Below are 57671 nucleotides of genomic sequence, written 5' to 3'. Positions count from 1 at the left end.
GGGTAGTCTGCAGGTGAATAGGATTGATTAACGGACAAAGATTTTTTAGGGAAACCCCCTGGTGATGTACTGGTAGTAATTTTACTGATTAAACTTTTTGCTACTGTTGCGTTTTCCTGACCATGAGCAGAAATTGGTAAAGCAATTAAGCAAATAAAGAGTAAACAAAATACATTTCTTAAATTTTTCAAATTATCATCTCCTTTACAATGATATTTTACTAGGTATTTTTTCCTAAAACTAGTAAAATTTTTTATTTTATGGAAATAATATACTTAGACAATTATTGGTAGGCCCTTAAAAAACATAAAAACAATGGAATAAACACGTTTTAGCTCGCAATTTGTAGAAAAATAGGCTATTTCTTGTGAATTATTATGATATAATTGTATATTGTTAGTAGACATTTGTAATTTACTGTAATTGCCATATAGAAATTTTAAGATATTTGTTACTATTTACTCTGTAGTCACGAGATAAAGAGAGAGCTAGAGATAAAGAGAGAATACAGGGAGGGTCTTTTTTTTGAAAAAGATAAGAAAAGCTATAATTCCAGCTGCAGGATTTGGAACTAGATTTCTTCCAGCAACAAAAGCAATGCCAAAAGAAATGCTACCAATTGTAGATAAGCCTACAATTCAATATATAGTAGAAGAAGCAATTGCCTCAGGTATTGAGGATATCATTATAGTAACTGGTAAATGGAAACGTGCGATTGAGGACCATTTTGACTATGCTCCTGAATTGGAACGTTCACTTTATGAAAAAGGTAAATTTGAACTACTTGAGAAGGTTCAATTTTCTTCTAATCTAGCAGATATGCATTACATTCGACAAAAAGAGCCTAAAGGACTAGGACATGCGGTTTGGTGTGCAAGGAATTTCATCGGAAACGAGCCATTTGCCGTACTGTTAGGTGACGATATTGTTCAAAGTACTACACCATGCATAAAACAACTGATTAATCAATATGAGCAAACAGGATCTTCTGTGATTGGTGTTAAAACAGTTAGTGATGCGGAGACACATCGTTATGGAATCGTGGATCCAATTGCTATTGATGGTAATTTATTTAAAGTAAATAGCTTTGTTGAAAAACCTAAACCAGGAACAGCTCCTTCAAATTTAGCTATTATGGGACGCTACATTTTAACACCAGAAATTTTTAATTATCTTGAAGAACAAGAAACAGGTGCTGGCGGTGAAATTCAACTTACAGATGCACTTCAAAAGCTAAATCAAAAACATCAAGTATATGCGTATGATTTCCACGGTTTACGATATGATGTAGGTGAAAAATTGGGGTTTGTGAAAACCACACTTAAATTTGCTTTACAACATGAAGATATGAAATATGAACTACTTCATTACATGGAGCATTTGATTAAGGAAAGTACAAAAGTTGTCGATTAGAAAGGAGTCAAACAATGTCTAATATTCCACATGCTGCAGAAAAAAATTATGTCGTAGTAGAAAAAAGCGTTGAAATAGAATCTAAAAAGAAAAAATCTTATAAGGTTTTCAAAAGAAGTATTGACATATTTGGCTCTTTTTTTGGAATCCTATTGTTAGGGTTTGTCTTTATTATTACTGCATTAGCCATTAAACTCGAAGATCCGAAGGGACCTGTCTTTTTTTCTCAAAGACGAATTGGCTTAAATGGGAAAGAATTCAATATGTATAAATTCAGATCAATGATAACTGACGCAGAAAAGAAGTTGGACAGTTTACTAAAGCAAAACGAGGCTCAGGGTGCCATGTTTAAAATGAAAGACGATCCAAGAGTAACTAAAGTGGGAAGGTTTATTAGAAGAAAAAGCATCGATGAACTTCCTCAGTTATTTAATGTCCTAAAGGGAGACATGAGCTTAGTCGGTCCAAGGCCACCACTACCAAGAGAGGTTAAACAATACTCAAATTATGACAAACAAAGACTGAAAGTAGTTCCTGGTTGTACAGGACTATGGCAGATTAGCGGTAGAAGTTCACTTGGATTTAGGGAAATGGTAGATCTAGATTTGAAATACATTAAAAATCGCAGCATCTTGTTTGATTTGAATATTCTTATTAAAACTGCTTTCATGTTGGTAAGTAATAAAGATGACGCTTATTAAGTGGGTTGTTTACAAAAGGAGGGTCATTCTTAATGTTAAAGAATGTCCGAAATTATAGTACAATATCTTATGTTCTTCGGATATATGAGGACCAAATTTATTTTAAAAGGATATTGCCCTATATTATTGTTTTGCTTTTATTCCAAGATCTACTTGCAATAAATATTGGAATTATTAGTAAACCTTTAGCCAATATTATTAATCATTTTGATGAATTATTAATATTGATTTGTTTACCCTTTATACTTCTTTACTATAAAGAGCGAAAATGGAAATTTGATTTTCTATTTCATATACTAATGGTGGTTTTTTCCTTAGGGTTAATTTCAAGTATTATTCATAAAGTTCCTTTGATTATTCTTATACAGGGAGCTATTTTAATGTTTAAAGGGTTTATTGTTCTTTTTATTTTTCGAAGTATATCATTTACAGCTGCTGATCTTAATAAATTTTCTCAACTCTTTAAAAAGATTACCTATATTGTTTTATTTTTTGCGGTGATTGATGCTCTTTTTTCACATCAATTTAGAGGATTAATTAATACCGATCATAAATTTGATATTCGGATGGGAATAATTAGTATTCAATCGATATTCACTCACCCGAGTCTATATGGTTGGTTCTTGGCAATTGTTGGATTTTATTTATTATCATCGTATTCAGTTAATAATAATAAGAAGAGTGGATTAAAATCATTAGTACTTTTTATTGCATCAATTTTTTCTTTTCGTTTTAAAACAACAATAGCCATTTTATTTAATTCACTATTTGTCTTAGTCCAGCAACGCTTTAATATAGCTGGACTTAAAAAGTTTAGACAATCTAAGGCATTTCTGCCTGTTATTATTGTAAGTTCTATAGTAGCTATAGTTGTACTTTATGCAGTTGTTCAATTGTCGGTTTTGACGATACAAAGATATATTACAATCGATTATACAGAATCCGCTAGGAAAGCTTTGTATATATTCGGATTTATTATTGCCTTTACACAATTCCCTTTTGGAGTAGGATATGGACGGTATGGGAGTTGGACAGCTAGGGAATATTATAGTCCTGTATATGTAGAGTATGAATTAGATAAAATATACGGTTTATATTCTAAAGACCCCAAATGGGCTACTGATACCTACTGGCCGTCAATTATGGGTGAAGTAGGAATAATAGGAGCTATTTTGTTATTATCAATATTTATTTATTTCATCCTATATATATATATAGGGTATAAAACAATTCAAAAAATGGAATATAAAGTTTTTTTTCTGTTCTCAATAATGATAATTACTCAAAGCCTAATTGAATCCCTTGGTGAACAAGTATATAACAGTGGACCACAATATTTATTTATCTTTGCAATAATTGGTATTTCACTTTCAATTATTCAGGAACAAATTGGTGAATTACATTTGGGTATTGCTAATAAATTTCGCAAGATTTTGACCAAAATGCAAGCAAAAAAGGAGTTTTAATATGAAGATTTCAGTAGTTGGTACTGGATACGTTGGTCTTGTATCTGGTGTGTGTTTCTCGGAATTAGGGAACCAAGTTATATGTGTAGATAAGGATCAAAGAAAAGTTGATGTACTAAATAAATTACAGTCACCTATATATGAACCAGGTCTAACAGAATTAATCGAGAAAAATTATAGGGAAAAGAGATTAGAATTTACAACTGATCTCTCATATGGAGTAAAAAATTCCGATATTGTTATCATAGCAGTTGGAACGCCTCCATTGCCAAATGGTGAAGCAAATTTATTATATATTGAACAAGTCGCAACTGAAATTGCAACAGAAATGAACGACTATAAAATAATTATGACAAAAAGTACAGTCCCAGTTGGAACAAATCACCGTATAAAGGAAATTGTGAGTAATTTAACAAAGTTTCCATTTGATGTTGTGTCTGTTCCTGAATTCCTTCGTGAAGGTTCAGCAGTTAAAGATACTTTAAATCCAGATCGTATCGTAATAGGAACCGAAAGCGAAGCTGCAATGAAAATATTAACAGATCTGCACAAACCGTTAACAGATAATATAATCGTTACAGATATAAGAAGTGCAGAAATGATTAAATATGCTTCTAATGCATTTTTAGCAACTAAAATTTCATTCATTAATGAAATTGCAAATATATGTGATAAAGTAGGGGCTGATGTAACAAAGGTAGCAGAGGGAATGGGCTATGATAAACGTATTGGAGCAGCATTTTTAAATGCTGGTATTGGATACGGGGGATCATGTTTCCCTAAAGATACAAATGCATTAGTCCAGATTGCTGGAAATGCAAACTATGATTTTAAGTTATTAAAGTCAGTAATTGAAGTTAACCAAAACCAACGTTTTAATATTATGGAAAAGTTGAAAGCCTCATTAACAACATTATCTGGGAAAACAGTAGCTGTATGGGGATTGGCTTTTAAACCAAATACAGATGATGTAAGAGATGCACCTGCATTTGAGATTATTTCTGAATTAGTGGCTAATGGTGTAAAAGTAAAAGCCTTTGATCCTATTGCACAAGAAAATTTCAGAACTCAATTTAACCATCCTGATATCCAATGGTGTGAGAGTCCATTAGATGCTGCAAAAGATAGTGACGCAATTTGTTTGTTAACTGAATGGGATGTGTTCAAGTCCATTAACTTATTTGAAGTTCAAAATGTTATGGCCAATCCAGTATTAATTGATGGACGGAATGTTTTTTCGAAAGAACAAATCAGCCTAACAAAATTTGATTATAAATCAATAGGTAGACCAGGTATAAAAAACGAAAAAGTATTAGTTAAATCTTAATAGTGTAAAGCCTTTAAAGACGAGATGACTTTAAAGGCTTTATTTCGGGGTATTTTTTTGAAATTTATGGAAAATATAGAAGTTGATTAATTTTAATATTAAGTGATAATTAAGGGCTGGTGTAAACTTCATGGTTTTTAGCAATTTAGTTTTTCTTTTTGCATTCCTTCCTGTTGTTCTATTATTATATTATATTGCCAGAGTGGATTTGAAAAACGCAGTCTTACTGATTGCTAGTCTAGTGTTCTACGCATGGGGCGAACCTCAATACGTATTTTTAATGCTATTTTCCATTGGAATGAACTATTTATTTGGTTTAGGTGTTCAAAAGTTTAGTACAAATATTCTATGGAAAAAAACTATATTAATCATATCTATTATTAGTAATTTGTTAGTAATAGGGTATTTTAAGTATAGTTCTTTTGTGCTAGATAATCTAAATGCTATTTTAGGTACAAGTTGGAATGTTGGAGAATTACCACTGCCTATTGGTATTTCATTTTTCACTTTCCAGGCAATGAGTTATGTGATTGATGTTTATAGAAATGACGCAAAGGTGCAAAAAAGTTTAACTTCATTGGCATTGTACATTACTTTATTCCCACAATTAGTTGCTGGTCCAATTGTACGTTACAATGATGTAGAAGAGCAAATAACAAGAAGAAGTGTAGATATAAATAAGTTTAATGACGGAATAAAACGTTTTATTATTGGCTTATCGAAAAAGGTACTTGTGGCCAATGGATTTGCAACTATTGCTGATTCTGTTTTTACTGCTCCTGCAAATGAATTAAGCGTTGCAACAGCTTGGATTGGTATTATTGCTTATTCTTTACAGATTTATTATGACTTCTCTGGTTATAGTGATATGGCAATTGGACTAGGAAAGATGTTTGGTTTTGACTTTCTAGAAAACTTCAATTATCCATATATTTCAAAAAACGCATCGGAATTTTGGAGAAGATGGCATATCTCTTTGAGTACCTGGTTTAAAGATTATCTTTATATTCCATTGGGAGGAAACCGAAAAGGGAATTTAAAAACATTTCGAAACATTCTTATAGTCTGGACCGCAACAGGCTTCTGGCATGGGGCAAGCTGGTCATTTATGATCTGGGGTTTCTATTTTGGAATCTTAATTTGTTTAGAACGTTTTGGATTTTTAAGCTTTTTAAATAAATTGTGGACTCCGCTGCAACATGCTTATTTGATTTTGGTTGTAATGGTAGGTTGGGTATTTTTCCGTGCAGATAACTTTTCTTATTCATTTGAGTTTTTACAATCTATGTTTAATTTGAATCAACAAGCATTATTTGATAATACTAGTATTTTATTTTTGCATGATAATATAATCTTATTTATAGTTGGTATTTTATTTAGTACGCCTATCTTACAAAAGATTAAACATATTAATATTAAAAGTTCTAAGACTTTTAGTTCTTTAAGTTCATTTTCCTCCTCTGTTGTATACATGATATTAATGTTTGCGGTAGTTGTTTATCTTGTTAATTCAAGTTACAATCCATTTATTTATTTTAGATTTTAAGGAGATTATTAATGTATGATTATCAGAAAAATAAATAAATTAAGTTTAATCATTCTTTTTTTATTTTTTATATTTTCAACCGGACTTTATTTTATTTTTTCCCCTGATTTAGACGAATCCCATGTAGAATACAGGACATTGGCACAACAGCCAGATATGACCGTAGATTCATTTGCAAACGGTGAATATATAAAGGATTACGAAGAATATTTTACAGATCAATTTCCTGGCCGAAATATCTGGTTAAAGTTATATCTCAATCTTGAAAAATTAACTGGTAAGACGTTTTTGAATGGGTATTTGGTAAAAGAAGATGGTTGGATAATACCAGAACCAAATGATACTTTTACAAAACACCCTCTGAATTTGGCGACTAGTAACTTGAATGAGTTTGCTGATTTTGCCTCAAAAACGGGTGCTGAAATTTACTTCTTTTTGTTACCACATAAAGTTAATACAGTAGAAGTTGACACACCTTCTTATATTAATAAAGGTGTAAATGAAGAAAAGAGGAATTATTTTATTTCTAATGTTTCCAAAGAGAACTTAAAATTTGTAAATTTAGGGGATATCTTCAAAGAAAAGTTCTCACAGGATGAAATTAATCAAATGTATTTCAAAACAGATCACCATTGGAACATTACTGGCGCATTCAATGGATATAAAGAAATAACAAACTTCTTAAGTGATAATTCCCAATACTTTACTGAAGTGGAAAATGAGTATATTACCAAGTGCTATAACAAGAATTTTGAGGGTAGCTATAATCGACAAGTTTATAATATTGTAGATCTTAAAACAGACAGAATTTGTGAGACCTTACCTAAAGATAATAAATTTAGTGAATTTAAAGTAAGTGTAAATGGTAACAAAAGTTCGTTTGAAGAGGTCTATGGAAGTGGGATTGAAACAAAAAGCAAGTTAATTTATGCTGATGTATTTACATTCGACTTAAGAAAGATTAATATAACTAACCCAAATTTGAAAAAGGGAAATATACTGATTGTCAAGGATTCATATGGAAGTCCAATAATTTTTCATCTTGCCCAGCATTATAATAAAACGACCGTAGTTGATTTAAGACACAGTAAAAAACAAGACTTGGTAACAATGGTTAAAGAAAATGAATATGATTCCATAATGTTTTTATATAATGATGCTGCTTTACAAGGTGATTTATACGAATTTAGAAAAGCCCCTAAATAAATGGGGCTTTTTACTCTTTTATGTTGAACATCTAGTCAATTCTATTTGCTCCCCCATGAGTAAATGTTAAATAGGGAAATGAGACATTTGCGGTCAAGGGTCTTTCTTCAAATACGATCCTTTTTGCCGTTTGATTATTATAGTAAGCGGCTAATATCTCAAAATAACTTATTGATGCGGGATAATCGCCATTAATACTATTTTCATTCATTTTTTTTCTTATATGTTTCATTTCATCTACTTTTCCTTTATGATAGGGAAATGTTTGAGGTTCGTTGGTCCACTTAACCAAATTATTAAATGCACCTTCCAAGCTTTTTCCCTCCTTTGATACATAATCAAATAAGTAAACTCCATTAACTTTTGCAATTTCTGCTGAAAGCGTTTGTGGTTGCATGCTAAAATGTGAATACCAAATACCATAATTGCCTTTCCCATTATTTCTAGTTACTTCATATTTTAAGTGCCCTAATTCATTCATTTGATGGTCAATGAAAAACTTCCATCTGTCAATAGACTTCAAGAATAGTTTTTGGTCATTAAGGTAGGTTGCAGTAGAAATGACCAATAATAGCCCCCAATTACCCCAATTGTTTTGTAAGTTCATTGTATGATTAGGTAGAATTTTATCGGATAAAAACTGCTTGAATCTTACTCTATCTTTTTGCTCCCATTTTGAGGAACTTTCTAATAAAGAGGCAGCAACAATCATCGAAGGAAAATTACTACTTATAACGAGGGGAGTATCTTCTTCGTCCCTAATCGTGTTAACGTTATTACTCCAAGCATTAATAATCCGAATTGCACTTTGGGCATACTGACTGTCTCCAGTAATTTGGTATGCTAGTGCTAATTCATAAGCATTATTGGCATCCTTAACGAGAGGGTCCTTGCTTTTAGAATGCCCTTCCGGATTTATGTAAACATATGGGACAAAAAAGTCAACGGGTGGTTGAGGAGTATAATCTAATTTACTATTAGCAGAGTTTAATAATTTTATCCACTCTGAGTAGGTAGGCTCCTCTTTATTATTTATTTGGGCTCTAATCCTATTTATCTTTTTATCATCAATAAAAACGGGGTTATTAATTTTGGGGTAAACTTTACCATAAAATTGATCACTATATAATCTCTTTTCATGGTATTTTACAGAAATAATACTTTGTTCCGTTTTTGAAAATGAGAAAGAAAATAATTCTTTAGGAATTAGATAAAAAATACTAATAAGAATAATTAATAAGAGCCCTAAAACAATATTTTTTCGGCAACTCAATATTATTCCTCCTTTCGTAAAGCTTACAACTATAAAGAAATTTAGGGAATAAAATAATAAAAAGAGGGTAAATCCCTCTTTTTTTATTCTACCATAAGTTTTTCTTAAGAAGCGTTCACTTTACCCTTACGTTTCGGTAATTTAATTGAATAACCTAGGAAATGGAGAGTAGGTAGATACGTAATAAGGAATAAAATGCCGCCTAGAAATAAATTTAATAATGAGATATTAAATTTAATACTAGGTCTGGCTATAAACATGATTAAACATTGAGATATTATGATTAATAAATAATGAAAGTTTGTTGTTCCTAACCTAATATCTAAATTCAATTTATATTTGCCGATTATTAACAATGTAAAGTATTGAAAATATGCACTTATTGTTGTTCCCCAAGCTACTGCATCTGCCCCCATACTATCAAGGAAATAGTAACTGATAAAGATATTTAATCCAAAGACTGATAACAGCCCAATAACTACAGGATAAATCGCCTTTTCTAAAGCATAATAAAATCTTGTAATGTACATGTTTGCCGCATGCGCATGCATGCCTATTACGAATATTTTCAGCATTGCTGAGGTAACATCTGTAGAGTTTTTATCAAAGGAACCATATTCAAAAATAAAAGAAACGATATCATTTGAAAAGAAGTAAACAAATATTGATAAAGGAATAAGATAGAGAACAAGTAGATGGTCACCTTTTTTGAAAATCTTCCCAATTTCACTAAATTCCTTATTCGCCGCTTTTTTCGCCAATAAAGGATATATAATTGTTGTTACGCTAGTCATTAAAATTGTCTGAGGCAGCTGAACAAGTTTTGTAGCATAATTTATAGCAGCAATATATCCCTCTGTAAGGTACGAGGCGAAAAATCTCTGGGTGATAAAATAAAATTGTAAAGTAGCTCCGCCTAAAAGAATAGGAATTAATATTTTACTCATTCTAATCAAATCAGATTTGTTTGAATAATGAAGTGATAGAGAAAAAGGGAGAAATCCCCCTTTTTTTAATTCAATAAAGAGCAATAAAAACATGATAAGTGCACTTAATAGTGCTCCCCAACCATATGAGTAAACTCCAAGGATAGGATAGGCAAGGAGTACAAACAGAATAAAAACAAGATTGTTAATAAAAGTTGAAAGGCTTGCTCCTATATATTTTCCATGTATATTGAGAACTCCACTAAACCACATAGATAATACAAGGAAAAAGGTAGAAGGCGTTGTAATGAAAAATAGGGTCTCCAATATTTCTTTTTTTTCTCCAACAACACCAGGGAACATTATACTAATTGTCTTATTATTAAATACCAACAATATTATAGTAATTACTAATACTATTATTGAACTATAAGTTAATATAACTTTCTTGAATTGCTCCTTGTTTAAATCGCTGTCAATTTTATTGTAAATACTGATAAATGAAGTAGTAATTGCCCCTCCTAAAACTAAATACAGAAAATTAGGAATTGTATAGGCGAGAACAACGTTATCAGCCATAGATGAGGTTCCAAATTGTGTTCCAATAATAATTTCTCTAATGAAACCCATAAATCTGGTTAATAAATTTATTAAAGTTACGATTCCAATTAGACCAGCGAGAGTTTTTAATTTCATTTCATTTTATCTTCTTTCATCAACTTAACTATTTTCAATTAAGGTGTAGATTTTTTGTAATTTATTGATTACTTTATCTGAATCACTTTCTAGTGCTTTTTGATAAGCTCGTTCAATAATGTTATAAGAGTTTTCTTCGTTTAACAAAACATAAGAAATAGTATCCTCTAGCTCCTTGTGATTTTTAGGTGGAACAAGGAAACCAACTCCGTCTGCTAGTAAATACTGTAGACCACCAACTCTTGATGCAACAACTGGAACTTTACAAGCCATCGCTTCTAGTGCAACTAATCCCAGACCTTCAATATGAGAAGGTAAAACAAACACATTTGATATACCCATCCATTCCGAAATTTCTTTTTGAGTTTTGGGTTCTAATATAGATATATCTTTTAATTTGTTATCTTTTATAAATAACTCTAAATCTTTGAAGAATGAAGGGTCTTTTTTTGCTCCGATAATTACAAGTTGAGTATTTGAAATATTTATATTAATATTTTTGTAGGCTGTTACTAATTCTTTAACGCCTTTTTGTTTTATGATATTCCCAACAAAAAGGATTACTTTTGTTGAGGCCGGTATTCCAAAGTTATTTCGCAGTTCATTCTTATTCTTAGGGCAAAATATTTTCGTATCTACACCCATATTAAGAACAGTTATTTTGTTTGAAGGTATATTGTATTCAGTAATAACATTTGAATATAATTGATCGCCAACACAAATCACGTAATCGGCTTCCTTAAGAATAACTTCTGTACACTTCTTGAAGAACTTATTTTTTTTTGCCATTTTATCAATGTCACCGCCATGGGCAGTAACGACCAGCGGTATATTGAACAATTTTTTATAAAACAACCCCAAAATGCCAGTAGGAAATATATAATGAACATGAACTATATCATATTTCCAACCTTTAGTGAGTAAATTGAAACAAAAATATAAAAACCAAGTAATATATTTCTTCAATACATTTATTTTATCCATACTTGGGTCTTTTATAGCTAAAATATCCACTGACATCCCAGCTAATTCAAGCTGTTTTGCTTGATTTTTAACAAAAATACCAAAGGTGGGTCCTTTTTTACTAGGAAACATATTACTAATGATTAAAACGTTTTTCACACTCTCACTCCTATATTACTTTATTAAGGCAGATAACTGTTTTATACCCTTTGCAGCTTCTTCTCTTAATGAATGGGAGATAGAGATATAGTTATCTTGAACTTCATTCCAATTATTTTGCATACAATTTAATAAATTCACCAATAAATTGCTGTCAGTATCTAACTCGTTAATTTTCAAATAAGAAGAGTGTTGGTTGATCACTTTCATAAAATCTTCTACCTTTTGATGATATCCAATTCCAATTATTGGGGTTTGTGCAGAAGAGGCTAGTATTAATGAGTGGAGTCTTGTACCAATAATTACATCCTGCTCAGAGCTTAGAGAGAATATTTCCTTTGGAGTTAGATTTTTCTCATTAATGTGAACATTTTTCTTATTTTTCATTAGATTAAAGATATCTTTGGTAACTTGAATATCCTCAGGAAATTTTGTCGAATAGAATGTAATATTAACATCCATTTTCTTTGCTATTTCATCCAAGTTTTTAGCTAAACCGTTAATATAAGAATGATATTTTTGAGGATCGGTTGTTGGCCAATAATTATTACTAAAATATGGTACAGCTGTTACACCAATATTAGTTATTATATTTCCTCTTTTTACAGATTTGGATTCACTTACAAAGAAGGCAGGATCACCAATTACTTCTATTTTCTTGTTTATTCCTAGAGATTCTAATAGCTTTTTGGAATTCTCGTCTCTAACAGATGCAGAATCAGCTTTGTTAACCAATGTCCTTATAATTGTTTTTCCTAAAGTTGTATTTATTGGACCAGCACCCACACCGTAAATGACTACCTTACATTTTTTAAATTTACCCAATAATCCTAATGAACCGTAAAGAGGTGCATCTCTTTTATACATGTCCATTAGGAGACCACCGCCACCAATAATTAAAAGGTCTATGTCTCCTAATAACTTGGAGTGGTTTTTAATAGTGGTAAGTCCAGTAGTTAGGATATTACCTTTTTTGTACATTAAGGGATAGGATTTTATATGATATCTATTAGTGGTGTTTTCTACATTATTTGTAAAAATAACTATATCTTTTTCCTCAATGTTTAAATTGTTTTTTAATTGTTCTAATATTCCTGTTAAAATTGCTTCGTCTCCATTGTTATTATGACCATAATTTCCTACTATACCGACTCTCATAAAATACCCCTCTTATTCATTTCTTCCTATTATATGGTGGAAATGTATTCACTTATAGAATTGAGTAATTCTTCATTGTTAAATGTTAAATAATCATAATCTTTTTCTTTTATTATTTTTAACTTTTCCTTTAATTGCTTTATATCTCTAACTAACTCAACGGCGTTTTTAGCTTCAAACAAGCCTGCAATTTCTAACTGATGGTCGTCAACATGTTCATGATATTTTGACAATCTAGGAACAACAAGTGTCTTTTTCTTTTTCTTCATGCAAGTTATTATTGAACTCGTACCTGCATGTGTAATGATAACTTGAGCAGAGTTTATATAACGCTCTATTTCAGCTTCAGATAGAAATTTAAAGGTCTTGTAATGATTAGGTTTATAGTTTGTATAACCTATTTGAGCAATTATTTCTTCTTGTATTATGCCTTCACTAACTAAGAGATCAAGCTCTTTAAATAATCGATCAAAAGGAAACTTCTGAGTTCCTACAGTAACGAATATCAATAGATAGCCCCCTTATATTTAGCTTTTGGATAATGTTTTTTTAATTCTTCCCATTGTATATAAAAGCGGTCGGCAAATTTATAAATAATTCTACCAGTAATGGTTGGAGTGTCAATCTTTGCGAAACTCTCAATGAATAATATTTTTGAGCCAAGAAGCTTTCCTAGAATACATGTTGGAAGAACTGCCCCAGCCCCTGTTGAAATAATTAAAGTGGGTCTTTCTTTTAGTACAATAAATAAAGAATATAAAATATTAAATAAAAAGACAAAAACAAAGTTAATATTCTTCCTATCCTGCTGTGTTAAATAGTAAACATTATATTTTTCTTTAAGTGCCTCAGTCGAGGTATGTTGCTCTGTAACAAAATAAAAGTTTTCATTTTTGACTATGGGTACTAACTGTCTTAATTGAGAGAGATGTCCCCCTGTTGAACTAATTAAGCAAACCTTTTTTCTCTTATTCATTGCAAACTCCCTACGTATAAATTAGTAAATTATTAACTGTAAGTTTAAATTATTTAAAAGAAATAACTAAAGAAGTAAATAATACAAGTTAATTTTCCTTTATTATTATATAACAAGAGTGATTATATTATTTTATTTAATAAATATTAAATCACAAAACAACACCGTTTCATCGTTTGAAACGGTGTACATTCAAAATTTATTTAATTTCTAATTGCTCTTTTAACATAGTTGTAATTCTTTGTTTTTCTTCAGCAGGAACCATATAGTAATATACGCCATCGATTTTAGTACCACCGCCGTTAATTTGTGTTTGTTCCATTGAATTGCTTGCAGACTTGTATTTACTTTGGATTGTAACCATTTCATTAAATGTTAGATTTGTTCTGACATTATTACCTAGAGCACTAAAAATATCGCCGAAATTTGTAAGTGAGTTAAGACTTGCACCTTTTTTAATTACGCCTTCAATTATTTGACGCTGCCTTAATTGACGGCCAAAGTCACCACGTGGGTCCTCTTTTCTCATACGAGTGTATTTTAAAGCTTTTTCTCCATTTAGGGTTAACTGCCCTTTAGTAAAGTGAACGCCCTCATAAGTGAAGTCTAGATCATTTTGAACGGTAACTCCACCAACAGAATCTACAATTTCCTTAAAACCTTCCATGTTAATTTGAACATAATAATCGATTGGAATATCTAGGAAGTTTTCTACGGTGGCTATTGACATTTCAACTCCGCCAAAAGCGTAGGCGTGGTTAATTTTATCCTGTACCCCTTTCCCGACAATTTCAGTTCTGGTGTCCCGAGGAATACTAACCATTTTTACAGAGTTGTTGTTGGGGTTAACAGATAGTACGATAATGGAGTCAGATCTGCCCCTGTCATTTTTCCGTTGGTCTACACCTAGAAGAAGTACTGAAAATGGTGTTCCTTGTTTTAAAGAAACATCTTCTTCCCGTTTTTCTGATTTTTCCCTTTCTAAAGGTTTATGCATCGTCTCTACGGCACCCTTTAGGGAATTATATACTGTAAATGCGTATGCACCTACTGCCAAAAATAAAATAATAAATGATATAATAAGGACTTTAACCCATTTTCGCTTTTTCTTTGTTGACTTTTTATCTAATCGAGAACCCATTATTATTGCCTCCTAAGGAAAATAAACAGCATTAATAGAATACCAAAAAACGGCAGTAAAAAGAATAGTTATTTTTGTCAAATAATCGTTTTTTCGACAAAAATCACTTATAATAGAAAAAAACATTGGAGGTTAATGTGAAAGATTTAATTTTAATAATAACCAGTATAATAAACAGTTTTCATGATATTTTAATGGACCTCGCAAGTGAGTCAGGATTAAACTTAACTGATAAAGATCTACATTTATGGGTTTTTGGAATTATCGGTATTGGATCTTTCTTTATAGTCCATTTATTATTTAAATCACTTTCAAAGTATAGTATTACAGCCATCTCTTTTATTTATACTTTCACTGTCATGTTAGTACTAGTTTTTGCCATCGAAATTCAGCAAAAAATAACAGGTAGAGGGCAGATGGAATTTGACGATGCAGTTATTAGTCTATGGGGCTTCCTTCTCTTTTTTGCGGCTTTCTTAATAATAAAGGGAATGTTCTTGTTGGTGAAAAAACTTTTAAAAAAACAATAAAGTTAACTTCGCTCATTACAGGGCGAGCAGGCTTGAAACTAAATGAACGAACATACAAAACTCTTCAGTCCCATCAGGAGAGTTATTTTTTTATAACATTTTTCAACATTTTTTTAAATTAGTACGCAAAAAATGCAAAAAAACTATATAATAACGTAGAAGGAGGGGAAACATTGTTGTGTTTATGAAAAAGTTCAAATTTTTTATTCTTTTTTGTCTTGTAGTGTCATCTCTTTATTCTCCTAATCTTGCATTCTCGCAGGAGCTTAAATCAGATGACATTTATGCTGAATATGTCGAAATAATCGAAAAGGCATATATATTTAGTAAAGATCAAAAAATAGTCGGAGAATTCAATCCTGCTACACAATTAAGTATCGATACTATCCAGGATGGAAAAGTTTACTTTCAGTGGGACGGAGATTTGGCCTATATAGAAGAAAAATCCACTAAAATTATCAGTTTTGATAACATTAATTTTTCGCTAGTTAGTGCTGAAACAGGGGTTACATCGGAGAGATTTTTAACTCACATTCCAACTGAAGTGTATTCGGATGATAGTTTAGAAACTACCATTCTAAAACTTGCTCCGGAGGTGGAGTATTCGGTAACGAAAATTGATAGGGAATATTATTCTATTACAGTAGGAAATCGAGAAGGTATTATTAGAACTGAAGACGTCAAACTTCTAAGTCCTAGTAGTAAACAAGACAAAACATTGTTGGGAAAAAATAGTATCTTACAAAAATCAGCACCAGCACCAGCGCCAGCGCCAGCACCAGCACCAGCACCAGCACCAGCACCAGCACCAGCACCAGCACCAGCACCAGCGCCAGCACCAGCACCAGCACCAGCACCAGCACCAGCACCAGCACCAGCGCCAGCACCAACGCCAGCACCTAAATCATTAGCTGTCCAAAAACCTTCTATAAATTATGCTACCCATGTACAAAATATTGGCTGGCAAAATGAAGTTTCTGATGGGAAAGTGGCAGGTACAGAGGGACAAGCAAAACGCTTAGAAGGTATTAAAATTTCAGTTAATAATGTACAGGGTTTGGGTGTGAAATATTCTACCCATGTACAAGATTATGGGTGGTTAAGCTATGTATCTGATGGCAAAGTAAGTGGAACCACAGGGAAAGCAAAACGATTGGAAGCTATTAAAATTGAATTATCTGGTTCAATGGCTGTAAATTATGATATTTATTATCGTGTTCATGCAGAAACATATGGTTGGATGAACTGGGTAAAAAATGGTAAGTTAGCAGGGACTAGTGGAGAAGCAAAACGATTGGAAGCAATTGAAATAATAATTGTAGAAAAGGGTTCTGCACCACCTGGTAATCCAGCTCCTGATTCACTTCTTCCAAAACCATCAGTTCGTTATTCAACTCATGTTGAGACATATGGATGGATGAATTTTGTTGCAAACGGAGCGATGAGCGGAACCAAAGGGCAAGCGAAACGCTTAGAAGCAATTAAGATTGATTTAAAAAATGCTAATTATAGTGGAGCAATTACTTATACAACTCATGTTCAAGATTATGGCTGGTTAAATAATGCATCCAATGGCAGCATATCTGGTACAACCGGAAAAGGTAAACGATTGGAAGCAATTAAAATAGATTTAACTGGAGATATAGCAAAGTACTACGATGTTTATTATCGTGTTCATATTCAAACATATGGTTGGTTAGGTTGGGCGAAAAATGGGATGAAAGCTGGATCAGAAGGGCAGTCTAAACGCCTAGAAGCTATTGAAATCAAGTTAGTTCCTAAAGGTAAAGGTGCACCAGTCAGTGAAAACACGGCATTTAAGCAGCCATTGTCAGTATTTTTAGACCCAGGGCATGGTGGAAGTGATCCTGGTGCAACTGCGGGAATTTATCATGAAGCAGACTTGAATTTAAAAGTTGCCAAAAAAGTTCAATCATTATTATTAAATCGTGGTTATCAAGTTTATATGTCTCGTAATAACGATACCTATTTAGGCTTGTTAGATCGTCCTCAAATGGCGAATAATTTAGCTGCAGATATTTTCGTTAGTATACATACAAACGCAACTGGAGCAAAAGAAACAACGGCTACTGGCATAGAGTCTTATTACTATGAATTTGATTCAAATTACCCTTCGAAAATCAATGAGGCTATGCATAATAATCCAGAAAGAATCTCAAAGAGTGTGACACTTACAAACTTAATTCAAGAAAATATGATTAGCTATACGAATACAAATGATCGTGGAACTCATGGAGAAACATTTGCAGTAATACGTGAAGCAGCTATGCCTGCAACTTTACTAGAAATGGGTTTTATTAATAACTCAAGAGACCGTCAAAAACTATTTACTGATTCCTATCAAAATCAGTTAGCAAAAGCAATAGCAGATGGAATTCATGAATACTTTCAAATTTATTAGTAATTTACTAGTTAAAAAGGACTAGAAATCAAAAGTGATTTCTAGTCCTTTTTTGTTTATTGAAATCCAAACAAACTAAATCGAAATTTAATATTTATTATGCAAAAAATATATTACAAATTTCTACAATAAATGATATAATAAGTATTCGTAATATCTATCTTTTTAAAAGGGTGGAATGAATGAATAGACAAAACTTTAATAAAAGGAAGAAAAAGAAGTCTAAATTTAAAAAAGTATCGTTTGTTATTTTAGTCCTTTTTTTAGGGCTTTCAGGTTATATATATTATCAATATTCACAAGGTTTACAACAAGCATCAGGTAAATCTACGGTGTCTTCGGATGAAACTGCAAAGACAGAATTTAATGGTGCGGATAAAGAGAAGATGGATAAGGTTAATATCCTTTTATTGGGGGTGGATTCTAGGGGTGAGGAAAAATCACGAACTGATACCATTATGATTGCCCAATATGACCCAGAAAATCAAAAGGCAAAACTAGTTTCTCTTATGCGAGATATATATGTGGAAATTCCAAATAATAAAAATTATAAAATTAATACAGCATACTTTCTAGGGGGACCTGAGTTACTTAGACAGACAATAAAGCAAAATTTTGATATTGACATCCATTATTATGCGGTAGTAGATTTTAAAGGATTTGAATCAGTAGTTGATACACTAGCACCAAATGGTATTGAAATGGAAGTTGAAAAAAGAATGTCCGAAAATATCGGTTTGGTTTTACAACCAGGATTTCAAAATTTAAATGGTAAAGAGATACTAGGATATGCCCGTTTTAGAAGTGATGCTAGCGGTGATTTTGGTCGAGTAGAGCGTCAGCAAAAGGTAGTGAATGCTTTAAAGGATGAGATTATAAGTGTCAACGGTGTAACAAAATTACCAAAAATAGTTGGTACAATTCAGCCATACATTGATACCAATTTAGAAGGACTTGACCTGCTAGCAGTTGTTAAGGACTTTTTCTTAAATCCTCCTGCCGATATAGAAACCTTACGCATTCCTGTTGATCAATCGTATACAATGGGAAGCTATGAACATGCAGGTTCAGTTTTAGAAATAGATTTTGATGAAAACAAACAAGCCATTGATCAGTTCCTCAATGATGACCAAATCATTTCACAAAATAATTCTACTAATCAAACTCAAGAATAATTAATCTATATCTTTTCAATCTAGAAATAAGAGGCAAACTCCGCTGAGTTTGCCTTTTGTTTATTTAACTCAAAAATTTGGTGATAGTTACTAACTTACAAGTTTAGAGAAATTGTTACAAAATCTGCTAATTTATGATATTATCTTTTTGTAACAAAAATTAAATAAAGATTTCTGAAGTGTTTCAAGCTTTTTATAGCTTTTTAAGATGTTTTATATGATAGACTACTAGAAGAAATACATGAAAATTGTCGATTTTAATTTTTATGTATAAAAATTTTTATTATAGGGAGTAGGATAAATGCGAGGAAATTTTGTTGTAGTAGGAATGCTATTAATAGGTTCACCATTTGTTTCAAATGCTGGTGTTGCATATGCTGCAGACGGAGGAATTACTTATTCGATAGATGATTCCGAAACAAATGTTAACGAAGATTCTGGCTATTATTTCATTTATTATGATGGTGGAGAACATTCCATTGTGGTTAATGAAAATGTAAAATTGACATTAACTGGGTGGACAGATGAATCAAAATCATCTGTAAATGGTAAAATTGAGATTCAAAAAGATTCGTCAAATCAAACAAAGGACATCACACTTTATGTTAACGAAGAACTAAATGTATTTCCAATTTCGGAAAAAGAAAGTATACAAATTAGGTTAGCTGAGTCTGATTCATTTAAATATGAAGTAAAGCCTAAAAGTTTAAATGAGCAAATTACAGTTGTAGCTGAAAACGAAAAAGCTAGCTTAATAGAAAGTAAGGAAAGTTTGAGTCCAGTAACAGATGAAGTTACTTCAAAGTCAGTACAAACACAGCCAGTGCAAAAACAGTCAGTGCAAACACAGCCAGTGCAAACACAGCCAGTGCAAAAACAGTCAATACAAACACAGTCAGTACAAACCGCTTCAACCAGTTCCTTAAAAAAACCTTCTGTTAATTACTCAACCCATGTTCAAAATATCGGGTGGCAAACACCAGTATTAGATGGGAAAATGTCAGGAACAGCAGGAAAAGCATTACGTTTGGAAGCCATAAAGATTTCATTAGAAAATACTCCTTATACTGGAGGTATTACTTACAAAACCCATGTTCAAGGATATGGATGGTTAAATAATGTATCAAATGGAGCTTTATCTGGAACAGCTGGTGAAGCTAAACGTCTAGAAGCAATCCAAATTGCTTTGACTGGTGAAATGGCACAGCATTACGATATTTATTATCGTGTCCACGCAGAAACCTATGGTTGGCTAGGTTGGGCTAAAAACGGGGCATCAGCTGGTACACAAGGTCTATCTAAAAGACTGGAAGCCATTGAGATTGTCCTAGTGGCAAAAGGTGGAGCTGCACCAGGTTCTACAAATAAACCATTAGTTATGGATCCAACTGTTGTTTATTCAACACATGTTCAAGATTATGGGTGGTTAGCACGTGTATCTGATGGGAAAATGTCAGGAACACAAGGGCAAGCAAAACGAATGGAAGCCGTAAAGATTTCATTGGATAAAATCCCTTATTCTGGAGGTATTTCTTACAAGACCCATGTTCAAGGATATGGCTGGCTAAAAAATGTATCAAATGGAGCCTTATCTGGAACATCTGGAGAAAGTAAACGTTTAGAAGCTATCCAAATCAATTTGACAGGTGAAATGGCAAATCATTATGATATTTATTACCGTGTCCACGCAGAAACCTATGGTTGGCTAGGATGGGCTAAGAACGGAGAATCAGCTGGTACAGAAGGACTTTCAAAGCGATTGGAAGCTCTTGAAGTTGTTTTAGTTCCAAAAGGTGGAGCAGCACCAGGAACGACAAAAAATTCATTTATAAAGTCTAATTTAACTAACTACTATAATATTAGGTTAAATGATGCATTAAATATGCAAATGAAAGTGACTCCACAGACTGATAAATATAGCAATGCTCCTGCTTATGTTAGCAGCCAATACATTACTGTATTTAAAAGTGGTACCATAAGTGGAAGCAGTGTAAACCTTAGAACCTCTCCAGATACTGTTAGCAAAATTGTTGCAACCGTTGGTAACGGAACAAAATTCAAAGTATTGGATGATAATGTTTCGGGAGTGAAGGTTTCTGATAGTACAAGATGGTATAAAATTGAGTATAATGGAGACATTTTATACGTGCATAGTAGTCTTGCTACCACTAATTTAATCGGTCAAGCTACTGATTCACTTAATATTAGAGCAGAAAAGAAGACAGACAGTCATATTTACGCTACGGTAAACAAAGGTACTCAATTTACTATTTTAGAAGACGACGGCAGTGGTTGGTATAAAGTAAGCTTTGGTGCTTGGCGTAATGCAAAATCCTCAGATGTTTTATATTATTTGGACCCAACTAATTTTGTAAATGATGAGAAGCAAAAGTTCCAATTCATGGACCTAACAAAACCAAGTGGAGTTTCAAAAGAGTTATTGAATAAATACCTTGTAGGAAAAGGAATATTAGAAGGCCAGGGCCAAGCATTTATAGATGCTGGACTAAAATATGGGATAAATGAAGTATATTTAATGGCACATACATTGTTAGAAACAGGACAGGGTCAATCCACTCTTGCCAAAGGTGTAACTTATAATGGTAAGACTGTTTATAATATGTATGGTATAGGAGCATTTGATAACTGCCCAGTTGAATGTGGAGCGAAAACAGCCTATGAAAAAGGTTGGTTTACTCCATACCATGCAATAGTGGGAGGGGCTACCTTTATTGACAATGGTTATTTGGGTGGTAATAACAATTTCAGAGTAGTCCAAAATACACTATATGAAATGCGTTGGAATCCAGAGGTAATGGCTACGGTAGGTAAAGCTGGACATCAATATGCTACGGATATTGGATGGGCTTCTAAACAAGTTTCAACTATGTATGAAGTGTATAAAATACAACCATATACAATTTTCATAGAAATGCCATTATATAAATAAGTTAATAAATTTTTAAAAAAGGCTGCCCTCAAAAGTAATGGAAACAGGACTTTCGAGGGCAGCTTTTGTTCATTTCTAAAAAATGAATAAATGAGATCACTTTTTGTAAAATGATTGAAACGACTAATATCTCGTGATAGCCTATTAAAGTCTATACATAAGTGTGATTAATATATTTCCTTTTTGTCAAAGCTATTACCTGAAAAAAGAACGTATTCTGCTATATGCACAAACATATAGGAAAAACTTTTATACCAGTTAGTATGCAGTTTATAAGAAGAAAATTTATTAATCACAATAAATTCATAGCAGCCATAGAAAGGAGTTTTGAAATATGTTAAAGATTGGTTATGTAGTCAATGCGGATGTTCATGATAAAACACAATGGTCAGGCACCATTTATAATTTATATAACATACTTTCGAAAAATTATGAAGTTGAACCAATTCTGCTAGAAACTAAAGGGTTAGATAAATATTACTACATAAAACAACGAGTTAAACAAAAGCTTACCAAAAAGTCATCTACTACCATGATGGTTTCATATTCAAAATTAAAATCAAAAAAACTGAATAATATATTGCAACAATCAGGAGAAAAATATGATGTTTTATTTTTCCCAGCCAATAGTGTAGCAGCAGCATTTGTGAATACAAATATCCCAATCGTTTACCTCTCTGATGCCACTTTTCATGTAATGATCGATTATTATCTATTTAATTTGGATGAAAGTAGTATAGAAAATGGCAATATGGTTGAAAAAAGGGCACTAGAAAATGCAAATCAAATCATTTATGCTAGTGATTGGGCAAAAAATGATGCAATAACTTATTACGGCATAAATGAAAATAAGATTAATGTACTACCATTTGGTGCGAATTTAATTGATAAATATAATAAGAAAAGCTTTGAACCAAATAAGGAAATGAATCTACTTTTTGTAGGTGTAGAATGGGAGAGAAAAGGTGCAGATGTCGCATTGGAATGCTTGGACTATCTCAATCAACACTCAAAATCAAAGTATAAACTAACGATCATTGGTCTTGAAAATCCTGGTACTATAAATACTGATAATGTTAACTTTGTTGGATTTCTTAATAAGAATAACCAGGAAGATTACAATAAAATGATTAAATACTATCAAGAAAGTGATATTTTTATATTACCAACACGAGCAGAGTGTGCTGGAATTGTTTTTTCAGAAGCGAGTATGTATGGACTTCCTATTGTAACGTATGATACTGGAGGAATCCAAAGTTATGTGGAAGAGGGAGTAAATGGGTTTAGGCTCCAACTCGATAAAAGAGGAAAAGACTTCGCAGAGAAAATTGAGTATATTTGCAATGAGGATACATATTTGACCTTTTCAAAGAATTCAAGAAATAAATATGAGAATAGCCTAAACTGGGATAAATGGTTAGAAACATGTGATGAAGTCATCAAAAAATGTCTAATGATTAAAAGAGGTAACCAATAAATAAAAAGGACCGGGCGTTTTTGCCCGGTTTTGGCTATTTTAATGATTGATTTACCCATTCAAACTCGGTATTTTGAGGAAGGTCATAATATTCGATCATCCACGTTTGGATATAGGGGGTTTCTGTATCATAGGGCATATGTTCTCTATAAGTATCATTAGGATATTTGTATAACTTTATTTTTTCACTAAGATTTTTTTTACCAGATAATGAAGATAGCTTTTTATGATTTTCCAATGCGAATGAATGGTTTGCTTTATAGCCTAAGAATATATTTTTATAGTTATTTAATGAAAAAACGAAAAAGACTGATAAGGAAGTAGCGCTTAATCCGATGCGAGACGAGGGGTAAATAGAAGGATTGGAAAAATCGTAATCCGTCCATTTCCCTGGTGATTTGAATCGAAAGTACGCTTTTTCCTTTTCGATTCAAATCATCAGGCAAGCAAGCGAAGCGCGGTAGTCTTTGTTTGAACTCGCGATGAATGACATTTTTAAAAAAACTAAACTAGCTAAATGCGACATCTATATTGACAAATACCGTTATATGATTTGGATTATTGCAAAAACACTTTTGTTTGGAGAAAATGTCGCAGGATATCCTTCATTAATGACAGTCATCCTTTTTCTAGGTGGAATTCAATTAATATCCTTAGGTATTATTGGGGAGTATTTAGGGAGAATATTTAACGAAACAAAGGACAGACCGCTTTATTTTGTAGATGAATTCAATAATGAAAAGGTGACTAATGTACCACAGCGTCAAAATAAAAAATCTCCTGTGGGGAAAATGTAATGAAAATTAAAAAAGAGGTAGTAAATTACCTCGTGTTTGGGGTCTTGACAACTTTAATAAATATTGTAAGTTACGGTATTTTGTCAAAAATATTTAACATGGATTTTAAATTAGCGACTACAATTGCATGGATTTTATCTGTTATATTCGCCTTTATTACAAATAAAATCTATGTTTTTAACAGCAAAAATCTAAATGTTTTGTTAATAACTAAAGAGTTTATATCGTTTATCTTTTTTCGATTGCTATCCTACATAGTAGATATAGGAATGATGATTATTTTGGTGGAATGGATGAAAATGGACGACTTAGTCTCAAAAATCTTGGTAAATGTAATAGTAGTTATTGTTAATTATTTTGCTAGCAGGTATTTCGTTTTTAAGACAGCGGAATAAATCCATTATTTTTAGGGAAACCGAATGTAAAATTTTATCTATTATGTTATATAAATAAAAGTCACTCTCAAAGGTGACTTAATTATTTACATATGCGTTTTTAGATTCTATGTATTTAGACAGACAGGTACGAGCACGTAACGATCTACCTTGCACTATTATGAATAGCTGATTACCTAATTATGATCTTTCGACCATAAATAAAGAGTTCACCACCAATATAATAATAGTTCGTTCGACCGTACTAAATACCTGTACACCCATATATAACCTTTCTGCTAACAAAGTTGGTAATATCCACCTTTAGCAGGCGGTTTGAAATTCATTTGGCAGATAGAATTATCCTTTTGGCAGATAGAATTATCCTTTTGGCAGATAAAGTTAAAGTAAGTATTCGATTTGGCAACAAAACTCTCATTGTAATTTAATTGTTATCAAATTATAATATTTCTAGAAATATAGAAAAATAATAAAAAGGAGACAATCATAATGAAAAAACTGGGGGCAATTTTACTTTCCTTTTCATTGTTAATCGGCTTATTTCCACAATTAACAATAGCTGCTCAAAACACGACGTTTGAGCAGGATCTTATACAATATTTAAAAGAAGTTAGTGAAGTAAGAGGGTTTGAAGTGACGAAAGAGGATATAGAAGCTTCTCTTGCCGCTTATGAAGACAGTATTGAAAACTATGAATCTGTTGAAAATATTGGTAGTTTCTTAGGTGAAGTAATCAATTCCGATTTAAGTAACTTAGATTCCATTTATGAGGAATTTGAACTAGATAAAGATGGGCTTCATCAATTGTTAAACGAAAATGGTGAGGAACTAAACGATTATATCTTTCTTGATAACCTCTATTCAGCTGTTTACTTCTATACAGAAGACGGGGTTTTTGAGCGCGATCCAAATTTTGACCAAGACCTAGTGGAATATCTAGCCATGGTTAGCGAAGAAAGAGGCTTTGAAGTGACAAAGGAAGATATAGAAACGTCTCTTGCTAATTATGAAACCACTCTCGAAGAATTTGAAACGGTTGAAGACCTAAGTGCATTCCTAAGTGAAGTTATTAAAGCAGATCTCAGTAATTTAGATTACTTTTACGAAAATTATGAGTTGGATCAACAGGCTTTATTCCAATTGTTAGAGGAAAACGGAAAGGACATCAACGATTACGTATACATTGATGACTTAGATAGTGCTGTTTGGCAATATTCTGGTGATGAGCTAAATCCTGGAATGGATGAAGAAATAGCAGAAGATCTTCTTCCTATTTTTCAGGAAGGAATCGATCTTACGGATGAGGAACTTCAACGAATTGAAGAACATTTGATGAGTTTGGAAGAACAACTCTCCGATCCTGCAATTCTAGAAAGACTTGAAGAATTGGGTAACCGCATGATGGCTTTCGAGGACTTTGATGAAGCTGCTGAACTTACAGCCGAACAAATGGCTGAGATCGTATCCATCTATGATGAATTTCTTTCGATCTTTAAACTGAAGGCAGTCTTTACCCTTGTCAAAGGCGGATCAGAGATACCACTTTCTTTTTGGGACTTACTGAAAATGGAAGAACTAAAAGGTGCTAACTTGAAAGTAGCATTATTCAGTACTGATGGACAATTGTTAGCGGACCTCATTATAACGGGTGAAATGGTCGATTCCGAAACCGTTATTAAAACAGGTGAACAAATCGAGGAGTCTGCCGAAGAAGTAACAAAAACAGTTGAACAACCAGCTGCAGCTAAACCACAAAAAATGATTACCCAAAAAAAACCGGAACATAAGACCGTCAAAGGTGCTAAACTTCCAAATACAGGTTCTGATTATATCCCAAATGCACTAATTGGACTTGCCATTGTTTTTGCTGGTATCTTCATGTACCGAAGGGTAAGGAATGTGTAAGATGGAACGAATTAATAATAAGGGAATCAATCGTAAAATGCGGTTGATTCTTCTCTCTTTTACTATTGCTGTCGTTGGGTTTGGACTTTGGTTTTCTGGTACCAATATCTATAAGTTTGCAAAAGGCTATTTTGCCTATAAGACTCAATCCTCCAATATCGAAGTAAAAGCGACTACACAGCCAAGGAAAGAAGAAACAGAAGAAGCGCTATATCCTTCACTTCCTAAAATGGGCGAAGAAATTGGAGAACTGTATATCCCAAAATTAAACGCAACCCTTCCTATCTACCACGGAACAAACGAGGATGAGTTGGAAAAAGGAGTTGGCCATTTTGCAGAAAGTGTGCTGCCTGGTGAAAATGACAATTCCGTTCTTTCGGGTCATCGAGATACCGTATTCCGAAAACTGGGGGAGGTAGGCGAAGGAGATGTGTTAATCGTTCGAACTTCAGCAGGGGAGTTCACATACAAAGTCAACAAAGTACGGATTGTTGATGAAGATGACCGGACCGTTATTGTTCCAAAACCAAGAGCAACACTAACCGTCAGTACCTGTTATCCTTTTAATTATATCGGGTCAGCACCTGAACGCTATATCCTTGTCGCTTATCTGACTTCAAAAACAGTAAGTTAATAAATTAATTGGTAAAGAAAACAAGATAACCAGCCTGCGAGGTGGTAAGGAGGGCACTGAAAAAGTCCCTTTTAAAAAAAGGCAGATATCCTCACAATTAGTGAGTGTTTCTGCCTTTTTTTCATTTACAATTAATGTATCTAATTTAATTTTTTATCATACTTATTCTTTTCTGTTAAACCATGATAAAAATAGTTAAAAAATTTCATTCCTTCTTTTTTAAAAAGCCCGCGATAAAAAGCATACAATATTGAATAAGTATAAAATACAAGTCTTTGATTTACTTTAGCATTTCGTTTCATAAATATGACAACGTTTCGGTACATAAAGTATTCGGATAAACCGGAGATTTGATTAATCGATGCTGAACCTTTATGAACAACTCTTGCATCACAGTAACAAATGACCTCAAGCCCTTTATTCTTTATATTTAAACACCATTCTGTTTCCTCGTAAAATAAGAAATAGTCTTCAGGCAAATAGCCAACTTCTTCGAGAATCTTGCTATTAAACAGCAAACATGCTCCTCCAACGTAATCACATGGAATAATTTGAGCCTTCAATGTATCTTCATGTACACCGTTATTTAATATATTGACCCGTCCAGTATGGAAATCAATCATAGCACCTGTAGATTGGACGATGGTAGGTTCATCATACTCACATACTCTTGGGCCGACGACCCCTACATTGGGATTGTTTTCTAGATAATCCAATAATATTTTTAAAAAGTCAGGATGCGTAATCACATCATTATTTAGTACACAAATATAGTCAGCACCTTGAGTCTTTGCAAACTTCATTCCAATATTATTTCCACCTGCATAACCTAAATTAGCTCCTGTTTGGATAAATGTATGATGTGGGAATCTTTCCTTTATAAGAGCCTCTGAATTATCGGTAGATTTATTATCGACGATAACAACTTTAAAATTTCTATAGTTAATTTTTTCTGCTTCTTCCACACAGGCAATCGTATCGCCTGGATTATTGTAATTAAGAATGACAATATATACTGATGGAACATGAAGACTTTGTTTATTCAAATTCCTTTCGCTCCTTTTAGATAATCGCGTTTACAATCCGTTATCGTTTTAACATTTTGGTTTTCATAGTGTTTACTATCATGATTAGGATCGAATCTTTAATCATAAATAGTCCTAAAATGTATATTAGACCACCTATTAGTAATTGAAGAAATGTAACTAACACAGGATTAATATTAATATATTTATCAACTGCACTTACTGATAGAAAAACAAAAATACTTAAGGTTAGGTACTTTAAAAACATTCCAGCAAAATTTTTAAAATCAAAGTATTTTCTCGCAAAATACATTTGAATTAATGCTCCGGTAGCCTCAGCAACTAATAAAGCCCAAGTAGTAGCAACACTGGCAACATGAGTCACGAGTAAAATATTTGTAATTAAACTGAGTATAGCTCCGACCGTGATGCTGATACTATATTTATTTTGTTGGTTTGTAGAAACTAAAATTTGAATGCCAAATATATTTGCTAAACCAACAAAAAATATAATAGGGCTTATAATAATTATTAAACTTATAACTGGTTTAAAGTCATTTCCTAAGAACCATGAAACAAAATTAGGAGCAATTCCCATTAGGCCCAATGTCATTGGTAGAGTAATCATGATAACAAATTGGAGTGCATATTTAATGTATCTTTTCATGGCTTCTATATTCCCTTGGGAGAATTCCTTAGCCATTCTGGGAAGTAACACAGTTCCTAAGGATGTTATAAATCCTAAGGCAATTCGAACGATCTTATCTGCCTGGGTATAAAAACCTACTTCTACTTCGCCGGATACACGACCTAATACTATTTTATTTACAAGGAGATAAATTTGGATCATGATTTGCGGCAAAAACAAACTAATGATTGGGCTTGTATGAATTTTTATCTCACGTAAAGTAATACGCGTGAAGGTGATGTCTTTCAATAACGGAATCCACATAATTAATTGACCAGCAAAAAGTGTCACCGCATTGATCATGATATATTTATCTAAATCATCTACTTCTTTTACTAAGGTAAAAATCAATATCAAACTTACAACTCTTACTACAATATTCCTTGTTGTAATGCTTTTGATTTGTTCCTTTCCAATAAAGTACCAAGATACATCAATTGTTGCGGCAATCAGGGTGAAAATATGAATGAAAAACAACATTTTATAATCTTCAATGGTTGATAAATAAATTACAAAAACAACAATGGTAATCAGAGAACTAATAAGTTGTGCAGAATATATTGACCAGAATTCCTTTGATCTTTCCTCCAAAGCTTGTTTGGTAGCTATTTGTCTGCTTCCGTACATGGGGAAACTCAAAGCTGCAAAAACTACAAATAGCTGTACAATTGATAATACATAAGCATCAATACCTATACCTTCAGGTTTTAGTACTCTAGAAACATATGGTGTGGTAATAAACGGCGTAATCAATATTAATATTTGATATATAACTGTATATAAATAATTCGATACAAGTCTACCCATTAAATGCTTTCAGATCCTTTAAAAAATTTTTTTATTGTTCCATTTTACATCAATTAAGATTAGCATTAAACGTTATTTTAAACAACGGCAAAATATATTACTATAGATATCCGGTCTAATTATCTACCTACTTATATTTAGACTGTTCCTTCTAGAAACGTATTTCCTTTTATTATTAAGAATAACAGTGTATGTTTCTAATTTATTTTACTTATTTCGATATTCATGTAAAATTATAATCGTATGCATTTAAACTTTACATATTGTGTTGAGAAAAAGCTCTATGGTTGTGATTGAATTTGTAATAATATATAAATTCCATGAGATTTGTTAGATGGAGGTTACAATGTGAAAAAAAATATCGTACTTATACTAAGTATGCTGCTCATATCAAGCATGTTTCTTAGCATGTTTTATGTAGCGTTATTCGGCAAAGAAGAAACAGTTGAAGAGGGTCTAGCAGATCAAACTGGTAAAAATCTTCAACAAAATCTTCGTATAAATATTAGTAAAGAACCGTCAACATTACATCCTGGGTTGGCAGCAGATCCCACTTCCATTTCCGTTTTACTCCAAACATTTGAAGGATTAACTCGAATTGACCTATGGGGCCAGACGGTTAATGCAGCTGCAAAAGTAGTGAAAATCTCTGAAGATCAAAAAACGTATACATTTACACTTCGTGACGCGAAATGGTCAAACGGAGACCCGGTCATTGCGAAAGATTTCGAATATGCTTGGAAATGGGCTTTAGATCCTTCCAATCATTCCAACAGTGCTTATCAACTCTATTATATAGAAGGTGCAAGAGAATTTAATAATGGTAAAGGCAGCGCAAATAATGTAGGTGTAAAAGCAATTGATGACAAGACCTTAGAGGTAAAACTTGTCAACCCAACCCCATATTTCTTAGAATTAACTGCTTTACCTACCTACTTTCCGATAAACAGTATTGTTGCTGAGGAAAATCCAAAATGGGCAAGTGAGTTGGGAGTTTATTCAAGCAATGGACCTTTTAAAATGACTGAATGGTTACATAATGAACGAATAGTTCTTAAAAAGAGCGATAATTATTGGGATTTAGGCCCTGTAAAATTAAAATCTATAACGATGTTTATGGTTGATGATCCAATTAGTGAATTATCAATGTTTGAGAAAGGTGAACTTGATTGGGCTGGATCACCTATTGGTCATATGCCAATTGATGGAGTACAGGAATTTGTTGATGTCGAAATGCTTAATTCTCAATCTGTCGAGGGAAATTATATTTACCAATTAAATAATTCAGTTGAACCTTTTAATAATGTTAACATGCGAAAAGCTTTTGCTTTAGCCATTAATCGCAAAGAAATAATTGACAGTATTGCGAAATTGGGCCTTACCCCAGCCACTGCTATTGTACCGCCAACTTTGATTCCTGAAAATGATAAGGGTTATTTTAAGGATTACGATGTGAAAAATGCAAAAGAATATTTACAAAAAGGTTTAGAGGAACTCGGACATACTGAGGCTTCTGAATTACCTCCGATTACACTTTCAGTTAACACAAATGAAGGACATGAAGAAATTGCCTTGGCCATACAAAAAATGTGGAATGAGAATCTAGGTGTGAATGTAACATTAAATAATTCAAGCGGCAAAGAAAATTCTGACAATATCCAAATCCTTGATTATGAAGTTGCTGAAACTGGATGGATAGGCGAGTTCAACGACCCATACCATTTCCTTAAAATGTACGGCGATTCAAATTCAATTAATAATTCAACTGGTTGGGAAAATAACGATTTTCGATCCCTTTTATTACAAGCACAAAATGAAACGGATGAAAATAAACGTCTGGAGATATTAAAAAAAGCTGAGGATGTATTAATGAGTGACATGCCAGTAATTCCGATTTACTTTTATTCAAATTACTGGCTTCAAAATGAAGATTTACAAGGAGTAGCTATTTCTGGTTTAAGTCATATACAATTTAAATGGGCATATTTTGAAAAAAAGCAAAATTAATAGCACATTAAAATATTGGATAAAATACAAAAGACTGATTAGGTTATATCAATACTTATTCAGTCTTTTATTATCAAAAAAATGACGAAATATGTTACAATACAACCTGGACTTGAATTTCCTTACATAATTAAATAAAGATTTAAAGTTAAATAAACTTAATTGGGAGAATTTTGTAACAGGAGGAGTTTAAAATAAGAAATCATCGACTACTAACTGTACTATCTTCACTATCAGTTATTTCATTTCTTTTATGTGTATTAGCGATTACAAGACAGTTCCCTTTTTATCAATTATCAAAAATAATAAGTCTTAGTTTAATATTGATTTTTGTTTTTTCAGTTCCATTTCTTTTTAGGAATTTTTGGAAGAGTACAAACCTAATAAAGGTTTTATTCGTTTTAAATGTTGTTTGTTTAACCCTGCTGTTATTATACTCGATTGTTATAGAACAAAATAATCTTTCATTAGCAATCAGATTTTTCACTATCTTAGTTCTAATGTTAGCAGTGTTCTTTTTACCAGCGAAAAAAATTTATGTTAAACTTTTTATCATTCTCGCTACCCTCCATAGTATTTTCCTAATAGCTTTCGAAATATATATCCTCGTATTTGGAGGACCAGAATTTCAAGAATTTATTAGAGCAAAAGTAATGAACTTAGGAATGGGAGATATTTATACCTATAACCAGTATTTTTTTCGAATCCAAATTAAAGGGAATCCTATATTACCTATTGCTTTTATCGTAAGTTTATTTGCTATCCAATCTAAACAGCTAAAAATTTCTGTAGCTTCCCTCTTATTCGTTGGAACCATTATAGCAGGAAATTTAGCTTTTATTCTTTCTATAGTGTTCTTTTTTGGAATGTATGGAGCTATTTTATTTTTCTCAAATGAGAAGGTAAAAACTTTTCTTAAAAATCTCTTTGGTAACAGAAAAAGGGTAATTATACTTGTAAGTCTTTTCTCTGTATTTATAATCGCCGTCGCTATTGTGTTATTTCCGTATATAAAAGAAGTATTTATAAGAAAAATGGAATATTCCATTCCAACTCGTTTTGATCAAGTAAGCCATCTGATTAAGGATTTAGCAGAATCTCCTATTACTTTATTGTTTGGTCAGGGCTTTGGAAATATCATTTACGTTATTTCAGACTACCGTGATTATAGAAATGCTTATTATTTTGAACTTCAAACTATCTATGTACTAAATCAGGTTGGAATATTATATTTTGCAGTGTTTTTAATAACGAAAATTATCTTCGTCATTAAGTTTTGGAGAAATAAATTAATCATTTTAATTTATTTGTCTTACATACTATATGCTTTTACTAATCCTTATTTGTTTGATACAACAAATATCTTAGTTTTAATTGTGTTAAGCTCGTTAGGTAAATTATATCTAGAAGAAGGTAATACTAGTGAATCAAAAATTTAAGGTTTGTGCTGTTATGGTTTGTTTCTACCCTGACATAGATGAGCTTTTGAACAATATAGAATCTATTGTTGGGCAAGTAGATAAGTTATTCATAGTGGATAATAGTGATCAACCAGTTAATCACGATTTTTTAATTGAAAAGGAACAAGTAGATAAAATTGAGTGGGTTTCTTTAAATGAAAATTTAGGTATTGGTGCAGCCCACAACGTTGGAATAAAACTGGCAATCGAGCAAAATTTCGAGGGCATTTTACTTTTAGATCAAGACAGCAACCCGCCAGAGCACCTTGTTAACACTCTTGTGGATGGAGTTCAATTTCTAAAAAAACAAGGGGTGAAAATTGCTTGTTTAGGTCCAGATATCTTTAATAAGAATACAAATGAAAATTATAAACCTTTATTAAATAAGGGAATAGAATTATCTGAGGACTTTGTTGAGAAAGACGTATTAATAAGTTCGGGTAAATTATTAGTAGCAGATGCCGTTAAAGATATCGGCATGATGGATGAAAGCTTATTTATAGACTTAGTTGATTTCGAATGGTGTTGGAGAGCTAAAAAATACGGCTATAGAGTTTTCAGCAGTAAACGAGCAAGAATGGGTCATATGGTCGGACAGAAAAACGTGAAGATTTTAAAAGTGTATAACCTATTAATACCTTCTCCTATCAGGCACTATTATCAATTTAGAAATACACTTTTTCTCTTAAAACGAGACTATGTTCCAACCTACTGGAAGTTTAAAGCACTAATTGAAAGAGGTATTGAATTCTTTCTTTACCCTATATTTGTATCCCCAAGATTAGGAAGAATTAGATATATCGTCAGGGGAATAAGAGATGGCTTATTCAATAGGAAAGGGAAACTTACAAATGACTGATAGCATACTTACTATTCAAAATGTCTGTGGAATTTTAGTTACCTATAACCCTAATGTTGAAGAGCTTAAGGAAAATATAGAGTCTGTAGTTCACCAAGTAGGTAGGATATGCATTGTAGATAATTCAACGGATACTATCCTTCAAAAAAAGGTATTGGACCTCCAACAGGAAGAATCCCTCCATGTTATATCGAATAAGGGGAACTTTGGTATTGCGGCTGCCCAAAATATTGGGATGAAATGGGCTTTACAAAAAGGGTTTAATGCATTTTTTCTCTTGGATCAGGATAGCAAATTAATGGAAGAAACCGTATTTAAATTGGTAGGAGAATATAATGATATAGCCAGTCAAAATCAAAACATTGCTTGTATTGGTCCATTAGCCTTTGACCGAGATAAAACGGAAGAAGATGTATACCACAGCTATGATGGTGATGAAAGAATTATTAAGGTTCAGCAGACCTTAAGCTCCGGATCATTAATTCCTAAAAATGCGTTTATCCAAATAGGCGGAATGGAAGAAGATTTATTCATTGACTTAGTAGATTATGAATGGTGTTGGAGAGCTGAAAAAATTGGCTATTCAACATATGTTACAAAGGAAGTAAAAATGGCCCATCGACTAGGTGAAGACAGGTACCACTTTTTAGGGAAGAGCATTGGGGTACCTTCACCGATAAGACATTATTATCAATTCCGGAACACCCTTATTATGTTTAATAGATCTTATGTGCCGTTAAGTTTTAAACTAAAATATATGATTATCTTGTTGTTTAAGTTTTTCTTTTTCTCTCTTTTTGTTAAACCTAGATCTGTACGCCTCAGGATGATCTCTAAAGGAGTTATTGATGCTCTAAAGGGTGTTAAAGGCGATATTAATGGAGATAGACCTAAAATGGTTTATGAATCGAAGTCATAGACATTGAAAATGGAGGTGAAGTCATGAACTTTTCAGTTCTAATGTCGGTATATTTTAAAGAAAAGCCAGAGTTTTTAAAAGAATCAATAGAAAGTTTAGTAAGCCAAACATTAAAACCAGATGAAATTGTCATTGTATTGGATGGTAAACTAACTGATGAATTATATCGTTTATTAGATGAATATAAAAATGCCTATCCTGACCTTTTTAAATATGTCCAGCTTGAACAGAATATGGGTTTAGGAAAAGCATTGGAGATTGGTATAAAAGAATGTAGGTATGATGTCATCGCAAGAATGGATAGTGATGATATATGTCATCCGGAAAGATTTGAGAAACAAATAAACTTTTTGAAAAATAACCCCGATGTTAAAGTACTAGGTTCTTGGATTGCGGAGTTTGAGGAAGGCCCGGATAAAATAGAATCTATCCGAAAAGTCCCCTCTACTTATGAGGAAATAAGAGAATATGCTAAAACACGTTGTCCATTGAATCATATGACAGTGGTTTATTATAAGGAAGCAGTGTTAAAAGCAGGCAGCTATCAAACCTTAATGTGGAACGAAGATTATTTTTTATGGGGAAGAATGTTGAATAGTAATATTAAATTTATGAATATACCTGAAGCTTTAGTATATGCACGTGCAGGGGCAGATATGTTTAATAGACGCGGCGGGTTAAAGTATTTCAATAAAGAGGTAGAACTGCAAAAAAAATTTTTAAAAATGCAGTTTATTGATAAACAAACTTTTATAAAAAATGTTATTACTAGAGGAACTGTGAGAATACTTCCTAATTCTATAAGAGGATTTATTTATAAAAAGTTACTTAGAAGATAAAATATATAAAAAAGGGGTCACAGAAAGTCAGTCAAAACTCACTTTTTGTAGCCCCTATTTTTAATGAATATAAGTTTTTAGTACAATAGAAACCCCATCTAAACTACGAGTAGAAAAGAACCTAAACCTATTAAACTTACTCCACCAATTTTTTTATAGTTAATTTTCTCTGATAAAAGAAAATATGACAGAATCATTGTCCACAGATAAGTGATGGAAGTAAGAGGATATACTATGGTATAGGGGAGATATTTTAATAATAAAATATTTAATAGAGCGCCTAATACATAAAAAAAACCACCTAGACAAAGATTGAATAAAAATCCCTTATTAAAGCCTAAAGAATGTGACGATGCCTTCTTAAAGAAATACCCTCCAAGTGACCCGAAAAAAGTCATACTAAGCAATATCAGAACTTTAATTATCTCCACCACCAATTAGTATTGCCCCTAAAATTATACAAACGATTCCAGCTATTTGTTTCACATTTATGATTTCTTCTAAAAAAATAACCCCGATAAATATTGCAAATACATATCCCATACTAAGGATTGGGTGTAGGACGGATAGGCTTCCAAATCGAAAGGCCACTATCATTAATCCAGCGCCAAGAAAGTAAAGAAGGAAACCAATTAATATGAAAATAATTAAGTTTCCTTCTGACATTTTCCAAAACATTTGTCCAAACGCTGTGGTGAGGGATGCAAATAATATAAACAGAATCCCAACCTTATTGTCGTTAAGCGATTTAATAAAGTTATTCATAAACATTTCCTTTTATAAAGTTAGTTTTTTTCAACTTTGATTATCTCTTTTTTCCCCAAACACGCAGCCAGGAACATAATAAAAGCTACGAGGAAATTTGCATATAAATAACGGAAGTCCTGAGCTGGTAAAGAAATTGCAACAGCAGCAGTATTTAACATAACAGGTGCAGCGGCTAAAATCAATTTCCATCTTCCCTTTAAAATGAGTATAAATACAAATAAAAGAATAGCAAAACTAAATAAAGCTGGTCTCCACATCCAATAAAATGGCTGCTGAACGGTCTTAGCTAATAAACCTTGTGCTTTTGCTGTTAATGTTTGGTTTTTAATCTGATGTTGTATTCCACGTTGAATAGCCATATCTTGAGGGTCAGATCTCAACAAAAATGGTAAGAAATACGTACCAGGTTCATTATGAATTTGCCATACAAGTGAGCTTTCCTTCAAGTAAGCTCTAGTTACGATTTCTGGATTTTGCTTAGAAATCTCAAGCCAAGTTCGGAAGTATTCCTTTTTATTATCTTGAATAAAATCCGCATTGTAGTTTTCGTCAAATTTAAGCGGGTCAACGATATACGGATTGTATTTTTTCTTCCAAATTTCTATCGGCAGAATCTTATCAATAAAGTCCCTTTGCTCTTCAGTTAGTTTGCCACTCTCTTGGACTACTGCCGCAATTTGTTGAGTAGGAATAGCTAATGCCTCATTCTGAGTAGCTGGTATAACATCTAAATAGTTATAAACTGGCCCTTTAATAAAGAAATAAAGTGCAATTATAAATGCTGAAACGATATATGTGCGAAGCAGCTTTAATCGAAACACGATAAATAATAAAAAGATGGTTACAACAAAAACAGGAAATCCATTGTGTCTAAAAAAAACTAATCCATAGCTTGCTAAAACAAAGAAAAGCATATTTGTCTTGCTAGACATCCATTTTCCATTTGAAACGATAATATTGACTAAGTACATGCTAAACAGTAATATCGCAGCACTAAACAATACGTCCTTCCATAGGTTGACTGAATAGATTCCAGTGACAGGTATTATAGCAGTTACCAATAACATTAAATAAATAACGATCTTATTTACTCTATATTTTTCAAAGCAGTAAGCACAGTATCCGAAGATAAGCGATAAAATAATCGATTGGGCTGCTGCAACTGCTGCTGGTGAATCCCAAACCGATGTTGATAACATGATAAACCACGTATGAGGAACTGGGTGCCAATCATGAAAGTACGGAACATGAGCTTGGTCCCATTGCTGCATAGAATCGATTGATAAAATGGCTGGGAAGAAAGCAATTAGATAAATTGACCAAATCATCATATATGGCAGTGCATAGATTAAAATTTTCCATCTGCTTACCGTTGATACTGAATTTTCTTTTAAAGAAAGCAAAATACCTGCTAATGCAAGGATAAAGGTTAAAATAACAAAAAAAGTGGCTAGATAAACATAAATTACAATATAAGGATGATTATCACTTAGGTACAATTGTGGACCTTTTGAACTAATCATTAATATGATAGAAAATAAAATATAGAAGCTTATAAAGGTAATTCTATTTATTTTAGAAAAAGAATTGTAAGGTTTAAATAAAAACTGGGTCCTATAGCTCATGAATAAAAGAGTAAGTAAAATCACAGATAATATAACCGCTAGTATTGATACATTTCGAATCGGTGAAAAATAAAACAGAAACCCTGGGGTTAATAAAATTGAGAGACTAACTGAAATAATTAAGCTTTTTAGAAAAGTGTTTTTTCTTTTCATTATTTACTCCTAATTAGTGCTTTCACACGATGTAATTCCAGCTCATATTGTTTACGAGAATTTGCGACAACTGTGTCTAAAATTAATGCGCATGCCAAACTTAACATTGACAGGATTTCAAGCCCCACTGCCAATATTGCGGAGGGTACTTTTGTAACAAATTGTGTACTTAAAAATTCAACGATTACTGGTATGCCAGCAGCTAAACCTAAGAGGAAGAAAATGACAGCCCATAAAAGGAAGAAAAAGAAAGGTTTGAAATCCTTGAATAAGGTAAAAATAGTTCGTAAAACTTTAATACCATCACTGAAAGTATTTAGTTTCGATTCGCTTCCCTCAGGACGGTCACGATAATTAATAGGTAATTCTTTTATAAGGAACCTTTTATCTAATGAATGAATACTTAATTCTGTTTCGATTTCAAATCCTGGACTCATGACTGGAAATGATTTAACAAAGAATTTGTTGAAAGCTCGGTAACCTGTCATAATATCATTTATATTGCTTTTATATAAAGTATTTATAAGACCTTTAACTAGGTTATTACCGAAGTTATGGAAGTTCCGTTTATTTTCGCTTTCATATGTACCATTCGATAATCGATCTCCGATGACCATATCCGCCTCATTATTCATTATCGGTTCCAATAATGAATGGGCAAATTCCGCTGGGTAGGTATCGTCACCATCTATCATAATATAATAATCAGCTTCAATATCGAAAAACATAGAGCGAACCACATTTCCTTTTCCTTGACGGTATTCTTTCTTTACAATAGCACCATGCTCTTCGGCGATTTCTGCTGTTCGATCTCTAGAATTATTATCATAGACATAGATTTTCGCATTAGGTAGTTCTTTTTTGAAATCATCTATAACTTTCCCTATCGTTAGTGCTTCATTATAACAAGGAATTAGTACTGCTATTTCCATAAAAGCATCCTCCACTTTATTTATATTTATTTCACAATATTTTATTATAAGCCATAATACTAGTATTGTTAACAAAACAAAATAATATTTATTAGGAAGCCATAGCATAATTACTATTCTTATTAATTGATTGTGGGAATTCTATATATTATACTTGTTTTTGTTTAGTCGATATACAGTATGAACACTTACATGTAATAAGGAAAATAAAATTATAAAAGTATTGTTGTTTTAAAAGTACAAATGAGGAGTTAATTATGCAAAAAAAAATCGTATATTTAATGCACGTGGATTGGGACTGGATCAAGCAAAGACCTCATTTTCTAGCTGAAAAACTTCATGAGAAATATGATATTAATGTCTTTTATGCATTATCAAGGGACAGGAAAGTCATGACAGCTAATCCAACTTCAATTAAGACTTCACCTATAGTAACACTCCCATTTAAAAAAATCAGCTTTATTAGAAATGTAAATAAGTTACTGCAAAAAATCATTTATTGGTTTGTTTTAGAGCAAATGAAACCGGATATCGTATGGATTACCCATCCATCCTTGCATGACTATTTACCAAGAAAAAAACTGTCAAAATTCAAGGTAGTTTATGATTGTATGGATGATGTATTAGGCTTTTCGAACACTCCTCAAGCTAAGAAAGCACTTGATGAATCTGAAAAGCGATTATTTGAAGACTCTGAAGTGGTGTTTGTCTCTAGTGAACATTTACAAAATCAGATTGTAAATAGAGGATGTAGGAGAGAAAAAACCTGTTTAGTTAGAAATGGATATAATGGTGATATCATTCAACCAATAAAGGTTCCTGAGAATAAGAAAGTATTCAGCCTTACATATGTAGGGACCATTTCAAATTGGGTGAACTTTGATATTATTTTAAATAGTCTTGATGAGTTTGATAATATTGAATATCATTTTTATGGTCCTATTGAATGTAAGGTTCCAAACAATAGTAGGATTATCTTCCATGGACCAGTTAAACATAGTGAAATCTACGAGACAATAAAGGACAGCGATTGTTTAATCATGCCTTTTAAAATCAATGACTTAATTCTTTCTGTTGACCCAGTGAAACTGTATGAGTACGTTAATTTTAATAAAAATATCATTACTGTATATTACGAGGAAATAGAAAGATTTGGGGATTATGTCCACTTTTACCGTGACAACAATGAATACTTAGAGGTTTTAAGGGATTTAATAGAAAATAATAATCTTAAATATAATGAAGAAAGTAGATATGAATTTTTAGTTAATAATACATGGGATAAGAGAACAGAAGTCATTATTGATAAACTAGAAAGTATATAGTATAGGAGCTGGTTTTAAATGAAGGGAATAATATTAGCAGGTGGCAGCGGCACAAGGCTTTATCCTTTGACAAAAGTAGTATCGAAACAATTACTGCCGGTTTATGATAAACCAATGATTTATTATCCACTTTCTGTTCTGATGTTAGCAGGAATTAAGGATGTATTAATTATTTCAACACCTGAAGATATTGCTCGTTTTGAGCAAATTCTTGGAGATGGATCCGATTTAGGAATGAATTTTTCCTACAAAGTTCAGCCGCATCCAGGCGGGTTAGCACAGGCATTCCTAATTGGCGAAGAGTTTATTGGAAATGACAATGTTGCCTTGGTCTTAGGTGACAACATCTTTTACGGTCATGGATTAACAGATCTATTAAGAAGAGCTGCTTCACGGGAAACAGGAGCATCTGTATTTGGATATTATGTAAACGACCCAGAGCGTTTCGGGGTAGTTGAATTTGATGAGGAAGGTAAGGCGGTATCGATTGAAGAAAAGCCTTTAGTTCCTAAATCAAACTATGCCGTAACCGGTCTGTATTTTTATGATAATCGGGTAGTTGAAATTGCAAAGAATATCAAGCCTTCACCAAGAGGTGAACTTGAAATTACAGATATAAATAAAGCCTACCTTGATATGGGCGAACTAAATGTAGAATTACTAGGACGTGGCTTTGCTTGGCTGGATACAGGAACTCACGAGTCCTTATTAGAGGCATCCCAATTTATTGAAACAGTTGAAAAACGACAGTCATTAAAAATTGCCTGTTTAGAAGAAATTGCATATAAAATGGGCTATATTACAAAAGATAAGTTATTAGAGTTAGCAGAGCCATTAATGAAAAATCAATATGGTCTATACTTAGTAAAAGTAGCAACTCAAGGAACGAAATGAGGTATATAGAATGAATGTTATTGAAACGAAACTTTCTGGTGTGAAAATATTAGAACCAAAGGTTTTTGGTGACCACCGTGGTTACTTTATGGAAAGCTATAATAAAAATATATTTGAAGAGCTAGGCTTAAATTTTGATTTTATACAAGATAATCAATCCCTTTCTGCTCCAGTTGGAACGTTGCGAGGTTTGCATTTTCAATTAAATCCTAAAGCGCAGACAAAGGTTGTTCGTTGTGTAACAGGGGCCATTTATGATGTTGCGGTAGATATTAGAAGCGGTTCTCCTACATATGGACAGTGGGTGGGTGTCATTTTAAGTGAGCATAATAAGCGTCAGCTTCTAGTTCCGAAAGGTTTTGCCCATGGTTTTTGCACATTGGTACCTGACACCACTGTTGCTTATAAAGTAGATGAATATTACTCGCCCGAGCATGATGGCGGTATTCTTTGGAATGACCCTGAATTAGGCATCGATTGGCCGGCAACGAATCCAATTCTTTCTGATAAAGATACAAAGCACCCAACTTTAAGTGCGGCAACTAATCTAAATTTTGTGTTTGAGAAATAGGAGGCATTACAATGAAGTTATTAGTTACAGGCGGCGCTGGCTTTATTGGCAGCAACTTTGCCCGTTATATGGTAAACAAATACCCTGATTATCAAATTGTTAACCTTGACTTGTTAACATATGCTGGAAATCTTGAAAACCTAAAGGACATTGAAAATGCTCCTAACTATAAATTTGTCCGCGGAGACATTGCAGACCGTGAATTTATTAATGGTCTTTTTCAAGAAGAGAAGTTTGATTATGTGTTGAACTTTGCTGCAGAATCACATGTTGACCGCAGCATCACCGATCCAGGAATCTTTGTACAGACAAATATCCAGGGAACATTGGCGTTGCTTGATGCAGCAAAAACAATTGGTGTAACCAAATACCTACAAGTATCAACAGATGAAGTGTACGGAACATTAGGTGAAACTGGCTACTTTACAGAGGAAACTCCGTTAGCAGCAAACAGCCCATACAGTGCAAGTAAGGCGGGTGCTGACCTACTTGTTCGTGCCTACCATGAAACATTTGGTCTTCCAGTCAATATTACACGTTGCTCCAACAACTATGGACCGTTCCATTTCCCTGAAAAGCTTATTCCATTGATGATTATCAATGCTTTACATGATAAGGAGCTTCCTATCTATGGTGATGGATTGAACATTCGCGACTGGCTTCATGTTGAGGACCATTGCCAAGCGATTGATCTTGTGCTTCACAAAGGACGTAATGGAGAAGTATACAATGTCGGCGGTAATAACGAACGTACAAACATTGAGATTGTAAAAACCATCCTAAAGCATCTTAATAAACCAGAGTCACTAATGAAGTTTGTTACAGACCGTCCTGGCCATGACCGTCGTTACGCGATTGACGCAACGAAGCTTCGCACAGAGCTTGGCTGGTCACCAAAATATAATTTTGATACAGGAATCGAACAAACGATTAACTGGTATTTAAATAACCGTGAGTGGTGGGAAAACATCATTTCTGGTGAATATCAGGATTATGTGAAATCCCAGTATGGCGACAGATTAGAGGTAGAATAATGAAGGTTGTTGTAACAGGTGCAGCAGGTCAATTGGGACAGGATGTTATGCAGGAGTTGGAGAGGAAGAATCATCAAGCGTTCGGAGCAGACCGGCAGCAATTAGATATTACCAAAGAAGAGGAAGTTCTTGCTTTTATTAGTGAAGTAAAGCCAGACGTGATTCTGCACTGTGCTGCCTACACGAATGTGGATGCAGCAGAAGAGAACGAAGAAGCTGCCTATCAAGTCAATGCCGCGGGAACTGAATATTTAGCGAAAGCAGCCAAGCAGACTGGCGCAAAAATGCTTTATGTAAGCACAGATTATGTTTTTGATGGTACTGCTAATGAGCCCTACGAGGTTGATGAGCCAACAAAACCACTAGGTGCTTATGGAAGAACGAAGTTAGCTGGTGAACAGTTTTTACAAAAGCACCTAAATGAATTTTTTATTGTCCGTACAGCTTGGGTGTTTGGGATTTATGGGAATAATTTTGTGAAAACCATGATTCGCCTAGGAAAAGAGCGAGGAGAAGTCGGTGTCGTTCATGACCAGGTTGGTTCACCAACCTATACCGTCGATCTCGCTCGGTTCATGGTTGAATTAATGGAGACTGACAAATATGGAATTTATCATGCCACGAACAGTGGTATTTGCTCATGGTATGAATTTGCGGTGGAAATATTTAAACAAGCTGAAATGGATGTAAAGGTCAATCCATTAACAAGTGACCAATTCCCACGTCCTGCTGCACGTCCAAAATATTCAGTCTTAAGCAAGAAGATGATTGAAATACAAGGTCTAAGACCACTACGTGATTGGAAAGAAGCACTTGCTGCTTATTTAGCTGAATCAAAAGCATAATGTATTGGAGTTACAATGCCCCTTTCATCAAGAAAGGGGCATTTATTTTGAAAAAGATATTTGGTTAGAGAGAACATTACTGTAACTTTACGAAATTTTAACCGTCTATAACAGTGGAAGAATGATAAAATAATGATGTAATTTGTCATATATGTGGAATTTTTAAAAAGTAGAAAATACGCCTTCATACATATTACATTGGTATTATAGTATTTTATTTATATTTCAATTTCAATCCTTGTCGTTTATCCTAGTTTATTTCTATAATGGACTATGCTATAATCCATTAGGATATGTTTATCATTATTATCAGCCTAACTATTAAATCAATAAAAATATAAATATGTTAAAATCTTGGAGGGCATATGTTATATCTAACTCTAGTTATCTGTTTTTTTGCGTCAATATTACTCACACCGTTGGTAAAGAAACTAGCATTTAAAATTGGAGCAACAGATAAACCAAATCAAAGAAAAGTCCATTCACGTATCATGCCTCGTCTAGGAGGATTAGCGATCTTTTTAAGCTTTTTAATCGGAATTCTCATTATGAATCCTTCTAATGAATTATTAGGAGAATACCATTTGTCCATTGTTATTGGGGGATTTATCATCATTTTGACCGGAATGCTTGATGATGTGAAGGAAATATCGCCTAAGGTAAAACTACTTGGACAAATAGCAGCGGCAGCTGTGGTAGTCATTTATGGTGGTTTGCAAGTGGAATTTATTAACCTGCCATTTGGCGGTATTATTGACTTTGGCTATTTAAGTATACCGTTAACGATGATTTGGATTATTGGGATTACAAATGCCATTAATCTAATTGATGGGTTAGACGGTCTAGCTGGTGGAGTTTCCTCGATTGCATTAATTGCGATTGCCGGAATGTCATTGATAACGGGTACTCCATATGTTGCAATAATGGCGTTAATTGTTGCTGCTAGTACAATTGGATTCTTATACTTCAATTTTCATCCAGCAAAGATATTTATGGGAGATACAGGAGCCCTTTTCTTAGGCTATATCATTTCTGTATTGTCACTATTAGGATATAAAAATATTACGTTTGTTTCATTGATTATTCCTATTATTATTCTCGGTGTTCCTATTTCTGATACATTCTTTGCAATTATTCGCCGTCTTGTAAACAAGCAGCCATTATCAGCGCCAGATAAATCGCATCTTCACCATTGCTTGTTGAAATCAGGGTTTACCCATCGTCAAACGGTCTTGTTAATTTACTTTATGGCAGCCCTTTTTGGCCTAGCTGCTTTCATTTTCTCGCAAGCAACAGTTTGGGGTTCAATAATCGTCATTATAGCGCTGCTAATAACTATAGAGCTAGTCGTTGAAAGTATAGGGCTCATTCGTGACGATTATAAACCTCTCTTGAAGTTACTTAAAGGATTCAAGCCTGTTAATGTAAAAAATAGATAATGCTGTAACATCGAAAAGTCTAAAACTAATGTTTTAGGCTTTTTACTTTTTCTTACTAATTCTTTTTAGAGTTTCCTGTTTTTTACCCACCTACAGTGTTTTTGAAATTACTTTTATGGACAAGATACTATCGAGGAGGTTCGCTATGCTTTTTATAACCTTGATAGTATGTTTTACCGTCTCAATTCTTATTACTCCACTGGTAAAAAAATTGGCCTTTCTCATTGGAGCTACGGATAAGCCAAATCGTCGAAAGGTTCATCAATCGACGATGCCTCGTCTGGGCGGGTTAGCGATTTTTATAAGTTTTATTATCGGTATAGTCATTTTACAACCTGAAAACCCTGCCTCAACGGCGATTCTAATCGGCTGCACCATTATTGTTATTACAGGAGTTTGCGATGATTTGTTTGAACTTCCTGCAAAGTACAAACTGTTAGGACAATTAGCAGCTGCCTTTACCATTGTATTCGTAGGCGATCTTCAAGTGCTTTTTATAAATTTGCCTTTTGGCGGGCAGCTTGAATTCGGTTACCTCAGTATTCCTTTTACGATCCTTTGGATTGTAGGAATTACAAATGCAATCAATTTAATAGATGGTCTAGATGGTTTAGCAGCTGGTGTATCTTCGATTGCTTTGGTAACCATTTCCGGAATGGCACTACTTCAAGGAAGTTTATATGTGGTAATTGTTGGGTCCATCGTATTAATTAGTACACTTGGCTTTCTGTTTTACAACTTCCACCCTGCAAGTATTTTTATGGGTGATACAGGGGCACTATTTTTAGGATTTGTTATTTCTGTTCTTTCCTTGCTGGGTTATAAAAATGTAACCTTTATTTCTTTTATCATCCCGGTCATTATTCTTGGGGTACCTATTTCGGATACATTTTTTGCAATTATGCGCAGGATTATTAATCATCAACCTTTGTCAGCTCCCGATAAATCCCATTTGCATCACTGTCTGCTAAGACTTGGCTATACACATAGGCAAACAGTGTTACTGATTTATGCAATGGCTGCATTCTTTGGCATAGTTGCTGTTATTTATTCACAAGCGAGAATCGGCGTGGCTCTCTTCCTAATTTGTTTGCTTATTTTATTAATGGAGTTTATTGCTGAAAAAATTGGTTTGATGGGGAATAGTTTTCGCCCATTACTAAAGATTTTGCGTATGTTTGGAATTTCTACTGCAAAGGATCGATCATAAAAAAGAGACTGACTCAAAATGGCACGAGCAGTGGCATTTGAGTCAGTCTCTTTTTTTTATAGTGAGACTTCTAAGTAATCTGTTTTTCCTTTTTTGAGAGCGGCCTGTCCGTTTGTTAGTTCAGTGATCCAACCATGAAAAGCACTCACTTGGTCTTCATTCACATATACTTCCACTTCAACAGTATCAAGATAATGAATTTCCTTAATGATATAATCAGAGTCCCGAATTTCCTTTTCAATTTTCCCAAGCCAAGTATAATCAATTGTTACATGAATAACTTGAACGAGTCTTCTCTCCACGATTCCAACTATGTCTAAACCTTCAGATGTCGCTTTACCGTAAGCGCGAATCAGTCCGCCAGCCCCTAATTTAATCCCTCCAAAGTAGCGGGTAATGACGACAACTGTATCTTTAAGCTTCTTTTTTTTCAATACCTCAAGAATGGGCACACCAGCTGTCCCACTAGGTTCTCCGTCATCATTTGCTTTTTGAACTTGGTCATTTTCACCAATCATGTAGGCCGAACAATTATGGGAAGCATCCCAATATTTTTTCTTAAGTGTTTGGATAAATTCCTGAGCCTCCTGTTCAGATTCTACTCTTTTTATGTGGGCAATAAAACGTGACTTTTGAATGATGATTTCATGTTGTCCTACTTCCTGCCTAACCGTAAAATACCTAGATAGCATTGTGTTCTCCTCCCGTAAATCCTTCGGATAGTAAAATAAAACATTGGTGTAATATAACTTTAATATAGAAGTAATTTTCCCGTGTTATAATAAATAATGTTCAAATAGTGTGAAATGTATTTTTTAAAAATAGTAGATTCGCTACAAAACATTATACTACTTATGCACTAGGCAGTTGGGAAAATTTTTAGTTTAACCCTTAGAGATAGTAAAATGGTACAATACACGTTAAACTAGAAAAAAGGTCTCTGGAGGAGAGCATGGCGAAAATTCAGAAGATTAATGTAAAATCAATTGATGAAATCCGTGAAGAGATGATTGATACCGTTACGAGTAGTAAAAGTGATATCTTTCAAATAAGCGAGCAATGCCGAAAAGACTACGAAAATATGACTGATGAACTTAGAACGATTAAAGAAATGATGGTCAAACTGATTACTGAAGAGGAACGCCTTGAAGAACAGGTCCTAAAGGCGAGATTAACCTTATCAGAGCTTAGTATGAATTTTAAGACATATTCTGAAGCAGAAGTGAGGGAGGCTTATGAAAAAGCCCACCAGCTGCAAATGGACCTGTCTATTAATTGGCAATATAAAAAACAGCTTTTGGAAAAACGAGCTGACCTCGAACGCAGGTTATTGGGATTGGATGAAACGATTGATCGAGCAGACCAACTCATTTCGCAGATTTCAGTGGTCATGAATTACCTCATGAGTGACTTAAAACTTATGGGTGAAGAATTACAGAATGCAAAAGCAAAACAAGACTTTGGCCTAAAAATAATCGAAGCTCAAGAAGAAGAGCGAAAACGATTGTCTAGAGAAATCCATGACGGTCCAGCACAAATGCTGGCAAATGTTATTATGAGATCTGATTTAGTTGATCGTGTTTATAAGGAGCAAGGACCTGAGGAAGCTTTTAAAGAGATTGGCAGCTTTAAAAAGATGGTCCGCGCGGCTCTTTATGAGGTCCGGAGAATCATCTATGACCTTCGTCCAATGGCGCTTGATGATTTAGGCCTAGTGCCGACCCTCAGAAAATATCTTCAAACCATCGAAGAATATCATAACCGGTCGAAAATTGAATTAATTAACATTGGGTTAGAACGCAGGCTTCCGACTAAGTATGAAGTTGCTTTATTCCGATTGATTCAAGAATCGGTGCAAAATGCATTAAAGCATGCCAATGCCTGCGAAATAAAGGTAAGGCTGGAAATGACTAAGCATGAATTAACCGTTCTAATCAAGGATAATGGTTCGGGTTTTGATATGAACCAAAAAAAGCCCGATTCGTTTGGAATGATTGGGATGAGAGAACGAGTCGAGCTTTTAGAAGGAAATATTACGTTTGAATCTAAAATAGGAAAAGGAACAGCAGTCTTTATTGTGGTTCCATTACCGTCTTAAAAAAACATAAACGAATACAGTGGAGCAGGAGGGAAAATATTATGACTAAGATTGCGATTATCGATGACCATCAACTTTTCAGAGAAGGTGTTAAACGAATACTAGAATTTGAAAAGGCATTCCAAGTTGTTGCCGAAGGTGATGACGGAAGTGATGCGGTAAACATAGTAAATGCTTATAATCCAGATGTAGTCATTATGGATATTAATATGCCTCAAATGAACGGAATTGAAGCTACACGTGAGCTATCGGAAAAATTTCCAGATACTAAAATTATTATTCTTTCCATCCATGATGATGAAAACTATGTTACTCATGCACTCCAAACCGGTGCAAGAGGATATTTGCTGAAGGAAATGGATGCTGACGCACTGATTGAGGCGGTGCATGTTGTTGCGGATGGTGGATGCTACCTACATCCAAAGGTAACCCATAATTTAGTAAATGAATACCGCAAACTGACTGCTGGACGTACAGGCGGCGGTGCCTTTGTTCAAACCCTTGAACTGCGTCGACCACTTCATCTGTTAACTCGCCGCGAATGTGAAGTTCTGCAAATGCTGGCAGATGGAAAAAGTAACCGTGGCATCGGGGAAGCCTTATTTATCAGTGAAAAAACGGTAAAGAACCATGTGAGTAACATTTTACAAAAAATGAATGTTAACGACCGGACGCAAGCAGTTGTCTCAGCTATTAAAAACGGCTGGGTCGAAGTTCGATAGGATCTATATGGGTACGCTCTGTTAATGGGGGCGTGCCTTTTTATTTGCCTTCATATAAAATAATAACAAACATTACTTTAAGGAAGGTTCAATTATGAAAACGGCAGTTGTTACGGATAGTACCGCTTACATACCGAAAGAGATACGCGATAAATGGAATATACATATGATCCCGCTAAATGTAGTCTTCGGAACCGAGGTTTACCAGGAAGAAGTAGATATTACTGCAGAGCAGTTTTACCAACTAGTGAAAGAGCGAGAGCTTCCTACTACATCGCAGCCGCCAATCGGGCAGTTTGTAGAGCTGTTAGAACGATTGTCCCAAGACTATGGCTCGGTTATCTGTATCCACCTCTCAAGTGGAATCAGCGGCACTTTTGCTGGTGCAGTAACGGCTAGCTCTATGGTAGAAAATATCAAGGTTTACCCATTTGATTCTGAACTAAGCTGCATGCCACAGGGTTTTTATGCGATTGAAGCAGCGAAAATGGCTTTAAACGGGGACGAAGCTGATAAAATCATGTTACATCTAGAAGAATTGAGGAAATCCGCTGATGCTTATTTTATGGCGGATGACTTATCTCACCTTCAGCGGGGCGGCCGACTTTCTGGCGCTCAAGCGTTTATTGGAAGTTTGCTGCAAGTAAAACCACTTCTCCACTTTGAAAATAAAGTAATCGTCCCTTTTGAAAAAATTCGCACTCGTAAAAAAGCGATGAAACGGATTGCGGACCTATTAGGTGAGGCCGCTGCAAATGGCGAGAACCTTCAAGCCGCCATCATCCACGCTAACCGCGAGGAAGAAGCGCTGGTATGGAAGTCAGAGCTTGAAACACTTTACCCAAATATAGAATTCTCCATAAGTTACTTTGGTCCTGTTATTGGAACGCACTTAGGAGAAGGTGCAATGGGACTCGGCTGGATGAGAAAATAGTGTATGAGGATGGCCGGGCAGAAGCCCGGCTTTTGAAGGATTTAAAGGGGTAGTTGATTTCTTAAAAAAAGTAATTGATAAATTAAAAGTCATCGATAAAGGCTAGGTAATCAATAGGGAAGTATCTATTTTTTGAAAATGCCCGAACGAAATTGATTCTATTTTCATTAACTAGTCTTAGGGAGATGATACTAATGGTTAAAATTATGTTAGATCCTGGCCATGACATAAACACACCTGGAAAACGTACTTTAGATGGCAGTATGAGAGAATTTGAGTTTAATAAAGCTACTGCCCTCCATGTAGTCAATTTACTTTCGAATTATCATGACGTAGAGGCAGTCCTTTCTCACGATTTATATGATGGCATTGATACAAGCCTGACAGCACGTGCAAACTTAGCCAACCAGTTACGAGTAGATTGCGTGGTAAGCATTCATGCAAATGCAGGAGCAAGCTCAGCGCGCGGAATAGAAACCTATATTCACACTAATGCACCTGACAGGACCTATAACCTGGCAAGAATGGTTCACGATCAAACCATAATCGCTACAGGCATGGTAAATCGCGGGGTGAAGCGTGCCGACTTTGCTATTTTACGTGAAACCAACATGGATGCTTTGCTCATAGAATGTGGGTTTATGACTAATTCAGATGATTTAGTACTGCTTAAGTCAGATGATTACCGAATAAAATGTGCACGAGGGATTGTTAATGGATTGGTGCAATTTTACGGGTTGAATAAAAAAGCAGCACCAGTGACATCACTATCACCATCTGTCGTTTATGAAGCACACATTGAAGGTATTGGCTGGCAGGGAGTAAAGAGAAATGGTGAAACCGCAGGCACAACCGGACAATCACGAAGATTAGAAGCATTAACTGTTAGACTAGAAAACACTAATGCTCGATTGCAAATGGAAGGTCATATCGAGGATTTAGACTGGACGAACGAACGTACCAATGGAGAAGTCTTAGGAACAATGGGTGTAGCGTTAAGACTTGAGGCCATTAAAATTAAGGCCGATGGATTAAATATTACGTATCGCGTACACATAGAAAACACAGGTTGGACCGATTGGAAGAAAAACGGTGAAGAAGCTGGAACCACAGGTCAAGCAAAGCGTATCGAAGCTATAGAAATTAAATTAGGTTAATTATACCCTTACTCGATTTGAGTTTGGGGTCTTTTTACTTCCAATTATTTTATTATATAAAGTATTAATACTTAACGAAGATAAAAAAGCAAGAACGAAAAATGTTATTAAATATCGATTAGGATTGCACTTATTTGTGCAATTTTTTATTCATATTATTCGACAATAAGCAGGTATTTTGACAACTCTTGTTGAAATTTTAAAAAGTAATGAAGGAGTGATACTTAAATAATAATAAAGAAAGGTGCTGTTTTTGTGCGTTTTCTTGTAAAGGATAATTATTTATTCCCTCAGAAAGGTTCAGACTCACTTCCCATCTCACAAATCTCAACCATTCCACAACCATGTATTAACTCTAATTTCCCCTACAACCCTGACCTGCAGCTGCTTCTAACCGGCAAACAACTCTTACTAGATGACCTGCCATTCCCTCTCGAAGAAATCCAACATCATTATGAAAATGGGTATATTACCTACCGTAAAGGAATTGAATACATCAAAAATTATCCTGTTTGTTGTCGATGTGGAAACAAGGCAGAAAATTGGTTTGCATCGTTTCCGTGTTCGAGGTGCGGCGAAGTCTGTATCTACTGCCGAAAATGTTTGATGATGGGGAGAATCAGTGCATGTACCCCTTTAATTGGCTGGAATGGTCCAACACTAGAGCATCATTTACCTGAAAGAATTCTCGAGTGGAATGGACAGTTATCACAAGGGCAGCAAGCAGCGTCGAATAGAGTAGTTGAAGCAGTAGGAAACATGACTGAGCTGCTCGTTTGGGCGGTTTGTGGTGCGGGGAAAACGGAAGTCCTGTTTGCTGGAATTGAAGCGGCACTTGCTGCCTGTAAAAGAGTTTGCATCGCAACTCCGCGCACAGATGTAGTCCTTGAACTTACCCCAAGATTAAAAGCCGCCTTTCCAGGAATCACCGTTGCTTCCCTATATGGTGGGAGTGAGGACCGCCATCTTTATGCACCGCTTACCATTGCTACCACACATCAGCTGCTCCGTTTTTACCACGCTTTCGACACCGTCATTTTGGACGAGGTCGATGCCTTTCCCTATACAGTAGAAGAATCACTCCAGTATGCTGCTGTTCAAGCAAGAAAGCGAGATTCTGCAATGATTTACCTCACCGCGACACCGAATGAAAAATGGCAAAGGGAATGCCGCACAGGAAAAAGGGCCTTCACCACCATCCCAGCTAGATTCCACCGCCACCCGTTGCCGGTCCCTCACTTTACCTGGTGTGGTAATTGGCAAAAGCAGTTAAAAAAGGACAAACTGCCAGCTAATGTAATCCATTGGGTTAAAGAGCGCCTCCAAAATCGAAAGCAAGCGCTGCTTTTTTTCCCTCATATCGCCTTGATGGAAAAAGCTCTCCCAATCCTGCGAACGTTCGCCCCCGATATTGAGGCTGTCCACGCTGAGGATCCGAACCGCAAAGAAAAGGTCCAAAAAATGCGAAATAAAACGATTCCATTGTTACTGACCACCACCATTTTAGAACGAGGTGTTACATTTCCCAACATTGATGTTGCCGTCGTGGGTGCGGAAGATGATATTTTTACAGAAAGTGCCCTTGTTCAAATTGCCGGAAGAGCTGGTAGGAGCAAGGATTTTCCAGATGGAGTTGTGACATTTTTTCATTATGGAAAAACGGAAGCTATGTGTAAAGCACGGAAACAAATTATCACAATGAACCAAGAAGGTGTTAAAAGGGGGCTTATTGATTTATGATTCTTTTCCTTCAGCCACATTGTCTGATTTGCCATGGCGTTATTCAGCCACCTATCAGTTGGAATTCGATTTTTTCAGAAGAGAAAGAACTGCACATCTGTCCAACATGTGAGGGGAAATTTGAAAAATTAGAAGGAGAAAAATGTAGGATATGCAGCAGACTCTTTCAATTTTTGGAGGAAAGGTTTAGGCATGAGGATTTGTGTCATGACTGTGTTCGGTGGGAGAAGAATCTAGAATGGAAGGGATATCTTGACTCCAATACTTCCGTTTTCCTTTATAATGACTTTTTTAAGGAGGTAATGGCAACATATAAATTCCGTGGGGACTATGTATTGGCAAGAATATTTGCTGAAAGTATTAAGGATTTACTGCGAAGATTAAATCCAGATTTACTTGTACCGATACCCTTAAGTAACGAGCGGCTGTATGAGAGAGGATTTAATCAAGCAGAAGCCCTGGTCATAGAGTCGGGATTTGTCCCTTCAAATCTTATTACTCGGATCCACTCGGAAAAACAATCAAAAAAGTCTCGAACTGAACGAATTCATATTCCACAGGTTTTTCAAATTGGCGATTACGCTGATATAAGAGGGAAAGAAATACTGCTGGTAGATGATATTTACACAACAGGGTCCACACTAAGACATGCTGCAAAGTTATTAAAAGAATCAGGGGCGAAAAGGGTACAATCCCTCACACTCGCAAGATGACCAGCAATAAGAGTGATTTCCTTTCTTATTGTTCCGTACCTTATTCATCAGACTTAAAAGTGGTAATTAGTCCCTAAAGATAATAGACTAAAGGTGTAGGAGCATTTCTAGATAGCCATGTAAATGTATACTTGGTTCTCACTATTTTCCCGTTGTTTTTGTCAAAATTTCGACAAATCTTTTATTCTGATTTAGCAGGAGAATCAAAGGGCAAAATAGAAATGTAATTACATAGGAATATAAAGGAGGAGTCCACAAATGAATTATAACGTTCGTGGTGAAAACATTGAGGTAACTCCAGCAATAAGAGATTACGTTGAGAAGAAAATTTCTAAATTGGAACGCTATTTCACAGAAGCACCTGAAGCAAAGGTACATGTGAATTTAAGATTTAATCAAGATAAAACTTCAAAGGTAGAGGTAACGATTCCACTGCCAAATCTAGTCCTACGTGCAGAAGAAACACATGTTGATATGTATGCAGGAATTGATTTGATTTCAGACAAGCTAGAGCGTCAAATCCGCAAGCACAAAACCAAGGTAAATCGTAAATTCCGTGAAAAAGGTGATTTCCCGGTTACGTTTGCCATTTCTGAAAACAACGAAGCTCAAGAAGTAGATGAAGACGATTTAGAACTTGTTCGTACTAAACGTTTTGATCTTAAGCCAATGGACAGCGAAGAAGCAATTCTGCAAATGAACCTGCTAGGGCACAGCTTCTATGTGTTCAACAATGCGGATACAAACCGTACAAACGTGGTTTACAAGCGTAAAGACGGTCGTTACGGTCTAATTGAAACACATTAATAAGTACTGAACGCAGTCCTGAAAAATCGGGGCTGCGTTTTTATTTTAATATAACAGTTATTTAAATTTTCAAAATAATTACACATTTAACAAAGAATTTACAAAAGCCCTATTGATATAATGGTAATATTGGGATTAAATTATAATATAGTATAATAGTTGCATATTTTAATGATTGGAGGTAGGAACAAAGTGGGAAAAACGTATTTAAAAGTAGCAACCGTTTATTTTACAATTGGGGTTCTGGCAGGTCTGACAATGGGGATTATTCATGATTTCCGTTTTACATCGGTTCACGCCCATATTAATTTACTTGGCTGGGTAACCATGGCATTGTTCGGAATTATTTATCACCTTTATCCAAATGCTGCAAAATCAAAATTAGCGAAAACTCAGTTCTGGTTACACAATATTGGGGTGCCAGTCATGTTAGGTGGAATTGTCCTTCAAGTATTAGGAGTTTCCGCAGCTCTTCCGCCAACCATCATCGGTTCAATAGCCGTAGTGGTGGGAGTTATTTTATTTATGGTTAACGTTTTTAAATATGTGGGAAAAGATTCAACCGTCAATTCTGATAAAAATGTATCAATCTAATTCAGTGCACACATGATTTCACATAGCTGTGAAATCATGTGTGCTTTTTTTTTGCCCCTTGCCAATAACTTTAAAGTATATATCCTATCAATCTGGCAAAAATGGTACTATTTAATTGATAATAATAAATATAAGAAGAGGAATAGAGGCGAGAGCTGATGATAGAGACAATAGGTCGGAATGAACCTTGTCCGTGCGGAAGCGGGAAAAAGTATAAAAAATGCTGCGGTGCAAAGGAAGCGGTATCGATTACCCATTTGCTTGAAAGCGAAATTGATGAATTGCAAAAGCGACTGCTTCACTTTGCGCTTGACCATTATGAAGAAGAAGTATATACGGCATTTGAAGATTTTCAAGACCATTTTCATATAGATGATGAAGAGGAACGTCAGTTTTACGAATTTGTTTACACTATTTGGTTTTCCTTGTTTTATCCATTGGATAATGAGGAAACCATACTTGAACATTTCATAGCATCAGAGGCTAGGAAAATTAAACGGCCGAAATTGAAACTAATTTTGCAGTCATGGACGGATGCTAGAGCAATTGCAGGAGAAATTACCAACGTTGATAATAATGTACTTACAGTTGTTGATGGTTTTTCATCAGAAAGATTCGAGGCGCTTGTACCGAGTACGCCAAAATCTTTTGAAAAAGGAACGTTTTTTGTCGGGTTCCTCCTTCCGTTTAACCAAATGCATGTCTTTTTCCCAGCACCGTTTGATTTACCTAATTTACCATTCAATCAAGCGATTGATTTTATCGAGGAGAAAAGCTTACTAGCCGATTATGAATCCCCTCAGGAGTTCTTTACTGACTTTTTTATGGAAATAATGAAGGACCTCACTGAGGTTGGTGGTATGGTAGATATTGATGGCATGGAGTGGGCTTCGCCTATTTATAAGGAAATTGCAGGAATATTCAAGAGAAGTCTTGAGGAACTCGGTGAGCGAGCACCAACCGTGGATATAGGAATAATACTATGGTTTCAATATTGCGAGAAAAAGCAGAAACGAATTAAAAATCCGAATCTGTATGTCGCGGCAGTTCATTACTTAATGACAATGATTGACCACATGGAAGCACCACTTACTCAAAAAGAAATTGCCAAGTTATACGGTGTACCTGTAGGCTCTCTTTCTTCTACGTATAGAGAAATGGAAGCTGAATTAGAGGAAGAGATAAATAGGATTATTGAACTTTCCTATGAAGAAGCAAATGATATCGATGACCTATTCGATACAATTCCTTTTAACCCGAATCAAGGCCCAATGCCTACAGAACAAATCATGCAGGAAGTACTGGCAGAGCTTCAAGGCCATGATCTTGGGACAATGGAAGAAGTAAATGAATTTTTGAACAAAAAGCTTTCTGCTCCAACTCCTAAAAAAGCACCAAAAACGAATAAAGAGCGTGCCCAACAATTGATTTACGATGCCATGGAAGCACATGGCTCGCAACGCTACAAACTTGCTCAGGAAGCCCTTCATTTAGATTCCAACTGTGTAGATGCCTATGTCATTCTTGCTGAAAATGCAGATACCGATGAGGAAGCCATGATGTTAGCTAAAAAAGGAATGGAAGTCGGTGAAAAGGAACTAGGGAAAGCCTTTTTTAAAAATAACAAAGGGCATTTCTGGGGCTTGATTGAAACAAGGCCATATATGCGTGCCAAGGCAGTGTATGCTGATGCTGTTTATCAGTTAGGATATGTTGCGGTAGCGATACGAGAATACGAACAGCTTCTAGAGTTAAATCCAAATGATAACCAGGGTGTGCGTTATTTGCTCTTTGCAGTCTACATAAAGGAAGGTTTACTCTCGAAGGCAGAAACATTGTTGAAGAGGTACGAAGAGGAAACAGCACATGGGCTCTACAACAAGCTTTTACTCGAATTATGTAAAAATGGTACCACTGAGAAAGCAGCAAAATTACTGACATATGCAAAAAAGATAAATCCACATGTGATTTCATTTCTATCAGGCAAAAAACGTATCCCTATGCACCTGCCAAAAGGTTATGGTTGGGGTGATGAGAGTGAAGCCATTGTCTATGTGGATTCCTGCTTTCAATTATGGGAGAAGGTAGAGGGACTGAAGGAATGGCTGAAGAAACATTGAATCGAGAGAGAGATCTCTCGATTTTTTTAATCCCTAAATAGAAAAAGCTAATGATAGGTGCTGGAGTGACCGAAACTCGATTGGAAAAGGGAAATGGGTCAATGCAGAGGTGCTGGAGTGACCGAAACTCGATTCGAAAAGGGAAATGGG

General features: G+C 34.3%; 50 protein-coding genes and 1 pseudogene (1 of these 51 running past the window's edge). 36 read left to right on the top strand and 15 right to left on the bottom strand.

The window, feature by feature from the left end:
• Positions 1-191 carry the beginning of an Ig-like domain-containing protein gene (locus J2Y03_RS19405; RefSeq protein ID WP_310197024.1) on the bottom strand. It extends 1144 nt beyond the left edge of the window, so 191 of the gene's 1335 nt are visible here — the first part of the coding sequence; the start codon lies at positions 189-191; its stop codon lies beyond the left edge, outside the window.
• Positions 192-525: 334 nt separating this feature from the next.
• Here J2Y03_RS19405 and galU point away from each other — a divergent pair, with 334 nt between their 5' ends.
• From galU to J2Y03_RS19375, 6 genes are all read left to right on the top strand, one after another.
• Positions 526-1413, top strand: coding sequence for a UTP--glucose-1-phosphate uridylyltransferase GalU (gene galU, locus J2Y03_RS19400; protein ID WP_310197021.1), 888 nt, complete (start codon positions 526-528; stop codon positions 1411-1413).
• A 14-nt stretch (positions 1414-1427) separates the two neighbouring features.
• The gene (locus J2Y03_RS19395) at positions 1428-2114 is read left to right on the top strand and encodes a sugar transferase (RefSeq protein ID WP_310197018.1); all 687 of its coding nucleotides are present in this window, start codon (positions 1428-1430) and stop codon (positions 2112-2114) included.
• Between the two features lie 32 nt (positions 2115-2146).
• The gene (locus tag J2Y03_RS19390) at positions 2147-3580 is read left to right on the top strand and encodes a hypothetical protein (protein WP_310197015.1); all 1434 of its coding nucleotides are present in this window, start codon (positions 2147-2149) and stop codon (positions 3578-3580) included.
• 1 nt (position 3581) lies between these two features.
• Positions 3582-4907, top strand: coding sequence for a UDP-glucose dehydrogenase family protein (locus tag J2Y03_RS19385; protein WP_310197013.1), 1326 nt, complete (start codon positions 3582-3584; stop codon positions 4905-4907).
• Between the two features lie 130 nt (positions 4908-5037).
• Complete coding sequence (locus tag J2Y03_RS19380) at positions 5038-6453, top strand: MBOAT family O-acyltransferase (protein ID WP_310197011.1); 1416 nt, start codon at positions 5038-5040, stop codon at positions 6451-6453.
• A gap of 15 nt (positions 6454-6468) precedes the next feature.
• Positions 6469-7659: a DHHW family protein gene (locus J2Y03_RS19375; protein ID WP_310197008.1), complete on the top strand. Its 1191-nt coding sequence runs from the start codon at positions 6469-6471 to the stop codon at positions 7657-7659.
• Between the two features lie 31 nt (positions 7660-7690).
• On the opposite strand, the gene J2Y03_RS19370 is transcribed toward J2Y03_RS19375, so the two are convergent.
• The 7 genes from J2Y03_RS19370 to tagU form a co-directional block, all read right to left on the bottom strand.
• A complete protein-coding gene (locus tag J2Y03_RS19370; protein ID WP_310197004.1) occupies positions 7691-8932 on the bottom strand; it encodes an alginate lyase family protein in 1242 nt (413 codons plus the stop codon).
• 104 nt (positions 8933-9036) lie between these two features.
• Entirely contained in the window at positions 9037-10554 is a 1518-nt protein-coding gene (murJ, locus tag J2Y03_RS19365) for a murein biosynthesis integral membrane protein MurJ (RefSeq protein ID WP_310197001.1), read from the bottom strand.
• Positions 10555-10578: 24 nt separating this feature from the next.
• Positions 10579-11676, bottom strand: a complete 1098-nt coding sequence (locus tag J2Y03_RS19360) for a glycosyltransferase (RefSeq protein WP_310196998.1) — start codon at positions 11674-11676, stop codon at positions 10579-10581.
• A gap of 15 nt (positions 11677-11691) precedes the next feature.
• Positions 11692-12834, bottom strand: coding sequence for a polysaccharide pyruvyl transferase family protein (locus J2Y03_RS19355; RefSeq protein WP_310196995.1), 1143 nt, complete (start codon positions 12832-12834; stop codon positions 11692-11694).
• 29 nt (positions 12835-12863) lie between these two features.
• Positions 12864-13343 (bottom strand): PssE/Cps14G family polysaccharide biosynthesis glycosyltransferase, encoded by a 480-nt coding sequence (gene pssE / locus J2Y03_RS19350; protein WP_310196992.1) that lies wholly within the window; start codon positions 13341-13343, stop codon positions 12864-12866.
• Positions 13340-13810 (bottom strand): PssD/Cps14F family polysaccharide biosynthesis glycosyltransferase, encoded by a 471-nt coding sequence (gene pssD, locus J2Y03_RS19345; RefSeq protein ID WP_310196990.1) that lies wholly within the window; start codon positions 13808-13810, stop codon positions 13340-13342. Before pssD ends, pssE begins: the two co-directional genes overlap by 4 nt.
• 199 nt (positions 13811-14009) lie before the next feature.
• Positions 14010-14951, bottom strand: coding sequence for a polyisoprenyl-teichoic acid--peptidoglycan teichoic acid transferase TagU (gene tagU, locus J2Y03_RS19340; protein ID WP_310196987.1), 942 nt, complete (start codon positions 14949-14951; stop codon positions 14010-14012).
• A 137-nt stretch (positions 14952-15088) separates the two neighbouring features.
• Between tagU and J2Y03_RS19335 the strand changes: the two genes are divergently transcribed.
• From J2Y03_RS19335 to J2Y03_RS19295, 9 genes and pseudogenes are all read left to right on the top strand, one after another.
• Positions 15089-15481, top strand: a complete 393-nt coding sequence (locus tag J2Y03_RS19335) for a hypothetical protein (protein WP_310196985.1) — start codon at positions 15089-15091, stop codon at positions 15479-15481.
• Between the two features lie 184 nt (positions 15482-15665).
• Positions 15666-17903, top strand: coding sequence for an N-acetylmuramoyl-L-alanine amidase (locus J2Y03_RS19330; RefSeq protein WP_310196981.1), 2238 nt, complete (start codon positions 15666-15668; stop codon positions 17901-17903).
• Positions 17904-18085: 182 nt separating this feature from the next.
• Positions 18086-19078, top strand: coding sequence for an LCP family protein (locus tag J2Y03_RS19325; protein ID WP_310196979.1), 993 nt, complete (start codon positions 18086-18088; stop codon positions 19076-19078).
• Between the two features lie 301 nt (positions 19079-19379).
• Positions 19380-22028 (top strand): SH3 domain-containing protein, encoded by a 2649-nt coding sequence (locus J2Y03_RS19320; RefSeq protein ID WP_310196976.1) that lies wholly within the window; start codon positions 19380-19382, stop codon positions 22026-22028.
• A gap of 334 nt (positions 22029-22362) precedes the next feature.
• Positions 22363-23505 carry a glycosyltransferase family 4 protein gene (locus tag J2Y03_RS19315; protein WP_310196974.1) on the top strand — a complete coding sequence of 381 codons (1143 nt, stop codon included), beginning with the start codon at positions 22363-22365 and terminating at the stop codon, positions 23503-23505.
• 545 nt (positions 23506-24050) lie between these two features.
• A pseudogene (locus tag J2Y03_RS19310) lies at positions 24051-24302 on the top strand (glycosyltransferase); the annotation flags it as partial.
• Positions 24302-24697: a GtrA family protein gene (locus J2Y03_RS19305; protein WP_310196972.1), complete on the top strand. Its 396-nt coding sequence runs from the start codon at positions 24302-24304 to the stop codon at positions 24695-24697. The pseudogene J2Y03_RS19310 and the gene J2Y03_RS19305, both read left to right, overlap by 1 nt.
• 489 nt (positions 24698-25186) lie before the next feature.
• Complete coding sequence (locus J2Y03_RS19300; protein WP_310196969.1) at positions 25187-26602, top strand: processed acidic surface protein; 1416 nt, start codon at positions 25187-25189, stop codon at positions 26600-26602.
• Complete coding sequence (locus tag J2Y03_RS19295) at positions 26595-27236, top strand: class D sortase (RefSeq protein WP_396954227.1); 642 nt, start codon at positions 26595-26597, stop codon at positions 27234-27236. The genes J2Y03_RS19300 and J2Y03_RS19295 overlap by 8 nt, the downstream gene beginning before the upstream one ends.
• Positions 27237-27376: 140 nt before the next feature.
• On the opposite strand, the gene J2Y03_RS19290 is transcribed toward J2Y03_RS19295, so the two are convergent.
• Both J2Y03_RS19290 and J2Y03_RS19285 read right to left on the bottom strand, forming a co-directional pair.
• A complete protein-coding gene (locus tag J2Y03_RS19290) occupies positions 27377-28282 on the bottom strand; it encodes a glycosyltransferase family 2 protein (RefSeq protein ID WP_310196966.1) in 906 nt (301 codons plus the stop codon).
• Between the two features lie 40 nt (positions 28283-28322).
• On the bottom strand, positions 28323-29756 hold the full coding sequence (locus J2Y03_RS19285) for an oligosaccharide flippase family protein (protein ID WP_310196963.1): 1434 nt from the start codon (positions 29754-29756) through the stop codon (positions 28323-28325).
• Positions 29757-30104: 348 nt separating this feature from the next.
• On the opposite strand from J2Y03_RS19285, the gene J2Y03_RS19280 reads away from it, so the two are divergent.
• The 5 genes from J2Y03_RS19280 to J2Y03_RS19260 all read left to right on the top strand — a co-directional run bounded on the left by J2Y03_RS19280 (position 30105) and on the right by J2Y03_RS19260 (position 35840).
• On the top strand, positions 30105-31763 hold the full coding sequence (locus J2Y03_RS19280) for a peptide ABC transporter substrate-binding protein (protein WP_310196959.1): 1659 nt from the start codon (positions 30105-30107) through the stop codon (positions 31761-31763).
• A 500-nt stretch (positions 31764-32263) separates the two neighbouring features.
• Positions 32264-33202 carry a hypothetical protein gene (locus tag J2Y03_RS19275; protein ID WP_310196956.1) on the top strand — a complete coding sequence of 313 codons (939 nt, stop codon included), beginning with the start codon at positions 32264-32266 and terminating at the stop codon, positions 33200-33202.
• Positions 33186-34082: a glycosyltransferase family 2 protein gene (locus J2Y03_RS19270; RefSeq protein WP_310196954.1), complete on the top strand. Its 897-nt coding sequence runs from the start codon at positions 33186-33188 to the stop codon at positions 34080-34082. The genes J2Y03_RS19275 and J2Y03_RS19270 overlap by 17 nt, the downstream gene beginning before the upstream one ends.
• Positions 34042-35001 carry a glycosyltransferase family 2 protein gene (locus J2Y03_RS19265; RefSeq protein ID WP_310196951.1) on the top strand — a complete coding sequence of 320 codons (960 nt, stop codon included), beginning with the start codon at positions 34042-34044 and terminating at the stop codon, positions 34999-35001. The genes J2Y03_RS19270 and J2Y03_RS19265 overlap by 41 nt, the downstream gene beginning before the upstream one ends.
• A 23-nt stretch (positions 35002-35024) precedes the next feature.
• Positions 35025-35840 (top strand): glycosyltransferase, encoded by an 816-nt coding sequence (locus tag J2Y03_RS19260; protein WP_310196949.1) that lies wholly within the window; start codon positions 35025-35027, stop codon positions 35838-35840.
• Positions 35841-35938: 98 nt separating this feature from the next.
• Here J2Y03_RS19260 and J2Y03_RS19255 read toward each other — a convergent pair whose 3' ends face one another.
• The 4 genes from J2Y03_RS19255 to J2Y03_RS19240 form a co-directional block, all read right to left on the bottom strand.
• On the bottom strand, positions 35939-36238 hold the full coding sequence (locus J2Y03_RS19255) for an EamA family transporter (protein ID WP_310196946.1): 300 nt from the start codon (positions 36236-36238) through the stop codon (positions 35939-35941).
• 19 nt (positions 36239-36257) lie between these two features.
• Positions 36258-36605, bottom strand: a complete 348-nt coding sequence (locus J2Y03_RS19250) for a DMT family transporter (RefSeq protein WP_310196945.1) — start codon at positions 36603-36605, stop codon at positions 36258-36260.
• A gap of 20 nt (positions 36606-36625) precedes the next feature.
• Positions 36626-38131 (bottom strand): DUF6020 family protein, encoded by a 1506-nt coding sequence (locus tag J2Y03_RS19245; RefSeq protein ID WP_310196941.1) that lies wholly within the window; start codon positions 38129-38131, stop codon positions 36626-36628.
• A 254-nt stretch (positions 38132-38385) separates the two neighbouring features.
• Positions 38386-39318: a glycosyltransferase family 2 protein gene (locus J2Y03_RS19240; protein WP_310196938.1), complete on the bottom strand. Its 933-nt coding sequence runs from the start codon at positions 39316-39318 to the stop codon at positions 38386-38388.
• 257 nt (positions 39319-39575) lie between these two features.
• Between J2Y03_RS19240 and J2Y03_RS19235 the strand changes: the two genes are divergently transcribed.
• The 7 genes from J2Y03_RS19235 (at position 39576) to J2Y03_RS19205 (ending at position 46636) form a co-directional block, all read left to right on the top strand.
• Entirely contained in the window at positions 39576-40643 is a 1068-nt protein-coding gene (locus tag J2Y03_RS19235; RefSeq protein ID WP_310196936.1) for a glycosyltransferase family protein, read from the top strand.
• An 18-nt stretch (positions 40644-40661) separates the two neighbouring features.
• Complete coding sequence (gene rfbA / locus J2Y03_RS19230) at positions 40662-41537, top strand: glucose-1-phosphate thymidylyltransferase RfbA (protein ID WP_310196934.1); 876 nt, start codon at positions 40662-40664, stop codon at positions 41535-41537.
• A 10-nt stretch (positions 41538-41547) separates the two neighbouring features.
• Positions 41548-42108 carry a dTDP-4-dehydrorhamnose 3,5-epimerase gene (rfbC, locus tag J2Y03_RS19225; protein ID WP_310196931.1) on the top strand — a complete coding sequence of 187 codons (561 nt, stop codon included), beginning with the start codon at positions 41548-41550 and terminating at the stop codon, positions 42106-42108.
• A gap of 11 nt (positions 42109-42119) precedes the next feature.
• A complete protein-coding gene (rfbB, locus tag J2Y03_RS19220) occupies positions 42120-43142 on the top strand; it encodes a dTDP-glucose 4,6-dehydratase (protein WP_310196928.1) in 1023 nt (340 codons plus the stop codon).
• Positions 43142-43987 carry a dTDP-4-dehydrorhamnose reductase gene (gene rfbD, locus J2Y03_RS19215; protein WP_310196926.1) on the top strand — a complete coding sequence of 282 codons (846 nt, stop codon included), beginning with the start codon at positions 43142-43144 and terminating at the stop codon, positions 43985-43987. The genes rfbB and rfbD overlap by 1 nt, the downstream gene beginning before the upstream one ends.
• A gap of 365 nt (positions 43988-44352) precedes the next feature.
• Positions 44353-45426, top strand: a complete 1074-nt coding sequence (locus tag J2Y03_RS19210; RefSeq protein WP_310196922.1) for a glycosyltransferase family 4 protein — start codon at positions 44353-44355, stop codon at positions 45424-45426.
• Between the two features lie 145 nt (positions 45427-45571).
• Positions 45572-46636, top strand: a complete 1065-nt coding sequence (locus tag J2Y03_RS19205) for a glycosyltransferase family 4 protein (protein WP_310196921.1) — start codon at positions 45572-45574, stop codon at positions 46634-46636.
• A 56-nt stretch (positions 46637-46692) separates the two neighbouring features.
• Here the strand turns inward: J2Y03_RS19205 and J2Y03_RS19200 are convergent, their stop codons facing one another.
• Positions 46693-47328, bottom strand: a complete 636-nt coding sequence (locus tag J2Y03_RS19200) for a YigZ family protein (RefSeq protein WP_310196918.1) — start codon at positions 47326-47328, stop codon at positions 46693-46695.
• Between the two features lie 260 nt (positions 47329-47588).
• Between J2Y03_RS19200 and J2Y03_RS19195 the strand changes: the two genes are divergently transcribed.
• From J2Y03_RS19195 to J2Y03_RS19150, 9 genes are all read left to right on the top strand, one after another.
• The gene (locus J2Y03_RS19195) at positions 47589-48734 is read left to right on the top strand and encodes a sensor histidine kinase (protein ID WP_310196916.1); all 1146 of its coding nucleotides are present in this window, start codon (positions 47589-47591) and stop codon (positions 48732-48734) included.
• Positions 48735-48772: 38 nt separating this feature from the next.
• Positions 48773-49456 carry a response regulator gene (locus J2Y03_RS19190; protein ID WP_463675881.1) on the top strand — a complete coding sequence of 228 codons (684 nt, stop codon included), beginning with the start codon at positions 48773-48775 and terminating at the stop codon, positions 49454-49456.
• Between the two features lie 94 nt (positions 49457-49550).
• Positions 49551-50390 carry a DegV family protein gene (locus J2Y03_RS19185; RefSeq protein WP_310196912.1) on the top strand — a complete coding sequence of 280 codons (840 nt, stop codon included), beginning with the start codon at positions 49551-49553 and terminating at the stop codon, positions 50388-50390.
• A 194-nt stretch (positions 50391-50584) separates the two neighbouring features.
• A complete protein-coding gene (locus J2Y03_RS19180; RefSeq protein WP_310196910.1) occupies positions 50585-51547 on the top strand; it encodes an N-acetylmuramoyl-L-alanine amidase in 963 nt (320 codons plus the stop codon).
• Positions 51548-51802: 255 nt separating this feature from the next.
• Positions 51803-53287 carry an ATP-dependent helicase ComFA gene (locus J2Y03_RS19175; RefSeq protein ID WP_310196907.1) on the top strand — a complete coding sequence of 495 codons (1485 nt, stop codon included), beginning with the start codon at positions 51803-51805 and terminating at the stop codon, positions 53285-53287.
• 302 nt (positions 53288-53589) lie between these two features.
• Positions 53590-54000 (top strand): ComF family protein, encoded by a 411-nt coding sequence (locus J2Y03_RS19165; protein ID WP_310197319.1) that lies wholly within the window; start codon positions 53590-53592, stop codon positions 53998-54000.
• 258 nt (positions 54001-54258) lie between these two features.
• Positions 54259-54807: a ribosome hibernation-promoting factor, HPF/YfiA family gene (hpf, locus tag J2Y03_RS19160; protein ID WP_310196905.1), complete on the top strand. Its 549-nt coding sequence runs from the start codon at positions 54259-54261 to the stop codon at positions 54805-54807.
• A gap of 192 nt (positions 54808-54999) precedes the next feature.
• Entirely contained in the window at positions 55000-55401 is a 402-nt protein-coding gene (locus tag J2Y03_RS19155) for a cbb3-type cytochrome c oxidase subunit I (protein WP_310196902.1), read from the top strand.
• 158 nt (positions 55402-55559) lie between these two features.
• Positions 55560-57521, top strand: coding sequence for an SEC-C metal-binding domain-containing protein (locus tag J2Y03_RS19150; protein WP_310196899.1), 1962 nt, complete (start codon positions 55560-55562; stop codon positions 57519-57521).
• Positions 57522-57671 lie beyond the last annotated feature (150 nt).

This window comes from Neobacillus niacini (genome assembly GCF_031457145.1).
GTDB lineage: Bacteria > Bacillota > Bacilli > Bacillales > Cytobacillaceae > Neobacillus > Neobacillus niacini_J.
The sequence above is the reverse complement of the archived record's forward strand: the minus strand, read 5'-3'. Positions and strand labels throughout refer to the sequence as shown.

Coding starts and splice junctions, on each gene's coding strand:
- J2Y03_RS19240 (WP_310196938.1), bottom strand. CDS start 39,318: ATGGAAATAGCAGTACTAATTCCTTGTTATAATGAAGCACTAACGATA.
- rfbA (WP_310196934.1), top strand. CDS start 40,662: ATGAAGGGAATAATATTAGCAGGTGGCAGCGGCACAAGGCTTTATCCT.
- J2Y03_RS19395 (WP_310197018.1), top strand. CDS start 1,428: ATGTCTAATATTCCACATGCTGCAGAAAAAAATTATGTCGTAGTAGAA.
- J2Y03_RS19330 (WP_310196981.1), top strand. CDS start 15,666: ATGAAAAAGTTCAAATTTTTTATTCTTTTTTGTCTTGTAGTGTCATCT.
- J2Y03_RS19355 (WP_310196995.1), bottom strand. CDS start 12,834: ATGAGAGTCGGTATAGTAGGAAATTATGGTCATAATAACAATGGAGAC.
- J2Y03_RS19315 (WP_310196974.1), top strand. CDS start 22,363: ATGTTAAAGATTGGTTATGTAGTCAATGCGGATGTTCATGATAAAACA.
- rfbB (WP_310196928.1), top strand. CDS start 42,120: ATGAAGTTATTAGTTACAGGCGGCGCTGGCTTTATTGGCAGCAACTTT.
- J2Y03_RS19295 (WP_396954227.1), top strand. CDS start 26,595: ATGTGTAAGATGGAACGAATTAATAATAAGGGAATCAATCGTAAAATG.
- J2Y03_RS19180 (WP_310196910.1), top strand. CDS start 50,585: ATGGTTAAAATTATGTTAGATCCTGGCCATGACATAAACACACCTGGA.
- rfbD (WP_310196926.1), top strand. CDS start 43,142: ATGAAGGTTGTTGTAACAGGTGCAGCAGGTCAATTGGGACAGGATGTT.
- J2Y03_RS19390 (WP_310197015.1), top strand. CDS start 2,147: ATGTTAAAGAATGTCCGAAATTATAGTACAATATCTTATGTTCTTCGG.
- murJ (WP_310197001.1), bottom strand. CDS start 10,554: ATGAAATTAAAAACTCTCGCTGGTCTAATTGGAATCGTAACTTTAATA.
- J2Y03_RS19305 (WP_310196972.1), top strand. CDS start 24,302: ATGAAAATTAAAAAAGAGGTAGTAAATTACCTCGTGTTTGGGGTCTTG.
- J2Y03_RS19245 (WP_310196941.1), bottom strand. CDS start 38,131: ATGATTAGTTCAAAAGGTCCACAATTGTACCTAAGTGATAATCATCCT.
- J2Y03_RS19285 (WP_310196963.1), bottom strand. CDS start 29,756: ATGGGTAGACTTGTATCGAATTATTTATATACAGTTATATATCAAATA.
- J2Y03_RS19235 (WP_310196936.1), top strand. CDS start 39,576: ATGCAAAAAAAAATCGTATATTTAATGCACGTGGATTGGGACTGGATC.
- J2Y03_RS19325 (WP_310196979.1), top strand. CDS start 18,086: ATGAATAGACAAAACTTTAATAAAAGGAAGAAAAAGAAGTCTAAATTT.
- J2Y03_RS19380 (WP_310197011.1), top strand. CDS start 5,038: ATGGTTTTTAGCAATTTAGTTTTTCTTTTTGCATTCCTTCCTGTTGTT.
- J2Y03_RS19255 (WP_310196946.1), bottom strand. CDS start 36,238: ATGACTTTTTTCGGGTCACTTGGAGGGTATTTCTTTAAGAAGGCATCG.
- J2Y03_RS19250 (WP_310196945.1), bottom strand. CDS start 36,605: ATGAATAACTTTATTAAATCGCTTAACGACAATAAGGTTGGGATTCTG.
- pssD (WP_310196990.1), bottom strand. CDS start 13,810: ATGAATAAGAGAAAAAAGGTTTGCTTAATTAGTTCAACAGGGGGACAT.
- J2Y03_RS19205 (WP_310196921.1), top strand. CDS start 45,572: ATGCTTTTTATAACCTTGATAGTATGTTTTACCGTCTCAATTCTTATT.
- J2Y03_RS19150 (WP_310196899.1), top strand. CDS start 55,560: ATGATAGAGACAATAGGTCGGAATGAACCTTGTCCGTGCGGAAGCGGG.
- J2Y03_RS19385 (WP_310197013.1), top strand. CDS start 3,582: ATGAAGATTTCAGTAGTTGGTACTGGATACGTTGGTCTTGTATCTGGT.
- J2Y03_RS19260 (WP_310196949.1), top strand. CDS start 35,025: ATGAACTTTTCAGTTCTAATGTCGGTATATTTTAAAGAAAAGCCAGAG.
- J2Y03_RS19275 (WP_310196956.1), top strand. CDS start 32,264: ATGTTAGCAGTGTTCTTTTTACCAGCGAAAAAAATTTATGTTAAACTT.
- rfbC (WP_310196931.1), top strand. CDS start 41,548: ATGAATGTTATTGAAACGAAACTTTCTGGTGTGAAAATATTAGAACCA.
- J2Y03_RS19320 (WP_310196976.1), top strand. CDS start 19,380: ATGCGAGGAAATTTTGTTGTAGTAGGAATGCTATTAATAGGTTCACCA.
- J2Y03_RS19300 (WP_310196969.1), top strand. CDS start 25,187: ATGAAAAAACTGGGGGCAATTTTACTTTCCTTTTCATTGTTAATCGGC.
- J2Y03_RS19185 (WP_310196912.1), top strand. CDS start 49,551: ATGAAAACGGCAGTTGTTACGGATAGTACCGCTTACATACCGAAAGAG.
- J2Y03_RS19375 (WP_310197008.1), top strand. CDS start 6,469: ATGATTATCAGAAAAATAAATAAATTAAGTTTAATCATTCTTTTTTTA.
- hpf (WP_310196905.1), top strand. CDS start 54,259: ATGAATTATAACGTTCGTGGTGAAAACATTGAGGTAACTCCAGCAATA.
- J2Y03_RS19265 (WP_310196951.1), top strand. CDS start 34,042: ATGGCTTATTCAATAGGAAAGGGAAACTTACAAATGACTGATAGCATA.
- J2Y03_RS19195 (WP_310196916.1), top strand. CDS start 47,589: ATGGCGAAAATTCAGAAGATTAATGTAAAATCAATTGATGAAATCCGT.
- tagU (WP_310196987.1), bottom strand. CDS start 14,951: ATGGGTTCTCGATTAGATAAAAAGTCAACAAAGAAAAAGCGAAAATGG.
- J2Y03_RS19210 (WP_310196922.1), top strand. CDS start 44,353: ATGTTATATCTAACTCTAGTTATCTGTTTTTTTGCGTCAATATTACTC.
- J2Y03_RS19200 (WP_310196918.1), bottom strand. CDS start 47,328: ATGCTATCTAGGTATTTTACGGTTAGGCAGGAAGTAGGACAACATGAA.
- J2Y03_RS19165 (WP_310197319.1), top strand. CDS start 53,590: ATGGCAACATATAAATTCCGTGGGGACTATGTATTGGCAAGAATATTT.